At 64.9% G+C, this 57,671-nt stretch carries 47 protein-coding genes (1 of these 47 running past the window's edge); 27 read left to right on the plus strand and 20 right to left on the minus strand.

Annotation, left to right across the window (positions count from 1 at the left end; all coding sequences use genetic code 11):
- Positions 1 to 221 precede the first annotated feature (221 nt).
- Positions 222 to 1,220 carry a 4-hydroxyproline epimerase gene (locus ACODTW_RS11810; protein WP_488946211.1) on the plus strand — a complete coding sequence of 333 codons (999 nt, stop codon included), beginning with the start codon at positions 222 to 224 and terminating at the stop codon, positions 1,218 to 1,220.
- Between the two features lie 213 nt (positions 1,221 to 1,433).
- On the opposite strand, the gene ACODTW_RS11815 is transcribed toward ACODTW_RS11810, so the two are convergent.
- From ACODTW_RS11815 to leuC, 5 genes are all read right to left on the minus strand, one after another.
- On the minus strand, positions 1,434 to 2,222 hold the full coding sequence (locus tag ACODTW_RS11815; protein ID WP_488946212.1) for a helix-turn-helix domain-containing protein: 789 nt from the start codon (positions 2,220 to 2,222) through the stop codon (positions 1,434 to 1,436).
- Between the two features lie 135 nt (positions 2,223 to 2,357).
- Positions 2,358 to 3,836, minus strand: a complete 1,479-nt coding sequence (locus ACODTW_RS11820; protein ID WP_488946213.1) for a methyl-accepting chemotaxis protein — start codon at positions 3,834 to 3,836, stop codon at positions 2,358 to 2,360.
- A gap of 314 nt (positions 3,837 to 4,150) precedes the next feature.
- Positions 4,151 to 5,011 (minus strand): isocitrate lyase/PEP mutase family protein, encoded by an 861-nt coding sequence (locus ACODTW_RS11825; RefSeq protein WP_488946214.1) that lies wholly within the window; start codon positions 5,009 to 5,011, stop codon positions 4,151 to 4,153.
- Positions 5,012 to 5,097: 86 nt separating this feature from the next.
- Positions 5,098 to 5,706 carry a 3-isopropylmalate dehydratase small subunit gene (leuD, locus tag ACODTW_RS11830; protein WP_488946215.1) on the minus strand — a complete coding sequence of 203 codons (609 nt, stop codon included), beginning with the start codon at positions 5,704 to 5,706 and terminating at the stop codon, positions 5,098 to 5,100.
- A gap of 210 nt (positions 5,707 to 5,916) precedes the next feature.
- Positions 5,917 to 7,317 carry a 3-isopropylmalate dehydratase large subunit gene (leuC, locus tag ACODTW_RS11835; protein ID WP_488946216.1) on the minus strand — a complete coding sequence of 467 codons (1,401 nt, stop codon included), beginning with the start codon at positions 7,315 to 7,317 and terminating at the stop codon, positions 5,917 to 5,919.
- A gap of 189 nt (positions 7,318 to 7,506) precedes the next feature.
- Here leuC and ACODTW_RS11840 point away from each other — a divergent pair, with 189 nt between their 5' ends.
- From ACODTW_RS11840 to ACODTW_RS11865, 6 genes are all read left to right on the plus strand, one after another.
- Positions 7,507 to 9,123: an FAD-binding oxidoreductase gene (locus ACODTW_RS11840; RefSeq protein ID WP_488946217.1), complete on the plus strand. Its 1,617-nt coding sequence runs from the start codon at positions 7,507 to 7,509 to the stop codon at positions 9,121 to 9,123.
- Positions 9,124 to 9,127: 4 nt separating this feature from the next.
- The gene (locus tag ACODTW_RS11845) at positions 9,128 to 10,138 is read left to right on the plus strand and encodes a zinc-binding dehydrogenase (protein ID WP_488946218.1); all 1,011 of its coding nucleotides are present in this window, start codon (positions 9,128 to 9,130) and stop codon (positions 10,136 to 10,138) included.
- Between the two features lie 26 nt (positions 10,139 to 10,164).
- Positions 10,165 to 10,680: a hypothetical protein gene (locus tag ACODTW_RS11850; protein WP_488946219.1), complete on the plus strand. Its 516-nt coding sequence runs from the start codon at positions 10,165 to 10,167 to the stop codon at positions 10,678 to 10,680.
- Between the two features lie 16 nt (positions 10,681 to 10,696).
- Positions 10,697 to 12,073, plus strand: a complete 1,377-nt coding sequence (locus tag ACODTW_RS11855) for an FAD-dependent oxidoreductase (protein WP_488946220.1) — start codon at positions 10,697 to 10,699, stop codon at positions 12,071 to 12,073.
- Positions 12,074 to 12,166: 93 nt separating this feature from the next.
- The gene (locus ACODTW_RS11860; protein WP_488946221.1) at positions 12,167 to 13,291 is read left to right on the plus strand and encodes a zinc-binding dehydrogenase; all 1,125 of its coding nucleotides are present in this window, start codon (positions 12,167 to 12,169) and stop codon (positions 13,289 to 13,291) included.
- A 290-nt stretch (positions 13,292 to 13,581) separates the two neighbouring features.
- A complete protein-coding gene (locus ACODTW_RS11865; protein WP_488946222.1) occupies positions 13,582 to 13,890 on the plus strand; it encodes a DUF6916 family protein in 309 nt (102 codons plus the stop codon).
- Between the two features lie 48 nt (positions 13,891 to 13,938).
- Here ACODTW_RS11865 and ACODTW_RS11870 read toward each other — a convergent pair whose 3' ends face one another.
- Genes ACODTW_RS11870 through ACODTW_RS11885 form a run of 4 tightly spaced genes read right to left on the minus strand, consistent with a single transcriptional unit; the run spans position 13,939 to position 16,164 of the window.
- On the minus strand, positions 13,939 to 14,478 hold the full coding sequence (locus tag ACODTW_RS11870) for a GNAT family N-acetyltransferase (protein WP_488946223.1): 540 nt from the start codon (positions 14,476 to 14,478) through the stop codon (positions 13,939 to 13,941).
- Positions 14,478 to 15,008 carry a phage tail protein gene (locus ACODTW_RS11875; RefSeq protein WP_488946224.1) on the minus strand — a complete coding sequence of 177 codons (531 nt, stop codon included), beginning with the start codon at positions 15,006 to 15,008 and terminating at the stop codon, positions 14,478 to 14,480. Before ACODTW_RS11875 ends, ACODTW_RS11870 begins: the two co-directional genes overlap by 1 nt.
- A gap of 13 nt (positions 15,009 to 15,021) precedes the next feature.
- Positions 15,022 to 15,588 carry a phage tail protein gene (locus ACODTW_RS11880; RefSeq protein WP_488946225.1) on the minus strand — a complete coding sequence of 189 codons (567 nt, stop codon included), beginning with the start codon at positions 15,586 to 15,588 and terminating at the stop codon, positions 15,022 to 15,024.
- 33 nt (positions 15,589 to 15,621) lie between these two features.
- On the minus strand, positions 15,622 to 16,164 hold the full coding sequence (locus tag ACODTW_RS11885; RefSeq protein ID WP_488946226.1) for a phage tail protein: 543 nt from the start codon (positions 16,162 to 16,164) through the stop codon (positions 15,622 to 15,624).
- A gap of 298 nt (positions 16,165 to 16,462) precedes the next feature.
- Between ACODTW_RS11885 and ACODTW_RS11890 the strand changes: the two genes are divergently transcribed.
- Together ACODTW_RS11890 and ACODTW_RS11895 are read left to right on the plus strand one after the other, a co-directional pair.
- On the plus strand, positions 16,463 to 16,633 hold the full coding sequence (locus ACODTW_RS11890) for a hypothetical protein (RefSeq protein WP_488946227.1): 171 nt from the start codon (positions 16,463 to 16,465) through the stop codon (positions 16,631 to 16,633).
- 256 nt (positions 16,634 to 16,889) lie between these two features.
- Positions 16,890 to 18,656, plus strand: coding sequence for an asparagine synthase-related protein (locus ACODTW_RS11895; protein ID WP_488946228.1), 1,767 nt, complete (start codon positions 16,890 to 16,892; stop codon positions 18,654 to 18,656).
- Between the two features lie 245 nt (positions 18,657 to 18,901).
- Here ACODTW_RS11895 and ACODTW_RS11900 read toward each other — a convergent pair whose 3' ends face one another.
- The 4 genes from ACODTW_RS11900 to ACODTW_RS11915 are packed head-to-tail and all read right to left on the minus strand — an operon-like array spanning position 18,902 to position 21,789.
- Positions 18,902 to 19,732, minus strand: coding sequence for a sulfotransferase domain-containing protein (locus ACODTW_RS11900; protein ID WP_488946229.1), 831 nt, complete (start codon positions 19,730 to 19,732; stop codon positions 18,902 to 18,904).
- Positions 19,729 to 20,655, minus strand: a complete 927-nt coding sequence (locus ACODTW_RS11905) for an HPr kinase/phosphorylase (RefSeq protein WP_488946230.1) — start codon at positions 20,653 to 20,655, stop codon at positions 19,729 to 19,731. The genes ACODTW_RS11900 and ACODTW_RS11905 overlap by 4 nt, the downstream gene beginning before the upstream one ends.
- A 50-nt stretch (positions 20,656 to 20,705) precedes the next feature.
- Positions 20,706 to 21,515, minus strand: a complete 810-nt coding sequence (locus ACODTW_RS11910; protein WP_488946231.1) for a hypothetical protein — start codon at positions 21,513 to 21,515, stop codon at positions 20,706 to 20,708.
- The gene (locus ACODTW_RS11915) at positions 21,493 to 21,789 is read right to left on the minus strand and encodes a PqqD family protein (RefSeq protein WP_488946232.1); all 297 of its coding nucleotides are present in this window, start codon (positions 21,787 to 21,789) and stop codon (positions 21,493 to 21,495) included. The genes ACODTW_RS11910 and ACODTW_RS11915 overlap by 23 nt, the downstream gene beginning before the upstream one ends.
- Positions 21,790 to 22,021: 232 nt before the next feature.
- On the opposite strand from ACODTW_RS11915, the gene ACODTW_RS11920 reads away from it, so the two are divergent.
- The 4 genes from ACODTW_RS11920 (at position 22,022) to ACODTW_RS11935 (ending at position 26,476) form a co-directional block, all read left to right on the plus strand.
- On the plus strand, positions 22,022 to 23,569 hold the full coding sequence (locus ACODTW_RS11920; protein WP_488946233.1) for a class I SAM-dependent methyltransferase: 1,548 nt from the start codon (positions 22,022 to 22,024) through the stop codon (positions 23,567 to 23,569).
- Positions 23,570 to 23,578: 9 nt separating this feature from the next.
- Positions 23,579 to 24,046, plus strand: coding sequence for a lasso peptide biosynthesis B2 protein (locus tag ACODTW_RS11925; protein ID WP_488946234.1), 468 nt, complete (start codon positions 23,579 to 23,581; stop codon positions 24,044 to 24,046).
- Entirely contained in the window at positions 24,039 to 25,754 is a 1,716-nt protein-coding gene (locus tag ACODTW_RS11930) for an ATP-binding cassette domain-containing protein (RefSeq protein ID WP_488946235.1), read from the plus strand. Before ACODTW_RS11925 ends, ACODTW_RS11930 begins: the two co-directional genes overlap by 8 nt.
- Before the next feature lie 260 nt (positions 25,755 to 26,014).
- Complete coding sequence (locus ACODTW_RS11935; RefSeq protein WP_488946109.1) at positions 26,015 to 26,476, plus strand: spore coat protein U domain-containing protein; 462 nt, start codon at positions 26,015 to 26,017, stop codon at positions 26,474 to 26,476.
- A gap of 87 nt (positions 26,477 to 26,563) precedes the next feature.
- Here ACODTW_RS11935 and ACODTW_RS11940 read toward each other — a convergent pair whose 3' ends face one another.
- The 4 genes from ACODTW_RS11940 to ACODTW_RS11955 all read right to left on the minus strand — a co-directional run bounded on the left by ACODTW_RS11940 (position 26,564) and on the right by ACODTW_RS11955 (position 32,217).
- Positions 26,564 to 28,144, minus strand: a complete 1,581-nt coding sequence (locus ACODTW_RS11940; RefSeq protein ID WP_488946236.1) for an FAD-binding oxidoreductase — start codon at positions 28,142 to 28,144, stop codon at positions 26,564 to 26,566.
- Positions 28,145 to 28,252: 108 nt separating this feature from the next.
- A complete protein-coding gene (locus tag ACODTW_RS11945; protein ID WP_488946237.1) occupies positions 28,253 to 29,473 on the minus strand; it encodes an MFS transporter in 1,221 nt (406 codons plus the stop codon).
- A 20-nt stretch (positions 29,474 to 29,493) separates the two neighbouring features.
- Positions 29,494 to 30,834: an MFS transporter gene (locus tag ACODTW_RS11950; protein WP_488946238.1), complete on the minus strand. Its 1,341-nt coding sequence runs from the start codon at positions 30,832 to 30,834 to the stop codon at positions 29,494 to 29,496.
- A gap of 354 nt (positions 30,835 to 31,188) precedes the next feature.
- Complete coding sequence (locus tag ACODTW_RS11955) at positions 31,189 to 32,217, minus strand: DUF1838 family protein (protein WP_488946239.1); 1,029 nt, start codon at positions 32,215 to 32,217, stop codon at positions 31,189 to 31,191.
- Positions 32,218 to 32,438: 221 nt separating this feature from the next.
- Here ACODTW_RS11955 and ACODTW_RS11960 point away from each other — a divergent pair, with 221 nt between their 5' ends.
- From ACODTW_RS11960 to ACODTW_RS11970, 3 genes are all read left to right on the plus strand, one after another.
- Positions 32,439 to 33,677 carry a class I SAM-dependent methyltransferase gene (locus tag ACODTW_RS11960; RefSeq protein WP_488946240.1) on the plus strand — a complete coding sequence of 413 codons (1,239 nt, stop codon included), beginning with the start codon at positions 32,439 to 32,441 and terminating at the stop codon, positions 33,675 to 33,677.
- Positions 33,677 to 34,039: a hypothetical protein gene (locus tag ACODTW_RS11965; protein ID WP_488946241.1), complete on the plus strand. Its 363-nt coding sequence runs from the start codon at positions 33,677 to 33,679 to the stop codon at positions 34,037 to 34,039. Before ACODTW_RS11960 ends, ACODTW_RS11965 begins: the two co-directional genes overlap by 1 nt.
- Positions 34,040 to 34,148: 109 nt before the next feature.
- Complete coding sequence (locus tag ACODTW_RS11970; RefSeq protein WP_488946242.1) at positions 34,149 to 34,424, plus strand: hypothetical protein; 276 nt, start codon at positions 34,149 to 34,151, stop codon at positions 34,422 to 34,424.
- Between the two features lie 30 nt (positions 34,425 to 34,454).
- On the opposite strand, the gene ACODTW_RS11975 is transcribed toward ACODTW_RS11970, so the two are convergent.
- On the minus strand, positions 34,455 to 35,543 hold the full coding sequence (locus tag ACODTW_RS11975) for a DUF3089 domain-containing protein (RefSeq protein WP_488946243.1): 1,089 nt from the start codon (positions 35,541 to 35,543) through the stop codon (positions 34,455 to 34,457).
- A 243-nt stretch (positions 35,544 to 35,786) separates the two neighbouring features.
- On the opposite strand from ACODTW_RS11975, the gene ACODTW_RS11980 reads away from it, so the two are divergent.
- The 10 genes from ACODTW_RS11980 to ACODTW_RS12025 all read left to right on the plus strand — a co-directional run bounded on the left by ACODTW_RS11980 (position 35,787) and on the right by ACODTW_RS12025 (position 53,605).
- Positions 35,787 to 37,265: a flavin monoamine oxidase family protein gene (locus ACODTW_RS11980; protein ID WP_488946244.1), complete on the plus strand. Its 1,479-nt coding sequence runs from the start codon at positions 35,787 to 35,789 to the stop codon at positions 37,263 to 37,265.
- A gap of 268 nt (positions 37,266 to 37,533) precedes the next feature.
- Entirely contained in the window at positions 37,534 to 39,840 is a 2,307-nt protein-coding gene (locus tag ACODTW_RS11985; protein ID WP_488946245.1) for a TonB-dependent receptor, read from the plus strand.
- 292 nt (positions 39,841 to 40,132) lie between these two features.
- Complete coding sequence (locus ACODTW_RS11990; protein WP_488946246.1) at positions 40,133 to 42,580, plus strand: TonB-dependent receptor; 2,448 nt, start codon at positions 40,133 to 40,135, stop codon at positions 42,578 to 42,580.
- A 75-nt stretch (positions 42,581 to 42,655) separates the two neighbouring features.
- Positions 42,656 to 44,128 carry a flavin monoamine oxidase family protein gene (locus ACODTW_RS11995; RefSeq protein WP_488946247.1) on the plus strand — a complete coding sequence of 491 codons (1,473 nt, stop codon included), beginning with the start codon at positions 42,656 to 42,658 and terminating at the stop codon, positions 44,126 to 44,128.
- A 194-nt stretch (positions 44,129 to 44,322) separates the two neighbouring features.
- Complete coding sequence (locus ACODTW_RS12000; protein WP_488946248.1) at positions 44,323 to 45,549, plus strand: c-type cytochrome; 1,227 nt, start codon at positions 44,323 to 44,325, stop codon at positions 45,547 to 45,549.
- Between the two features lie 26 nt (positions 45,550 to 45,575).
- A complete protein-coding gene (locus tag ACODTW_RS12005) occupies positions 45,576 to 47,402 on the plus strand; it encodes an alpha/beta fold hydrolase (protein WP_488946249.1) in 1,827 nt (608 codons plus the stop codon).
- Positions 47,403 to 47,441: 39 nt separating this feature from the next.
- Positions 47,442 to 48,404: an alpha/beta fold hydrolase gene (locus tag ACODTW_RS12010; RefSeq protein WP_488946250.1), complete on the plus strand. Its 963-nt coding sequence runs from the start codon at positions 47,442 to 47,444 to the stop codon at positions 48,402 to 48,404.
- Between the two features lie 114 nt (positions 48,405 to 48,518).
- A complete protein-coding gene (locus ACODTW_RS12015; RefSeq protein ID WP_488946251.1) occupies positions 48,519 to 50,567 on the plus strand; it encodes a hydantoinase/oxoprolinase family protein in 2,049 nt (682 codons plus the stop codon).
- Positions 50,568 to 50,581: 14 nt separating this feature from the next.
- Positions 50,582 to 52,453, plus strand: coding sequence for a hydantoinase B/oxoprolinase family protein (locus tag ACODTW_RS12020; RefSeq protein ID WP_488946252.1), 1,872 nt, complete (start codon positions 50,582 to 50,584; stop codon positions 52,451 to 52,453).
- 276 nt (positions 52,454 to 52,729) lie between these two features.
- Complete coding sequence (locus ACODTW_RS12025) at positions 52,730 to 53,605, plus strand: alpha/beta hydrolase family protein (protein WP_488946253.1); 876 nt, start codon at positions 52,730 to 52,732, stop codon at positions 53,603 to 53,605.
- Positions 53,606 to 53,785: 180 nt separating this feature from the next.
- Here ACODTW_RS12025 and ACODTW_RS12030 read toward each other — a convergent pair whose 3' ends face one another.
- Positions 53,786 to 55,300, minus strand: a complete 1,515-nt coding sequence (locus ACODTW_RS12030) for an aldehyde dehydrogenase family protein (protein ID WP_488946254.1) — start codon at positions 55,298 to 55,300, stop codon at positions 53,786 to 53,788.
- Positions 55,301 to 55,561: 261 nt separating this feature from the next.
- Positions 55,562 to 56,710: an FAD-dependent monooxygenase gene (locus ACODTW_RS12035; protein WP_488946255.1), complete on the minus strand. Its 1,149-nt coding sequence runs from the start codon at positions 56,708 to 56,710 to the stop codon at positions 55,562 to 55,564.
- A gap of 377 nt (positions 56,711 to 57,087) precedes the next feature.
- On the opposite strand from ACODTW_RS12035, the gene ACODTW_RS12040 reads away from it, so the two are divergent.
- Positions 57,088 to 57,671, plus strand: the 5' portion of a protein-coding gene (locus tag ACODTW_RS12040) for a helix-turn-helix domain-containing protein (protein WP_488946256.1). 262 nt of this gene lie beyond the right edge of the window; 584 of the gene's 846 nt are visible here — the first part of the coding sequence; it begins with the start codon at positions 57,088 to 57,090; its stop codon lies beyond the right edge, outside the window.

Below are 57,671 nucleotides of genomic sequence, written 5' to 3' on the forward strand. Positions count from 1 at the left end.
GGTCCAGGGGCCACAAGTGCCAGCGCTTCGGTGCCCTGGGCTCCTGGACCCCCGCTTTCGCGGGGGAGGCAGGTTTGTGCAGAGGGTTAACTGAGCGTCCATGAGCCACAGCCCGGACGACGTCAGAGAGTGCTTCAGTTCGAACCTGACAAACCCTTACCATCGCTTCCCACACCGACCCAAGCGCCACCACCCAAACAGCACCAGCCAAGAGGCGTTCCATGCGTCATACCTTCTTCTGCATCGATGGCCATACGGCCGGCAATCCCGTCCGGCTGGTGGCGGGCGGGGCGCCGTTGCTGCGGGGCCAGTCCATGGCGGAGCGGCGGCAGGACTTCCTGGCCCGCTTCGACTGGATCCGCACGGGCCTGTGCTATGAACCGCGCGGCCATGACATGATGTCGGGCGGGTTCCTGTACCCGCCGACGCAGGACGATACCGATATCGGCATCCTGTTCATCGAAACCAGCGGCTGCCTGCCCATGTGCGGGCATGGCACCATCGGCATGATCACTTTCGGCCTGGAAAACGGCCTGATCCTGCCGCGCACGCCGGGCAAGCTGCGGGTGGAGGTGCCGGCCGGCATCATCGATATCGACTATGGCCAGGAAGGCAAGCGCGTCACCTGGGTGCGCATCCGCAACGTCCCGGCCTATGTCGCCGTGACGGGGGTGGAGATCGAGGTACCAGGCTTCGGGCCGCTGACCGTCGATGTCTCCTATGGCGGCAATTACTACGCCATTGTGGAGCCACAGGGGCCCTATACAGGTCTGGATGATCTGGGCGCCAGCCGCATCGTGGAACTGTCGCGCACCATCCGCAGCCTGATGCAGGAAAAGGTGGAGCCCGTGCATCCGCTGGATGACCGTATCCGCGGCGTCTCCCACGTCCTGTGGGCGGATCAGCCGCGCGGCGACGGGGCCGATGGCCGCAATGCCGTGTTCTATGGCGAACGCGCCATCGACCGCAGCCCCTGTGGCACCGGCACATCGGCCCGGCTGGCGCTTCTGGTGCACAAGGGCAAGCTGAAGGTCGGCGACAGTTTCGTGCATGAAAGCTATATCGGCAGCCGCTTCATCGGCAAGGTGGAGGCGCTGACCGATCTGGGGGGCAAGCCGGCCATCATCCCCTCCATCCAGGGCAGCGCCATCGCCACGGGCCACAACACCATCTGGATCGACCAGGACGACAATTTCTGGAAGGGCTTCACGGTGGTGTGACGGGGGCTGTCTGGACCGTCGCTGGCCCTCACCCTCCCATCCACTGACGCGGGCGGGAGGGTGAGGGTAATAATGCAGCCCTCAGGCGCCGCTTGCCGCCATCCGGCAGCTTGGCTTCACGCGACCATGGGGGCGCGGGCGCCCAATGCGCCAACCAAGTTACGATGAGTTTCACTCACCACAGCTTGGCATAACACCGCCCTGCCCCGGAGCCTATTTCTGTGCCGCGATCAGGGTCAGTTCCTCACTGATCATCTCCGCCGTGCCCTTCAGATCGTCCAGGTAACGGTCAAGGGCGGCTTCCACCTTCATGGCCGAGGCGAAAAAGATCATGGTCATGGCCGCCTTGAAATGGTCGCCCAGGAAGATGGGCACGGCCACCGACGCGGTCTTGCCGGGTGTCAGATTGTGGTGGTTGCGGCCCTGCACGGCATAGCCCTGGGTGCGGATGCGCTCCACATTCAGGCCGGCGCGCGCGGCTTTCAGATATTCAGGGTCCACCTCCTGCGCCACCTTCATCCAGCGCAGCAGCGTCTCCCGCTCCTCGTCCGGGGTATAGGCCATGGACAGCTTGCCGGACGCGCTGTCCAGCACGGGCAGGGTGAAGCCCGGATAATAGCGTTCGAAGGTCAGGGCCGTGTTGGCATGGGTGCTGTCGCGCAGCATCATGTTGCGGCCCACGCGCACGGCGATGGAGATGGGCCAGCCGATGCGGCGGGTCAACGACACGATATGCGGCCGCGCCACCTCCACCAGCCGGTCATCATCCTGAAAACCATAGGCCAGCGACTGCACCATGGCGGTGGGGCGATAGCGCTTGCGGTCCGGCTCCTGCTCCACCAGCCCTTCATAGACCAGGGTCTGCACCAGCCGGCAGGCGGTGGGGTACGGCACCTCCGCCGCCCGGGCGATTTCCATCATGGTCAGGGAGCCCTGACGGTTGATGGCCTTCAACGCCGCGATGGCCCGGCTGATCGCCCGGATCGGTACCCCTTTTTCCATTCGCCCTTCCCCCTGCCGAATGTTGCAGGAAGATGGTGCCAATGTTACCGGTCATTGGTCGCAGAAAGCCTGCGCGGCTGTCCAACAGGCGGATAGATGGGGCATTTTCCCATCAGCCGCCCGGGACCCCGGCCATCAGCGGGCCAGGACGCGCGCCGCGTCCTTGGTCGTGGACACCGCGTTGGTGACCCGGCCGATGCTGTCATTGATGGCGTTCAGGTTGCGCGTCACCGTCTCCACCGCACTGGCGGTCGTCTGCATGTTGGAAGACATGTCGCGAGTGACCGCGCTCTGCTCCTCCACGGCGGCGGCCGTGGCCGAGACATATTCGCGTACATTGGTCACGGCGGAGCGGATCTCCTGCAACGCGGTCACCATGTCGCCGGACAGGGACTGGATGCCGGCAATCTCCTCCGAGATTTTCTGGGTGGCGTTGGCCGACTGGTTGGCCAGGTTCTTCACCTCCGTCGCCACCACGGCAAAGCCGCGCCCGGCCTCTCCCGCCCGCGCCGCCTCGATGGTGGCGTTCAGCGCCAGCAGGTTGATCTGTCCGGCGATGGCGCGGATGACATCAACCACGCCTTCCATCGACCGGGCGACATCATCCAGGCGGCGGGCGGCCTGGTCGGCCCGGCTGGCCACCTCCACGGCACCATCGGTGGCACCGCGTGACTGCACCATGCTCTGGGAGATTTCACTGATCGAGGCGGCCAGCTCTTCCGCGCTGGACGCCATCATCTGCACCGCGGCCGATGTCTGGTTGGCGGCCGTGCTGGCACTGGTGGTCTCCCGCGTCGAATGGTCGACGGCATGGTCGATCTCACCGAAATTGCGGTCGATCAGGTCTTTCAGATTGGCCAGCATCTCCATCTGGGTCGTGATGTCGGTGGCAAACTTGACCACCTTCAGCGGCTTGCCGCTGGGGTCCAGGATGGGGTTGTAGGAGGCTTCGATCCAGACGACTTTGCCCCCCTTGCCGATGCGCTTGAACTGCCGGGCCTGATATTCGCCGTTCCGCAGGGCCTTCCAGAAGGCGGCATAGTCCGACCCGCCGCGCTCCGCATGCTCTACGAACATGCTGTGATGCTGGCCCTTGATCTCGTCCAGCCGGTAGCCGAGCGTCTTCAGGAAATTGTCATTGGCCCAGACGATCTGGCCATCCAGCGTGAATTCGATGACGGCCTGCGACTTGCGGATGGCCTCCAGCTGGCCCAGCATGTTGGCATGCTCCAGCGCCTTGGCGGTGATGTCCGTGGCATATTTCACCACCTTGGTCACCTTGCCGTCCTTGTCCAGGATGGGGTTGTAGGAGGCCTCGATCCAGACGACCTTGCCATCTCTGCCGATGCGCTTGAACTGCCGGGCCTGGTATTCGCCGCGGCGCAGGGCCTGCCAGAAGGCGGCATAGTCGGGGCTGTTGCGTTCGGCCGGCTCCACGAACATGCTGTGATTCTTACCGCGCACTTCCGCCAGCGAATAGCCCATGACCTTCAGGAAATTCTCGTTGGCATCCAGGATCGTCCCGTCCGGACTGAACGCGATCACCGCCTGGGATCGATCCAAGGCCGCAAGGATCTGGCCAGCATCATCGCGTGCCTTGAAGAAATTCAGCATTTACGCCCCCCATGCGACTGTATGATCATTGTCAATCCACCCATTGACAATCGTTTGTACAATACCGAGACCCCGATAATGAAGATAGTCCGATCGGTATATTCTTGGGTATAGCCTATTCGGACGATATGGCAGGGTTCTGCCGCACCTGCACTTGATCAATCCCGGAGCCCACCAAAATAAGCACCAATGCATTCGAACTTATATTGGGATAAATCAACGGGTTACAAATGTGCATTACTGTACAGTGTGGAACAAAAAGGCCGCCCCAAGGGGACGGCCTTCTGCAATGCGGCGTGGGCGGGTAAACGGTTCTACTTCGCCCACTTCTTCTCAAACGCCCAGACATCCTCGAACCCGATCAAGGAGCAGAATTCCTTGAAATTAAACAGGGGCACGTTGGGCGACAGGCTGGTGCCCGTTTCCTTCAAATGAACAAGGGCCGTTTCCATGGCCGCCGCCGCCGCCAGGCTGGTCATGGCCGGGAAGATGGACAGGGCATAGCCCAGGCCCTGCAAGGTCTTGGCATCGCGGATGGGGGTCAGGCCGCCATCGGCCATGTTGGCCATCATCGGCCGGTCGACCGACGCGGTGACGATACGCGCTTCCTCGTCGCTGGTCAGCGCCTCGGGGAACAGGATGTCGGCGCCGGCTTCGGCATAAAGCTTCATGCGGTGCAGCACGCCTTCCAGCCCTTCGCTCTGGCGGGCGTCGGTGCGGGCGATGATCAGGAAATTCTCATCATTGCGGGCTTCCACAGCGACGCGGATCTTTTCCGCCATGTCGGCGGCGGGAATGACGCGCTTGCCCGGCGTGTGGCCGCACTTCTTGGGGAATTCCTGATCTTCGATCTGGATGGCGGTGATACCGGCCTGTTCATAGGCGCGCACCGTGTGATGCACATTCAGCAGCCCGCCAAAGCCCGTATCGGCATCGGCGATGACGGCGGCGTTGCTGGTGCGGACCAGGGTCGCCATACGGTCCACCATCTGCGTCACCGAGGCGATGCCGGCATCGGGCAGGCCATAGGCCGACGCGACGGTCCAATAGCCGCTGCCATAGATGATGTCGAAGCCGACCTTGTTGGCGATAACGGCGGCGATCATGTCCTGGATGCCGGGGGCGGAGATGAACTGACGGGCCGCCAGCTTCTGACGCAGGATGGGGTTGGCCATGGATAGTGCCTTCGGGTTGGTCTGATGGGTTTGAATTGGTGTGAAGGGGCCACCCCCCGTCACGCCTGCGCTGTGCCGGCGTCCGCCTATCGGACAAGCCAGGGGAAGCGCTGGCTTCGCTCGGTTTCGAACCGGGTGATGTCGGTCCCGCGCGTGTTCAGGATGGTCATCACCTCGTCCCAGCCATTCAGCAGCGCATCGCGCCTGGCCGGGTCGATGGCGATGGCGACGGTGGACCCGTCGGGCCGGATGATGTGCCGGGCCTCCAGATCGACATGCAGCAGGGCGCCGGCCTCGGCATCGGCCAGAAGGGCGGCATGCGTGGCTTCGTCCACCGTCACGGGCAACATGCCGTTGCGGTAGCAGTTGCCGCGGAAGATGTCGCCGAAGCTGGGGGCGATGATGCAGCGGATGCCCTGGTCCAGCAGCGCCCAGGGCGCCTGCTCGCGGCTCGACCCGCAGCCGAAATTATGCCCGGCAACCAGGATGCCGGCCTGCCGCCAGGGATCGCGGTTCAGCACGAATTCCGCCACCTCCCGCCCCTGCCCGTCGAACCGCCGGTCATGGAAGGCGTAACGGCCCAGCCCCTTCTTCTCCGTAATGGTCAGGAAGCGGGCGGGATAGATGATGTCCGTGTCGATATCCGCCTCGTTGAAGGGGGCGGCGATGGCGGACAGGCGGATGAACGGGTCCATGATCGTATCCTTGTTGTTCTTTCGGGCACCGAGGTGGGGCTCCCTATTCACAATCTGTCGTCATCCCGGCGCAAGCCGGGACCCAGGGGCCACAGGGTCACCATCGACGCAACGTGGACCGACGCAGCTTGAAGGTCGAGCTTTGGGCCCCTGGGTCCCGGCTTTCGCCGGGATGACGGTAAAGAAGGTTAAGAATAAAGAGAGCGGCGCTTACAAAAAATCCCGCGGATCGGCAATGTGCCCGGCAACGGCCGATGCCGCCGCCATGGCCGGGCCCATCAGGTGGGTGCGGGCACCCTGGCCCTGGCGGCCTTCGAAATTGCGGTTGGATGTGCTGGCACAGCGCGCCCCCGGCGGCAGCCGGTCATCATTCATGGCCACGCACAGCGAACAGCCGGGATCGCGCCATTCAAAGCCGGCTTGGCGGAAAATCGCGTCCAGCCCCTCGGCTTCCGCCTGCTTCTTCACGGCATGCGATCCGGGCACGGCCAGGGCCTGGGTCACGCCGGCGGCCAGCTTGCGGCCCGTCAGCACGCGGGCGGCGATGCGCAGATCCTCGATCCGGCCATTGGTGCAGGACCCGATGAAGACATGGCTGACGGGGACGTCGGTCAGGGCCATGCCCGGTTCCAGCCCCATATAGGCCAGGGCCTTGGCCGTCTTGGCCGCCTGTTCGCCGTCAAGGCCCGCCGGGTCGGGCACGCGGCCGGTGATATCGGCCACCTGATCGGGGCTGGTGCCCCAACTGACCTGGGGGACCAGGGCGGTGGCGTCGATCTCCACCTCCCGGTCAAAGATCGCCCCTTCATCACTGGGCAGGGTGCGCCAATAGGCGACGGCCGCATCCCAGTCCGCGCCCTGCGGGGCCAGCGGCCTTCCCTTCAGCCAGGCAAAGGTCACCTCGTCGGGGCTGACCAGGCCCGTGCGACTGCCGGCCTCGATGCTCATGTTACACAGCGTCATGCGCCCTTCCATGGACAGGGCGCGGATGGCGGGGCCGGCATATTCAATGGCATGGCCGATGGCGCCATTGCTGCCCAGCCGGCCCACCACGGCCAGGATGATATCCTTGGCCCCCACACCCGGCGGCAGATCGCCGCGCACCGTGACGCGCAGGGTCTTGGCGCGCGGCATCCGCAGGGTCTGGGTGGCCAGCACGCTTTCGCATTCGCCCGACCCGATGCCGAAGGCCAGCGCGCCAAAGGCGCCATGCGTGGCCGTGTGGCTGTCGCCGCAGACCAGTGTCAGGCCCGGCAGGGTGAAACCCTGTTCCGGCCCCGTCACATGCACGATGCCCTGGCGCGGATCACCCAGGCCCAGCATGTCGATGCCGAATTCCCGCGCGTTGCGTTCCAGCAGTTCCACCTGGGCGCGGGCCTGCGGATCGGCGATGGGCCGGTCACGGTGACGGGTGGGCACGGAATGGTCGGCCACGGCCAGATGAGCGCCTGGATTGCGCACGCGCAGCCCCTTTTCCCGCAGACCCGCGAAGGCCTGGGGGCTGCTGACCTCGTGCAGCATCTGCCGGTCGATATAAAGCAGGCTGACGCCATTGCCTTCATCCGCCACGACATGGCTGGACCAGAGTTTCTCATACAGCGTCGACGCCATCGCCCGTCCCCACCCCCGGAAAGTTCCTTGCCATGCCATAATGTATTATAGTTATATCATTATACGCAATCAGCCGACCCCCGGTGACCGCCTTGCGGACAGGGGCCGGGTTCGGGCACGCCGCCTTTCCGGTTACGGGTCTAGGCTGCGGCCCCGGTATCGATCCTAGCATCAGAATGGGGAACAGGAATGCCGGACGGGTCATCGGGTATCGCGGGTACGGTCACCGGATTGAAGGCGGCGCTGGCCGCCATTGTGGGGGCCGACGCCGTCCATGACGACGCGGAGACGCTGCGCCTTTTCGGCTGCGACATCTGGAGCGAGAGCAAGGAGCCCGTGGCCCTGGTCGTGGCGCCGGACAATCTGGACCAGCTGTCGCAGACCGTGGCCCTGCTGCACCGGGCCGGGGCCGCCATCGCACCCCGCGGGGCGGGCATGAGCTATACCAGTGGCTTCATTCCGGCCGTGGGTGGCACGGTTTCGCTGGACATGCGTCGCATGAACCGGGTCATCGACCTGCGCCCTGACGACATGGTGGTGACGGTGGAAGCCGGCTGCACCTGGATCGCGCTGAACGAGGCGCTGGCCAGGCACGGGCTGCGCACCCCCTTCTTCGGCCCCATGTCGGGCCTGACCTCCACCATCGGCGGCGGCGTGTCACAGCTGAACGCCATGCTGGGCGCCGGCCATTACGGCACCAGCAGCGAAAGCGTGGTGGCCATGACCGTGGTGCTGGGCGATGGGCAGGTGCTGCGCACCGGGGCCCGCGGGGCCGATGGCGACAGCCCCTTCTACCGGCATTTCGGGCCCGACCTGACGGGCATTTTCTGCGGTGATTGCGGTGCCTTCGGCGTGAAGGCCCAGATCACCCTGCGCCTGATCCAGATCCCCAAGGCTGAAGACTACGCCTCCTTCGAATTCCCCACGGGTCCGGACATGCTGCGCGCCATGGCCGCCATGGCGCGGGCCGGTGTCGGCGCGGAAATGTGCGCCTTTGACCCCGGCCTGACCAAGGTGCGCATGCAGCGCGCATCGATGACCGGCGACGTGAAGGCGCTGGGGGCGGTGATCACACGGCAGAAATCGCTGCTGCGCGGGCTGTGGGAGGCGTTCCGGGTGGCCAAGGCCGGCCGCAGCTTCGTCAGTCTGGACAGCTATCCGCTGCATATCAATGCCGAAGGACGGTCGGCTGAAGCCGTGGCCCAGGACATGGCCACCGCCCGGCGCATCGCGGCGGAGAATAACGGGGTGGAAGTGGCGAACACCATCGCCAAGGTCATCCGCGCCCTGCCCTTCCCGCCGCTGAACAGCGCCCTGGGCCCGGCGGGCCAGCGCTGGATCCCCATCCATGGCCAGATATCCCTGTCCAAGGCGCCTGCCCTGTTCGAGGCTTTGCAGGCCGTGTTCGCCAGCATGGAAGCCGAATTCACCAAGCACGGCATCATGACGGGCTATCTGTTCACGTCCATGTCGACCAACGCCCTGATCCTGGAACCGGTGATCTACTGGCCGGAAAAGCGCCTGGCGTCGCATTATGCCGCGCTGGAGCCCGAACATATGGCCCGCCTGCCCGATCTTCCGGACAATCCGGAAGCGACGGCCGTGGTGACGGCGGCGCGCAAGCGCCTGATCGCCACCTTCCGCAGCTTCGGCTGCGGTCATTTCCAGGCCGGCCGTTCCTACCCCTATCGCGACAGCCGGGATGGGGCCAGCCGCATGCTGCTGGACGCCATCAAGGATGCGGTCGATCCGGGCCGCGTGCTTAACCCCGGCGTGCTGGGCTTTGAGATCAAGGGAAAGAACTGACAGCATGACCGGCACTTACCAGGCGCTGCGCCTGACGCGCTTCGCCGACAGTTTCCGCAATGGCATCGATACGGTGACGGAGCCCCTGCGCGATCCCGGCCCCGGCGAGATCCGCGTGCGCAACCATTTCTGTGGCGTCAACGGCATCTTCGACACCCAGATCGCCCGCAACGCTGTCGATTACATCCGCATCCCGCTGCCCACCTATACGGGCGTGGAAGCGGTGGGCGTGGTGGAAGCCGTGGGTGAGGACGTGAGCGGGTTTGTGGTCGGTGATGCCGCCGCCACCAACCGTTTCACCGGTGGCTACCGGGAAGCCAATATCGGCCCCGCCGGCCAGTTCATCAAAGTGCCGGCCGCCAGCCGGGATTATCTGGCCCTGGCCTCGACCGGTGTGTCGGCCTTCCTGGCCCTGGAACATGTCGGCGGCATCCGCGATGGGGAGACGGTGGCCATTTCCGCTGCCGCCGGGGGCTTGGGCCATTTCCTGGTACAGCTGGCCAAGCGGCGGGGCGCGCATGTCGTCGCCGTCTGCGGCGGTGGGGCGAAGGTTGATTTCGTCCGATCCCTGGGGGCGGACCGCGTCATCGACTATCGGTCGGAAGACGTGGCGACGGTGCTGGCGGCCGAATACCGCAACAAGCTGAACCTGGCCGTCGACACCGTCAGCGGCGGCATCTTCGACGCCTTCCTGGACAATCTGGCGCCCCTGGGCCGTGTCGTCGTGGCGGGAGCGGCCGGCGATCTGGATGGCAAGCCAGAGATCGTCACGGCGCCGCGCGTGGGCAACAAGCTCTATTACAAGGGCGCGTCGGTGCGCGGATTCATGAATGGTTTGCTGACCGACCTGTGGCCAGCGGCACGGGAAACCCTGTTCGGTCTGTATGACCAGGGCAAGATCGCCGTCACGTTCGACGATGTGCCCTTCAAGGGTCTGGCCCAGATCCCCGACGCGGTGGAGCGTCTGCTGTCCGGCCGCTCGATGGGCAAGGTCGTCGTCGATCTGCGTGATTGAACAGCAAAGCGAAGGATCACCCAACCATGAGCAACAATCTGGCCGATCTGCGCCGCGACATGCCGCTGCTGGCCCGCAATGAAGGTGTCTGGGAGGGCTGGTATCGCTATTACGACGCCGCCACCGGCAAGCTGACGGACCAGCACCGGTCCCGCCTGATCTGCCGGTTCAAGGAGGATGGCCCCTACCCCTATCACCAGAGCAATCATTATTTCTGGGAAGACGGGCGGACGGAGCTGCGCGACTTCCCGGCCTCTTACGCCGATGGGCGCATCTGGTGGGACAATGACCTGATCACCGGCTGGGCCGCGGCCATGAAGCCGGATGATTTCAACCGCTCCACCTGCCTGAACTGGACCCGCAAGGGCGAGCCGGACCTTTATCTTTACGAGATGATCCAGATGTCCGACTGCGGCCAGTTCCGCTCGCGCACCTGGCACTGGTTCAAGGCCGGCCGCTGCTTCCAGCGCACGCTGATCGACGAGGTGTTCGTGACGCGCGACTGGCAGAATTTCAGCGAAGCCGGCGCCCCCAACAACTGACCCGCAGGAAACGGCCATGGCGTTCGAGTTCTCCGTTCCCGTCCTGGTGGCGGGTGGTGGGGCCGCGGGTGCCGTGGCCGCGCTGGCCGCCCGTGCCGCCGGCGCGGACGTGCTGCTGATCGAAGCAGACGCCACGCCACACGGCACCACGTCGATGTCCCAGGGCCTGCTCTGTGCCGCCGGGACCAGGGCCCAGGCCGCGCAAGGGGTGGAGGACAGCGCCGACCTGCTCTATGCCGATATCCTGGCCAAGACGCGCGGCCAGACCGACCCGGTTCTGGCCCGCGCCGTGGCCGACCATGCCGGCCCGACGCTGGACTGGCTGGTGGAGGCGCAGGGCCTGCCTTATACGCTGGATCTGCGCTTCAAGGCATCCTTCGGCCATTCCCGCCTGCGCGTCCATGGCTGGCCGGGACATAGCGGGGGCGATACGCTGCTGTTCCTGCACCAGCGGCTGGGGGAAACCGGCGTCGATGTGATCTATGAGGCGCGGCTGGTCGAACTGGTATCCGACGCGGATGGCCGCGTGGCTGGCGTCATCATCGAACGCCCGGATGGCAGCCGGGAGGGTATCGGCTGCGACACCCTGATCCTGGCCACGGGCGGTTTCGCCGCCAATCCGGAGATGGTAGCCCGGTACATTCCCGAGGCCGCCCAGGCCTATAGCCACAGCCATGAACGCAGCGACGGGACGGGCATCCGGTTGGGGGCGGCCCTGGGCGGCGATCTGGCCGACATGGGGTCGTATCAGGGCTATGGCATGCTGACCGACCCGCAAGGCGTGACCCTGCCGCCCGGCTTCATCCTGGAAGGCGGGTTCCTGGTCAACCGCGACGGGGACCGGTTCGTGGACGAGACGGTCGATATTTCCGGCATTGTGCATCCCGTCCTGGCCCAGCCGGACGGACGCGCCTGGGTGATCTTCGATGCGCGGATCGAGGGGGCCTGCGCCCATATTCCCGAAGCCATGCAGCTTTTTGACCTGAACGCTGCTCGTCAGGCGCCCGACATCGCGGCCCTGGCCGCCGCGATCAGGGCCGATCCGGTGCGGTTGGCCGCCAGTCTGGACGATGCCAGGGAAGCGCACCGCGAAGGCCGGGCCGACAGCACGGGCCGGCATTGGCCCGACGCGCCGCCCGCCGCCCCCTTCCGCGCCTTCCGGCTGAAAGGCGCGCTGTACCATACGCAAGGCGGGTTGCGCACCGATGCCGACGGCCATGTGCTGCGCGCCGATGGGACCAAGCTGCCCAACCTGTTCGCCTGCGGCGGGGCTGCGCGCTGTGTGTCCGGCCCGTCCTGCTGGGGCTATCTGCCGGCCATGGGCATCGCCGCGTCGATGACGCTGGGAAGGCTGGCCGGCATGGCGGCGGCGCGGATGGTTGTGGCCCCGTGACCAGACGGACTTAGCACGAAGACACATTCCGGGGCATGATCGGCCGAACGCCCGGCCATGGCCCCCAGCCCCCAAGAAAGAGGAATCCCCCCGATGCGTATCACCGCCGCCATCCTGGACCAGATCGGCCAGCCCGGCCCCTATGCCGAAACCAGGCCGCTGCGCCTGGCAGAGGTGGAGCTGGCGCCGCCGCGCGCGGGTGAGCTGCTGGTCCGCATCGATGCCGCCGGCCTGTGCCATTCCGACCTGTCGGTGATCAATGGCGACCGCCCCCGCCCCACCCCCATGGCGCTGGGGCATGAGGCGACGGGCACGGTGCTGGAAACGGGCGATCCCGACAGCGACTTCAAGCCGGGCGACAAGGTGGTGCTGGCCTTCTTGCCCGCCTGCGGCCAGTGCCCGTCCTGCGGGGCCGGTGAGGGTTATCTGTGCCAGCCCGGCGCTACGGCCAATGGCGAGGGGCGGCTGCTGCGCGGCGGTCACCGGCTGGCGGAAACCAATGGGGAGAAGATTTATCACCATCTGGGCGTCTCGGCCTTTGCCACCCATGCCGTCATCGACCAGCGCTCCGCCGTGAAGATCCCATCCGACATCGCGCCCGAAATCGCGGCCCTGTTCGGCTGCGCCGTCCTGACGGGCGTGGGCGCCGTCATGAACACGGCGCAGGTGCGGCCGGGCGAAAGCCTGGTGGTCTATGGGCTGGGCGGGGTCGGCCTGTCGGCGCTGCTGGGCGGGGTGGCGGCCGGGGCCAACCCGATCATCGCTGTCGATCCCGTGGCGGAAAAGCGGGCGCTGGCCCTGGAACTGGGTGCCGCGGCGGCCGTGGCCCCGGCCGATGCGCCGGCCGCCATCGCTGACCTGACAGGCGGGCGCGGCGCCGATGTCGCCATCGAAACCGCCGGCAAGGCCGTGGTCCTGGCCGCCGCCTATAAGGCCACGCGCCGCGGCGGCCGCACCGTCACCGTGGGCCTGCCCAACCCGTCGGAACTGCTGTCCTTCCCGGCCGTGTCGCTGGTGGCGGAAGGCAAGATTCTGCAGGGCTCCTACATGGGTTCCTCCATCCCGTCGCGTGACATCCCGCGCTATATCGCCCTGTGGCGGGCGGGACGGCTGCCCGTGCATCGGCTGTTGAGCGGCACCGCACCTTTGTCGGAGATCAACCGGCTGATGGACGAGCTGGCCGCCGGCCGCGTGATCCGACAGGTCGTCCTGCCCTGACAGCCTGCCCCCCCTCAGTCCTGCCATCCTGTCAGCGCCCTTTCCGATTCCGATCGGAAAGGGCGTTTTGCATGGATGTCTTTGACGATCGAGCCGGACGTGGGGGAAATCTATAGATGAGAATCCCGCCACGACTCCACCAATGAAAGACATTCGGTTGCATATATTATTATGCAACCGAATACTACAATATAGATTTCCGGGCCAATTCAATAAATCACAGATAATATTGCGCAAGACGGATAATTACGCTAATTACGATCGGTCATTTCCCATCGGAAGAGATCGACATGTTCGACATTGGTACGGCGACCCTGGAAATTTTCACCCCCCATGTCGGGACAGTGTTCAACCTGGAACATCCGGAGCAGAGTGAGAATTTCACGCTGGTCGAAGCGAAAGCGCTGAAATCTTACGATCACCCGAACAAGAAGCGGGACCCGTTTTCCCTGTTCTTCCAGGGCAGTCGCACCGACCTTCAGTTCAACCAGCAGATCCTGCCTTTGCAGCATCCGGCCCTGGGGCTGGTTGAAATCTTCATCGTGCCCATCGCGCGCAACGACAATGGCACGTTTCAGTATCAGGCTGTGTTCAACTGATTGAAAAAGCAGGGAAGCGCTGCAGCGCTTCCCTGCTCACCAACCGGATCAGGTTGCTTCCCATTCCAGAAGCCAATAAGGCCCGGTCTGGCTGATGTCGCGGAAACCCATGCGGTTATAAAGCCGCTTGGCCGGGTTTTCCTGTTCGACATGGATGCTGACCTTCTTGCCCTCCGACCGCGCCTCCGACTGGACAGCAGCCAGGAAAGCCTGGCCTATGCCCTGGCCCCGGACCTCGGGCAGCAGGGCAATATCCACCACCCGCAGGTCGGTGGCATGACCACGATCCAGCAGCAGCCGGCCGATCGGCCGGCCCTGCTGTTCGATGATCATGAAGTCGGAGCGGGTGTAATAGGTGGTGTAATGGCGGTGCTGCTTGCTGTACTGGTCCTCCAGAAAGGCCAGGCGCATGGCGTCGTCCCATTGTTCGACCCGCTGTACTTCCTGCCAGCGGATCGACACGTAAAGACGCGTCAGGAACCCGTAATCCTCCTGCGTCTGCGGCCGCAGCGTCACCCCCAGTGACATAAGCGCGGCCGGCACGGCGAAAGGTCGCCGTGCCGGCAGATCGGACAAGCCGTTAATCATCAGTCGGCCTTGATTGGATATTCGCCATACATGCAGATGCAGAAATTCATCGCCAGGTAAGGCTGCCGGTTTTCATGCGCCCCGCTGCTGCCGAACGACCCGACCATCTGGGGCGCCATTATGGTGTCATAGGTGTCGGTGTTGGTGAAATCGTTCTGCTTGAGCGTGCGTCCCAGCCGCGATCCGGAGGCAAGGTTATTGTCCAACTGCGCCGCGCTTGGAATAGCCGCATTCAGCGTATGCTGATGGCTTGGCATCTGGCTGTAAGTCAACGTCACGGTCGTGGCACCGAACGTCTTGCCGAACGCGCGGTAGGTCAAACCTGTCCCCTGCCCCGACTGGCACACCGCACTGCCCATCAGGTTGGGCAACTTGAACGTCGTTTGACCGTCGCCCCCAAACTGAGTCCCCAGAACGGTGTAAAGCACCTGGTACTGCAAAATACCCAAGGTCTGGCCATTGCACTGCGCCCAGTTCTGCGGCGCAAAGCTGAAGCCGAAAATCCGGATCTCTCCATAAAAGGCGTCCATTCTCGGATCTCCCTTAGTTCGGCCGCGTGGGGTAATTCCCCAGGATAGCCATGATGAAGCTGATCGCGGTTGTGATCATCACGTTGGCGTGCGCCTGGTTGCCGCCCGCAGCACTGACTGCCTTCACATCGAAGGCCACGCCGACAAGCGTGGTGGACGGAACTATTGTGTAAAGCCCCGTGATGCCGGCCGTTGTATTCGGCTCTACCGTGCCATACAGCGTCGACGGGCCCGGCACGATCGCCGTCGCCGGGCTGTTGCAGGCATAAACGGCATGCATATGCGCCGGCATCTCCGCGTCGGTCAGTGTGTGGTATTCCTCACCACCGGACTGGCCAATCACCCGAGAGGTCAAAGGCGGATTGGTCGTGGTGTTGGTACCCTGACCCACGGGAACACGCCCCTTGAAGTCCGGCACCTTGAAAGTGGTGACCCCGTCGCCGCCATAGGTTGTGCCAATCAGCGAAAACAGAGCCTGATACTGATTGACATTCAAAGACTGGCCGTCGCAGAAAATCCAGTTCTCTGGATTATAACTGCCGGCGAACATGCGTATTTCGCCAAGGAAACAATCAGACATTCTACGATCCTCCTGTTCTTTGTTTCCTGGCGGTCATTGCCGCGGCGGGAAAATACCTAACGTGGCGATGCAGAAATTTGTAACGACGAAGGGCTGCATATTGTTATGCGCCCCATTGGCACCTGAGGTCGAAAAAGTGTCGGCGCTCAGTTGCACAGTCGGGCCCGCTGTCGCGGTGCTGTAGATGTTCACCGTCGCCCCGCCGGTGCCGATGCCAACCTTGGCCGGCAGGCTGCTTTTCGCATTGCCGGCATTTCCCGCCGTCTGGCCCAAGGCATTTACGGAATGCACATGCGGGGGGAAGTTCGTCGCCGTCAGCGTCACGCCTTCCACACCACCGGAATTGCCATAGTTATAGGCAATCCCATCGGGCCCGATCCCCACATGGATCGGTGTCCGCCCCTGCAGATTGGGCAGATTGAAGGTCGTGGTGCCGTTACCGCCGAAGGTCTGCCCCAGCAACGCATACAACCCCGCATTCTGCTGAACCTGCATCAACGCGCCGTTGCACAGCGCCCAGCCTTGCGGCGCCCAGGACCACGGAAAAATACGAATCTCACCCAAAAAGGGATCCATGCTTGCCTCCCAGGATTGTCCCAAACCCAATGTGCGCAGATGGCCGAGTTGGATTTTAGGTTGTGCTTCTGGAATTATCAACACATCCGATTGCGCAAGTCATATAGAAAATTTTTAGCAATGGTTCGTGATGGTGGCATGACGTCATAGAACTTCCGCACGGCCGCCGGGTCCAGGCGGAATCTCTCCCGTCGCCGGCGTCCGTTCCGCACCACTGGCATCCGCCGCACGGATTGACAGCCCCTGATTGCATGTTAGAATGCGCAATGTTTCTCAGATATTTTTCAGCAGGTTTGCGATGAACGCCCCCGCCAATAACGAAGAACTGGCACGTCCGACCGGGGAAGGCAGGGCCTTGCGCACTTGGTCTGCGCCTGTGCTGACGGTCGGATCGGTCGGTGAGGTGACGCGCAGCGGCGATACCTCGACCAACAATGACGGTTCGTCCACCTATGCCCCGACATCATGATGATGCCTTGGCGGTTTCGCTGCTGCTCAAGGCCGCAATGGTGGGGCATTTCTACCTTTTAAGGACCTGATGGCGTAAAGACCTGATGACCGATTTCGCCGGGTTGATATGCTGGACCGGCGGTGGGACCTCTTCCCGGGGGGAACTCCAGGGGGAACAAAGTCTCCTTGATGCCTTTCGGCGGCTTCCCGGATATGGTCCGGCGGTTGTCGATCATGCAGGCCGCGCCTTCGTTATCTTCTGCCAGTCGGCGGCCGTGCCGGAAGACGGCCATGAACAGCGGCCTGTTGCGGCTGGTGCTGTCATTTCCTGCTTTGATGGTCGTGTGGATGGGCGGGAAGACCTGGCCCGGCGCCTGGACCTGTCGTCAGGATCGGCCCCCGACATGGAAATCGCCCTGGCAGCGTTCCAACGTTGGGGAGCCGACGCCCCGTGCCAGTTGCTGGGGGAGTTTTCCTGGGCGGTCTGGGATGGCGATGCGGGCCGGCTGGTTCTTGCCCGCGATGTGTCGGCGTCACGAAGCCTTTATTACTATCGGGATGGGCGCCAGGTCGCCTTTGCCACCAGCCTGCGGACATTGCTTTGTCTGCCTGGTGTCCAGCCGGAGATTGATGAACAGGGCCTGGCGGAACTGCTCACCCTGATGTCGGGTCGGCAGGGGCGAACCGTTTACCGCAATGTCCGGCATGTGATGCCGGGCACGACTCTGATTATCGGGCCGGACAGCCAGCGACAGGTTGACAATTGGCGACCCGAACCCCGCCCGGTCCCCCGCGATCCGATGGAATGCGCAGAGGCTGCCCGGGCTCTGTTCGATACCGCCTTGCGCGACCGTCTGCGGACCGTCGGAAAAGTGGCGGTTTCTCTCAGCGGCGGACTCGATTCTTCCATCATTGCGGGTGCCGCTGCCAAACAGCGGGGCACGGACACGATCCATGGCCTTGCCCTGGTCCCGCCCCCCAATGTGCCGCTGGTGGTTGCGAAGACCTGGGCGCCGGACGGACGACCGCAATTGCAGGCGCTGGAACGCCACCATGAAAACCTGCGAATCGACTATATCGAGCCGGCCCCGGACCCGATTGATGCCGATCCGACTCCGTTGTTCGTGGCGACGGGACAGGCCGCACTTCTCGCCCCCAATCTGGGCTGGTATCTCGCGGCCTGGCGTGCCGCCGCCGCCGCCGGGGCGCGGACCCTTTTCACGGGCGAGGATGGGGAGATGTCCATCACCCATTACGGTTCTCTGCACAGGGTCGTCCGCCAGGGAGACATCTGGCACGCATTGCGGGAATCCTGGAATCTGTCGCGTCGCAATGGCGGGGGCCTGCGTCGCAACCTTGACACGGCCTTTCTTGACGGCCGTCTGGCGGCGCTTCGCTGGAAGGGCCAGAGACCCGGCAACTGGGGCTTCATCAGTGCGATCCATCCCGATCTGGCCGCGTCGACAGGGATCCGGGACAGTCTGATCGCAGAAAAGGTGCCTGGCGGCTATCGGCACAGGCGGCCGGGCTATGCCGAAGCGTTCAGCATCTATCTGCGCCGACGCGGCGGAACGGTGAGCAACATCGACGCCTTGCGGTCGCTGACGGGCCTCACCCAGACCTGTCCGTTTGCGGACCGGCGGGTGCTGGAATTCTGCTTTTCCCTGCCGGAATCCATGTTCGTCCGCGACGGGCAATTCCGTTGGCTGGCCCGCACGGCATTCCGCGATGTGCTGCCCGCCGCGATACGCGATAACGCGACAAAGGCCGCACAAAACCCGGAATGGTTCCATAATCTTTGTCTGCGGCGCCCCCAGCTCTATGAACAACTGGACCGTATCGAAGAATCGGCCCTGGCCAGCCAGGCATTGGATATCCCGCGGCTGCGGGCGCTGCTGGACCGCTGGCCGGCCACGGCCGAAGCGGCGGGAGCGGCAGGCCCTGCCTATCGGTCCATTCTGATCCGGGGGATGCATATCGGGTCTTTCCTGCGCTGGATCGACAGATCCAACGGCCCGGCCGCGGCTGATGCATCCCGCTAGAGCGTATTTCCGGTGACCGCAAACACGCTCCAGCTTTCAATTCCTCAAGCGCTTAGCACCTGATACCAGGTTGCGGTGAGTTCCACTCACCGCAACCTGGTTGGCGCGTTGAGCGCCCGCGCGCCCATGCGCGCGTGAGCCAAGCCGCCGGATGGCGGCGCCCGGCGCGTGAGGGCTGCAGGGATCAGGACCGTAGGTTCTGATCCCTGCAAATAGGTATGAGGGGGCATGAAAGGAAAACCGCTCTAAAGATACCCCAGATCCTTCATGACGCCACGGTGCGCGGCTTCGACCATGGCGACCTGTGCGGCCGACAATGTGTCGCGCCAACCCCCGGCCACACCGCGACGGAAGAACCGTATATCCGCCCCCACCTTCTCCCGGAAACCGAAACGCGCCTCCGCATCGCGCAGGACGTCGAAGCGGGTGGCGGCCGCGGCCTTGGCGACATGCTCCATCGATGGCTGCCACCCCAGATGATGCGCCGCGTCTGACAGGGCGGTCACGGGATCGGCCAGCATATCCTCATATCGCAGAAGCAGCCGCCGGATCGGGGCGTCCAGCCAGCTCCGGACATTTCCGCTCCAGGTCAACAGCCTTTGCGGCACCTTGGGCGATCCGTAATTCCCGCCGCGCCCCAGCGTGGCATCCTCATTATTCATGAAGGCAATGGCCTCATCGATCCCGAAGGCGAAATGATGGGCCAGTGAAACCGCCACGTCCCGCGGATCACGCACGATGCAGATGGCACCCGCCGTCAGCTCTGGCGGGAACAGGGGCCTGCCCCCCACCAGCATCCATGCCTCATGCACCTTGCGGACTTGCGGCCTGCCCAGCCACGCCGCTTCCAGCCGGAAAAAATCCGGCATCAGAAGCTGGACTTCAGACGGGGTCAGATCGGCCGTATCGACATCGATGATCTCGTCAATGGCCGCCCGGTCCACCGTGATGGGGGCGAAAAGTTCGGTAGAGGTAAAATCAGGGGGCGCGCCGCCGCGGGCCAGACTGGCGAGCGAAAGCCGCAGCCAGGTGTTCCCGGATTTGGGGTAGGAGGCAAGCCAGTGATAGCAGGTCATCCCGGCAGGCCCCTGCCGGCGGCCGTGTGGCGATCCGCGATCTGCGTGACCATCGCATCAATCTGCGTCATATCCATCAACCGTGACAGGCGGATGCTGGGCACGGCCGCAAGACGCAGGAGGGATGCCATGAAAGCCTCCCGCCGGCCCATGCGGAAGGCAGCCATACGCCGGTATCCGGCTTCCACCAGCGCTTCCACGGCCGCCCCCCCGCGCAACCGCTCCTCCCCCTCATGCCGCCGGTCCTTGGCGGTCCGCAGATGATAGATGGCGCCCAGGGGCAGGGGTGCCTGCCGGAAGCCGTCCTTGATCGGCAGCAGGTACTTCTCAATCTCCGGGCGGATGCGATCCAGTCCCTGAAACGGGATATGCATGCCCTCCAGGGAATCCCGCCACAGCTTGATCCGCGGGAAGGAGGGCAGGACAACAGGGCCCCCGGGGGCGTTCAAATCCAGGACCGTGATGTCATCCGCCAGAACGGGATAGCCGTGACGCAGGAAGGCGGCGGTGAGGGTCGATTTGCCAGCACCGGAATGGCCCGCGAAGGCGATGGCCTTTCCACCGATCTCGATACAACCCGCATGCAGCGGCAGCAGACCCCGCTGATGGCACAGATATCCAAAGACACTGCCCAGCAGGAACAGACGAACAGCCGCAGCACTGGCATCGGGTTCTGGCCGCACGGTGACGCGCCGCCCCGCCTCCACCAGATAGGTGGCTGTGCCGGGGATGGTGTAAAGACAGGTGCCATCCCGCGCCGTCCGCAGGACAGGCCCGTCATGCAGGAGCGCCTCCAGATGATCGGGCACGTCCCCGATCATGATCTCTATATCTGGCGGATGATCCTCGCCGCTCCAGGGCAGCAGTTCCGGCAGCGGCAGCTCGGAGGCGACACGCAGGCCGCACAGAGCATAAGTCATCATGATCATCCAAAGAGGGGCCCCGGAAGGGCGCGGGCGGCATGGCAACGGGGTCAGGGATCGTATTTCACCGTTTCCGGGAAAAGCCGCCGCCCGCCGGTAAGCTGAAGATAGCTGTTGTCACCGATCCTGTAGGCCTGCCGGATCCACATCAACAGACCCTGTGCCCGGGTCAGAAGCGGCTTGGCCGACGGGACAACGGCGATCCGCGAGAGCAGCCCGCGCTCCACCTCGGCCAGCGCCTTGGGAAACTCATACTTGTCGGACGGACCACAATGCATCTCGTACTCGGTGCAGCCCCGCTTGATGGAAAGGGGGGTCCGCTCCAGGCAACCTTTGGCGGCCAGGGCCTCTTCGACCTCACGATAGATCATACGGGCCTGCTCCAGGCCGTTCGCATAGAAATAGGCGCCGTAGACATCCGTCGAATAGGGTGCGTCAATGTCCGGCTGGAACTTGGAAGCATATGGCTTGTCGACGGTGGCATCATGGACGGCGACCAGATCGGTCACCTGTCGCGGACTGACCTTGACCTTGTAGCAATTCTGGCACGACCACGGCACCTGCGCGCGTTCATAGACATGTTCGAACAGGAACAGCAATTTGCGGCACGGATAGGGCCAAACCACCTTGTTATAGATTGTACGGTTGTTCGGGCGCTGGTCCGCCGGCATGACATAGGTGCCGTAGGCCGCAAGGCCCAGCCGACCCGTTGCCGCCGCCCGCTCCAGATTCTCGCCGACGGTGTGGCGACCGACACGATAGGACAGGCAATCGGCGTCCGCGTCCGGGCCAACAACGCTTGCGCAAACCGGAGAGGTGCTGTCGCCGGCGTCCGGATCAGCCAATGTCGATGAGCCCATGCTCTGCCATCCTCAACAAGAGTGCCGACACATCCCGTTCGATAATCTCGCGGTCGGCCGCGTAGCTCTGCGACAGGCCGGCGACCAGCTCGCCGACCGTCATCGGCTCCTCCAGACGCTGCCAGATATCGGTACCGATCGCATCCAGACCGTAATACAGGCCATTTTCCATATCCATCATGACCACCTCGCCCTCCACCTCGGTGGACAGGACCGGCGGCCGCCTCACGATGCGGGCATTCTGCGCAATGGGAGAGGGCAATTTCTCGGTCACTCTTGTCACTCGCTCGGGTCAGATGGCCGTTAAGAATACGGAACAAACGCAGATAGGCAAGTGGTTCGCCCCGGCGGCCGGTACGGCATGATGGTCGACTGCCGCTGCTTTCCCCCTGTTCCCAGGTCACGCACCGGGCAGGGGAGCGCCAGGAGAAGCGGTACCTGTGCGCCCCGGAACAAGTTGTGCTACTGCTATTCCGGGCAGGACAAGACAGCTCAAGGTGGTAGGGATGGAAGACGGTTACGTCCAGGACATCGAATATGTGCCGGGATTTTACCCTTATCAGGCCCCGGCCCATCTGGACACCATCTGCCTGCTGAACGGCCTGGCGCCGCCCGATCGCGGTGCCGCTTTCACCTGGTGCGAACTGGGCTGTGGCCAGGGGCTGACCGCCAACCTGATTGCCGCTGCCTATCCGGACGCCACCATCCACGGCATCGACTACCTGCCGCCCCATATCGACCATGCCCGCGCCATGGCGGAAGGGGCAGGCATCACCAACGCCATTTTCCACCCCAGCTCCATCGCCGACATGGCAGATGACCCCTCTCTGCCACTGTTCGATTATATCACCCTGCATGGTGTCTACAGCTGGGTCGGCCCGTCGGTGCAGGCCGACATTGTCCGGTTCCTGGAACGGCGGTTGAAGCCGGGCGGCGTGGTGCTGGTCAGTTATAACAGCCTTCCCGGCTGGCGGCGGATCGCGCCCTTGCAGCGGCTGTTGCGCGCCCATGCCGAAGCGGCGGACACGCGCATTCCCAGCGACCGGCGCGTGCGCGACGCCCTGGCCTTTGCCCAGGCGCTGAAGGCGGCGGGGGCCGGGGGGCTGGCAGATACCGACATGGATGCCGTCGCAGCCCCGCTGCCCGGCCGGTCGGAGGCCCAGCACGCCGTCTATCTGGCCCATGAATATCTGAATGCCGACTGGCGGCCCCTGCTGCATGGCGATGTGGCAAAGGATTTTGCAGAAGCGGGCCTTTCCTATGTCGGTTCGGCGCGGCCCTTTCACAATGTCCCGGATATGATCCTGACCGGTGAACAGCGCGCCCTGCTGGACGGTATCGCCGACGCCACGACACGGGAAAGCCTGGTCGACTATTGCACCCAGACGATGCTGCGCTATGACATTTACGGTCGCGGATTGCGGGTCCTCAGCGCTGAAGAGCGCAATGCCGGCCTGCGGGCGGTGCGGCTGGCCCTGATCAATCTGGCCGTGCCCCTGCCGCATCAGATCAACACGCCCAGCCGCAGCCTGGTGCTGGAACCGCCCGTCTTCGGCCCCATCCTGGACGCCCTGGCCCAGGGGGTCTGCACCATCGGGGCGCTGCTGGACCTGCCGGCGCTGCAGGGCCGGACGGATGTGCCGACGCCGGCCGACCTGCTGGTGATCCTGACGGGCTGTGAATTCGCCTGGGCGTGCGATCGCACGCCGGGCGAGGCGACGCCCGCGATGCGGGAGTTCAACCGTCTGCAGGCGGTCGAAACCCTGGAGGGCCGGCACGCCGTTGCCGCCTTTGCCGCCGCTGCGGGTCTGGGCGTGGCCGTCGAACCGGCGGGTGCCGCCCTGTACCTGCTGCTGGGGGAAGGGGAGGACATCCCGGCGGCGGCGCTGCCCGCAAGGATCATGCAGCGGCTGGGCGAGGATGGCCCCATGATGGCGACCATGGGTCCAGCGGAACTTCAGGCCATGGCCGCCCGTCGCATCCAGTTGACACAGGCGGCCGAAGGCTCGATCCGTCTGCTGCCGGAATTCTGGCGCCGCCTCGGTTGCCGATAGGGGACGGATATGGCAGGCATCCTGCACGGACGACCATGGTGGATCGCGGTTCGGTTGGAAGCCACAGGCGCCCTGCTGCTGGCGGCGCTGCTGGTCCATGTCCTGCCTTTGCGCGTCACCCGGCGCTGGTTCGGCACGATGGTGGCGCCGGACCTGTCCGGCACGACGACAACCGCGCCGCCGGTCACCGGCCGCGCACGGGATATCGGCCGGCGCCTGCGCTGGACGGCCGACCATCTGCCCTGGACCAGCACCTGTCTGGTCCGCGCCGTCGCCCTGGGGCTGCTGCTGAAACGCCGCGGCATCAAGGGCTGGTCGATCCGGTTTGGCGTGTCCAAGACGGGCGGGGTGCTGGCCGCCCATGCCTGGATGATGATGGGGGCGGACATTCTGATCGGTGGAGAGGAAGCAGCCAGTTTCGTACCCCTGGCCGATCTGGGCACCCCCAAACCGGTGGGGACGCGGCGGGATGGCTGATCAGGAACCCCGCCTTCCGGCCGATGGGCAGACGCGGACGACGGCCGCCCGTTATTTCCTTTCCCTGATGATCCGCCGGACGGACCGGCGCAGGCTGGCCATGGTTCTGGGCCTGACGCTGGCCGGGTCGGTCGCGGAGGGGGCGGGGCTGCTGCTGCTGGTTCCTGTGCTGGACATGATCGGGGTGAACGGGGGTGCCCCACCGGCAGCCCGCCCCCTGTTGCTGGGGCTGGGCCTTTACCTGCTGCTGGTCATTCTGGGGGCGGCCGTGGTGGGCGTGCGCAACGTCGTCAGCGATGGCCAGCGCAACGTCTTTGTCGACCGGCTGCGCGCGGACCTGCATGCCGCCCTGCTGCACGTATCCTGGCCGGTCTTCCAGTCGCTGCGCAGCACGGATGTCAAACAGATCATGACCGGCGAAGTGGGGCGCCTGGCCAATTGTTACAATGCGGTGGTCAATCTGGCTGTGACGCTGCTGACCTTGCCGGCCTTGCTGCTTGCCGCCCTGCTGATCTCCCCCTCCCTGACGCTGGCCACCCTGGTGGTTTCGCTGCTGGCGCTGCTGCTGCTGCGCCATATCGGGAAAAGCGGTTTCGATATCGGCCGGCACCTGGGGCGGGCGCATCAGGACATGATGGCCGATCTGACCGACGATCTGGCGGGACTGCGCATCATCAGGACCTTCGGGGCGGAAACGGTCCGGCAGGATAATCTGGCCCGCCGCTTCGCCGATCTGCGCCGGCTCCAGGCCCGGCATACGCGCATCCAGGCCTATGAACAGGCGGCCCTGCTGATCGTTGCCGCGACCCTGGCCGCCGCGGCCGTCATCGTGTCCACCCTCTGGCTGCACCAGGATCTGGGCAGCGCCCTGGCGGTCATCCTGGCCTTTGCCAGGCTGGCTCAGCGTGGCCTGGGGGGATTGCGGGTCTGGCGGCAACTGGAAAATGGTCTGCCCGCCGTCCTTCAGTATCAGGCGATGCTGACCCGGCTGCGCGCCGGAGCCGAACCGGCCATCATCGGCGAGGCGCTGCCGGTCTTCAGCCGCACCCTGTCCTTTCGCGGGGTCGGGCTGCGCACCGCCGACGGGCGGCAGGCGCTGGACGGGGTGGATTTCGATCTTCCCTTCGGCGCGCTTCTGGCCGTCACCGGCCCCTCGGGCGCCGGGAAATCGACCCTGGCGGATCTGGCGGCCGGGCTGACCGCCCCCTCCAGCGGCAGCCTGTCGGTGGACGGGGTGGAGCTGACGCCCGGCCTGCGTCCGACCTGGCGGCGTCAGGTGGCGGTGGTACCGCAGGACCCATTCCTGTTCCACGACACGATCCGGGCCAATCTGCTGCTGGCTGCCCCCGATGCCGGCGAGCCGGAATTGTGGGCGGCGCTGGAGGAAGCGGCCGCGGCCGATTTCGTACGCGGCCTGCCGCAGGGACTGGATACGGTCGTGGGCGACCGCGGCAGCGCCGTGTCGGGCGGAGAGCGCCAGCGCCTGGCCCTGGCCCGCGCCCTGCTGCGCCAGCCCCGCCTGCTGATCCTGGACGAGGCGACGTCGGCGTTGGATGCCGGGTCGGAGTCCCTGGTGCTGCAGGCGCTTGACCGGTTGCGCCACCGCACCACCATCCTGGCCGTCACCCATCGCGACCAGACCCGCCGCGCCGCCGACCAGGTGCTGGAACTGGATGCCGGGCGGGTGGCCGGCAGCGGGCCGCCCTGACCGGCACTCGCGGCGCGGGCCGGACCTTTGGTTGCAGCGGGAAAACCAAGCTCCGTTGCATATTCCAACATTTTTGCAGAATTCAACACGCATTATGCATATTTTGCAAATCGCAATACGTCAACAGTGTGTAAATACATCCGAAACAGCGCAGAATCCCTCAACTTTCGGGCTTCAACCGCGGACTGGCACGGTGTCTGCAATCCTTGGTTCGCATGACGGCGATAACGCCGCACGAAACCGAGCTGTTGGAGACCGACATGACCAAGTTCTTCGCCAAGGCCGCCGCCGCCGCCCTGATCGCCGCCGCCGCTGCCTCCCCCGCCCTGGCCCAGAACGCGTCGGGCACCATCCAGCTGAAGGGCAATGTCGCGCTGTCCTGCACCATCGCGGTCCAGGATCTGGGCCAGTCCCTGTCGCTGAAGGCCGGCGAGACCAACAAGACGGTCGGTTCCGTCACCGAAACCTGCAATTCCGGCTCCGGCTACCGCATCACGCTCGCCTCGGCCAATGCCGGCAAGCTGAAGAGCGGCAATTTCACCATCAACTACAATGTCGCCTATGACAGCTTCAGCGGCGCCCTGACCAGCCAGGCCGTCGTCGACCGCGCCACCGCCCAGTTTGGCAAGAAGTCCGACCTGAAGGTCACGGTGGCCGCTTCCGACCAGTATATCGCCGGCGATTATGCCGACACCGTCACGGTGACCATCGCCGCCAAGTAAGGCAGGCACCTTCCAAAACGCGAAAACCCCCGCCAGGGTGACCGGGCGGGGGTTTTTTATTGGCAAAGGCGGGGGCTGCACCCGCCCTTACAGCCCCAGCCCACCGGGATTCATGGTCCGCCCGCCATCGACCAGACCCTTGACCCCGCCCAGCAGATCGCGCGTGGCCGGGTTCATGGACCGGGCGACGGGATAGAGCTTGCCCACCTGCAGGTGCGCGGCACCATGACGATTATAGAGCGCCACGCATTCGGCCTTCAGCTGGTCCATCAGGGCGGCCCCTTCCGGATTGGCCGGATAGCGGGGCAGGCTGGTCACGGCCGACGGTTCCAGGATGCGGTCATGGAACGGCGTCCGCTCATCCTCCCAATAGAAGGCCAGTTCATAAAGGAAGCCATTGGTGGCGATGGTGGAGAACATGGCGGCGGCCAGTACCTTGTGCTTGGCCATCGCCGCCGCGTGCCCCTCATAGAGCTTTTCCAGGTCGGCGCGGAAGGCGGCGACGCGGCTGAAAGGCAGGATGCCATGGACCGGCACCCAGCGCTCACCCTTCGGCCCCAGAATATGGTTCAGCGGCGGGAACGGGTAGGCACGGACCAGGGTCGGCATGGAGTTCTCGATCTCCTTGCCGAAGGGCCCGGCCGCCGCACGGATGCGGCGCAGCATCGACCGCTCCTCCTCCTTGTCGAAGGCGTCGACCGTGTAATGGGCGGAATAGTTGATCCCGTCCAGGAAGCCGCGCCCGGCAATGACGATCTTGGCCATCTGCACCAGGGATTCGATGGGCCCGCGCCCGGCCCGGCCCACGGCCAGCAGCATCTTCAGGTCGGATTTCAGATCGCCCATGCCCAGGCGCTGCTTTTGCAGGAACGGGTCCAGGCCGAAGGCTTCCGACGCCACCCCTTCACGCGCCACGGCCGCCATGGCCCCCAGCAGCCCGTCGAAATCGGCGAAGCCGAAGGAGATGCCGGTATTGATGGGCCGGCGGCGCACCAGCCGCAGGGAGATGGCGGTCTTGATGCCGAACGCGCCGGCATCGCCACCGAACAGGCCCGTCAGGTCCGGCCCGTAATGGCGGAAGAAGGGCACGGAGTTTTCCTGCGCCCAGGACCCGGTGCGCACGACCCTGCCATCGGCCAGCGCCACTTCCAACCCCAGCGCGCTGTCAACAGCGGAACCATAGGTGCCGGTGCCATAGGTCACGGCATTCTGGGACATGGTGCCGCCGACCGTGGCCCGGATGCCGGAGAAGGGACCCCAGAAGGGCGTGCGCAGCCCCAGCGGGGCCAGCGCCGCATCCAGCGCGGCCCAGGTCACGCCCGATTCCACCACGACATACATGTCGCCCGCATTGATCTCAATGATCCGGTCCAGGCCGCTGGTATCGACCAGGATCGACCCGGCGGCCGGCGCCAGATAGCCGTTGGAATAGGACATGCCGCCGCCACGCGGCACCACGGCCACGCCCGCCGCATGCGCCGCCTTCAGCGCATCGACCAGGGCGTCGCGCGTTGCCGGCCGGATGACGGCCAGCAGCGGGGCACCTTGGCTGTGGACATCATGACCATAGAAATCCAGGCTGTCCGCATCGGTCACCACCGCCCCGTCGCCCAGCAGCGCACGCAGGCGGGGCAGAAGATCGGACGGGGTCAGGCTGCTGTCGGGCATGGCGCGGGCTTTCCGGGGTAATGTGGATCGGGCGCCAGATTGCCAGCATCGCCGCCGGGACAGAGGGGTGGAGATGTCCGCTGTCCGGACAGCGGACAGGCCTTGCCTTCAATCGTCGAACCGTTCCGGATACCGGCCCAGAGCCGCGATCAGGATGGCCCCCACGACGAACCCGACAGCACAGGCCATCAGGCCGACCGTATAACTGCCAGTCAGGTCGAACAGCCGCCCCACACCCATGGGCCCCAGCCCGGCACCGGCGGCGAAGAAGCCCAGTTGCATGCCATAGATCTCGCCATATTGGCGCAGGCCGAAATAGCGGCTGGCCAGATAGGCGACCAGATCCACCTCCGCCCCCGCGGCCAGCCCGATCAGGATGACGGCTGGCATGGCGATGGTCAGGCCGGGGCCGGCCCCCAGCAGCATGAAGCTGGCCACCGATGCTACGGCCAGCACGGCAAAGGCCACGAACGGCGCGTGGAACCGGTCGACCAGCAGGCCGATGCCCAGCCGCCCGGCAATGATGGCAAAGCCCAGCAGGCTGGCCACCCACACGGCTGTGGCCCGTTCCATCCCGCCGCCGGCCAGCATCGGCACCAGATGCACGATCAGGGCAGAAACGGAGAAGGAGGCGAACAGGAAGCCGATGCCCAGCATCCAGAATTGCCGCATCCTACGCGCCCTGGCGGCCGTGAAGCCGGGACGCGGGGCCTGGGCAACGCTCTGCTGGTGAGCCGGCCCGCCGATTTCATGGAACAGGGTCCAGACCACGGGCACGCCCAGCACCAGCACCAGCCCCGCCAGACCCAGATAGGCCATGCGCCAGCCATGGTCGGCGATCAGCCACTGCACATAGGGCGGGGCCAGGATGGCGCACAGGCCCGTGCCCGTCAGGGTCAGGCCCAGCGCCATGCCGCGCGCCTTGTCGAACCCGGCATTGACGGCGCGGGTCCAGACGATGGGCAAGGTGCCGGCACCCAGCACCATGGCGCAGCCAAAGGCCAGATAGAAGGTCCAGAGATCAGCCCCGATCAGGCTGAGCCCGGCCAGCCCCGCCGCCAGCCCGACCAGGGAGGTCAGGCCCACGGCCCGCCCGCCGAACCGGTCGGTCAGGCGGCCGACCACGGGCCCCAGGAACAGGGTGGTCAGCGTGGTCAGGATGGTGGCGCTGGCCAGTGCCGTGCGCGACCAGCCGAATTCCTGCGTCAATGGCCCGATGAAGATGCCCAGCGTATAGAAGGTCAGGCCCGTGATGCCCAGCCCCACCCCTGTCGCCGCCGCCAGCACCAGCCGCCAGCCGCGCCGGAATTCCTCTGCTTGCGCTTGCATCTGCTCTCGTGTCTTTCCGATCAGGAACGGCCAAAGCGGGCGAACAAGGCCGCCGCTGTCAGGTTGAATAGACCGGGCAGCACCCCGAAGGCCAGCATGACGCCGGTCAGGGCACTTTGCGGCTGCGCCCCGCCCGTCATGGCCGCCGCCGCATCAAAGCCGAAACCGGACAGGACCAGCCCCACCAGCAGCGTGCCGCCCAGCGCAAAGCCGATCTTGTCCACCGCGATCCAGGCGGCCGAATAAAGCCCGGCATGGGCCCGATCCTCGCCCGCAATGTCCGACATCATGGAAAAGGACAGCAGCGCCCAGCCGGAATTGAAGAAGGCGGCCGTGAAGCACAGGCCATAGGCGGCCACGGTACCGGCACCGGCGCATTGCGACCAGACCAGATATGTGGCCGCATAGCCGATGGCGGACAGGATATAGACCGGCTTCTTGCCCACCCGCCTGGCCAGCGCCACCCATAGCGGCTGGGCCACGATGATGGCGGCACAGGCAATGGCCACCAGCCCGCCGATCAGCTGCAACGCATCCGTCCGTCCCATATTGTAGGACAGGAAATACAGCATGGAGGCATAGGCCATGCCCGACCCGATAAGCTGCAAAAGGTTGGAGGACAGCAGGATGGAAAAGCGCGGGGCCAGCAGCACGCGCATCGCGTCACCCGCCGACAGCCGCCGGTGCGCCGGGGCTGGATCGCGCGCCGCCTGTCGCGCGGCGCGGCCAGCCCCGAAAAAGGCGATCAGCAGCGACAGCGGGCAGATGACGGCCAGCACGCGCGACATGCCCTCATATCCCGGCTGCCCGCCGCCCAGATATTGCACGACATAGGGGGCCACGGTGCCCCCGACCAGCACGCCGGCCGCCGTGAACACTAGCCGCCAGGCCATCAGCACCGTGCGCTGATGCGGGTCGTCCGACAGTTCGCCGGCAATGGCCAGATAGGGAACGGAGAAGCTGGCGAACACGGCCATATACAGGCTGAAGGCGGCGGCGACATAGGCCACACGGCCCGCATTGGGGATGTCGGGCACATGGAACAGCAGCAGGAAGGCCGCCGGCGACCCCACCACACCGGCCAGCAGCCACCAGCGCCGGTTGATCCTGTGTTTCAGCCGGTCGGACAGAATGCCCACGGCCAGGTCGCAGCTGACGCCCCAGACCAGCTTGGGCACAAAGATGGCCGCCCCGGCCAGCGCCGGCTCGATCCCCAGCACCGTGGTCATGAAGAACAGCAGCAGCAGCGACGGCACATCGCGGAACACCTGCCCCGCCACCTGCCCCGCCCCATAGCCCACCTGGGCCAGCAGCCCCAACTGGCCGGCGGAACGGGGGGCGCTATCGGTCACGGCGGTCATGGGTGGTCCTTCTTGGGGGGTGGGGAGTCGCGGGGAAGGGCAGGAAAGGGAAAGATGCCGTGGGGCCTGGAAGGTTTAACCTGCGGCCTGATCCCCCCGGCTTCCACCCATCGGCGCCGACTTAGTCCATTGAAACAAGGTGCCTTCCCCGCGAAAGCGGGGATCCAGGGGCCACCTGGAACCTCACCTCGGTGCCCTTGGCCCCTGGACCCCCGCATTCGCGGGGGAAGCACCGCTGTGCAAATCTCAACCTTGGCACCTGCACCGCAAGCCTGGACGACAGAAGAGGCGTGCCCCCCCCCAAAAAACCACCGGCGGAGCAGGCTTCCCCCCTCCGCCGGCATGGGCTCAGGCTTACTTCGGCGGCATCGGCGGCAGGGTGCGCGGCGGCGGGGGCTGCGGCGGGGTCCAGCCGGCCGGCACCGGGGCCGGCGTCTGGAACCGGGCGTAATTCTCGATGCTGGACAGCGACGGGCCGTAATCCTCCGTCGGGGAGGCCAGCCATTTCGGGTCCATGGCACGCGCCAGTTCACGGATGTCGGCCGGGATCTGGTCGATGCTGTCATAGGCACCGAAGGAGCAGAAATAGCTGATATGGCCGGGCGCCTGCCCCATCAGCATCCAGGGCAGCCAAGGCGTGATGCGCGACCAGGAACCGACGGCCTTCACATGGGTCAGCTTCGGGTTTTCCAGATCCTTGCGCTTGATCACATAGGTGAACAGCTCCGACACGCGGTTGAAGGCGCCAGCGGATTCGCGCGGCCATTTGTCGGGCTGCAGGGCATTGGGGTAGAACAGGTGAATGTCGGTGGTCAGGACCACCGTGTCATCCGGGCCATAGCGCCAGTCCAGCAGAAACGGCTCCGGTGCCGGCTTGTCCTTGTTCAGACCGCCATAGGTCGGCGGCGTCGGCTTGAATTCGCCGATCGTGTAATTATAGGGGTCGTTGGCGATGGGGACGACGCGCACATCCTCGTTCGTATAGGGATTGTGCCAGGTCTTCATCACCTCGCCGGTCTTGGCATCGCGGTAGAAGCCGATCTCGCGCAGCATGCGGCGATAGGACCCGTCTTCCAGGCGCTTGGTGCGGACAAAACTGAACCCGTCCAGCACGAACAGGGTGCGCACCGGCTCATTGTCGCGGACGCCATAGACATTGCCCCGGAACCAGCCGATCTTTTCCTTGTTCGGATCGATATCGGCGTCAAGGCGGACATAGCTGTCCCGGTTCCACTTGGGATCCTTGAAGTCGATCTTGGTGGTGAAGGACGGGACAGCCGTTGCCGCCTGTGCTTCCGGGCCACGCAAGCCGACGGCGCCCACTGCGGCGGCAATGGCCGCCAGACCCAGGCTTTCCCGCCGCGTCAATTCAGGTCCGCTCATAATGCCTTGTCTCCCTGTTCGAAGATGACGGGGGCCGTCTTCTACGCGGTCCCGCCGCCGCATCTGTCGGCCGGCACCGTGGCATGGAAAAATTCGCCCTGGAAACCATGGCGCGCGGATTCAACCATCAGGTGGACATCTGCTTTCCGGCCCTTTGCCATCGGCGGCGCTGACCCTATCCAATACAGGCAAAAGCAACCCACGCCGAACAGGGAGCGGTCATGCTGAATACTTTCCAACAGCAGCCTCATCCGGTGCTGCCATCCGCCAATCACGACGAGGCGGCACGCCAGGAATTCACCAAGAGTTTCAAGAACTTCATCCAGCAGAAGCTGCTGCCCGGTCTGACCCCGGTCTATAAGAACCGCGTCGCCCCGGCGTTCGAGCGTGAACATGGTCGCAGCCCCGCCGACCGGCGCGATATCCGGTCCTGCATGGTCCGCGAGCTGTATTTCCAGCATTACGCCGCCGCCAACCGCATCGCCCAGGAACTGCTCTGGGAAGCGACCAATGTCACGGTCGACCGCGAGTTGCCGGAACTGAACGAAAAGGCCGCCGAGCTGTCGGCCAAGACCAAGGCCAAGCTGGATATTCCGGAAGGCTTCGTGCCGCCGCGCTATGTCACGGCCGTGGATATCCACTGCATGCCGGGCGGCTACACCACGGAAGTCACCAAGGACGATATCTCCGTCGGTGCGCTGTATGACCGTGGCGTCTATCTCTACGCCATGGGCTATATGGGCCCGCTGAACGACGATATGGGCCGGTCGGTCTGCAACTATCTGCAGCGCCGCATGCCCGACTTCAAGCCCAAGCGCATTCTGGACATGGGCTGCACGGTCGGCCACGCCACCCTGCCCTACAAGGAAATGTTCCCCGACGCCGAGGTCTGGGGCATCGATGTGGGCGCGCCCGTCGTGCGCTATGCCCATGCCCGGGCATCCGGCCTGGGGCTGGAGGTGAATTTCGCCCAGATGAATGCGGAGGAAACCCGTTTCCCCGACGGTCATTTCGATCTGGTCGTCAGCCATATCCTGCTGCACGAAACCAGCGGCAAGGCCATGCCGCGCATCTTCAAGGAATGCCATCGCCTGCTGGCGCCGGGCGGGTTGATGATCCATGCCGACCTGCCGCCGTTCGACCTGATGGACCCGTTCACCCAGTTCATCCTGGATAACGAGACCTGGTACAATAACGAGCCGTTCTGGGGCGCCATGCGCGACATGAACCAGTTCGATCTGGCCGAAAAGGCCGGGTTCGACCGCGCCCAGGCCAAGTTCGACACGGCCCCCATGGCCGTGATGGAATTTGCAGCCCAAGACGCCGCCGGCTACAGCCAGGATGCCGCCAGCGCCGTGGCCGAACGCGAATTCGCCGCCGGCGAATATGCGCCGGGCGGCGGCTGGGAAGTCTTCATCGCCCAAAAGCAGAACAATATCGCCGTCAAGGATGCCGCCTGATGACCAGCACCGCCGAACGTCCCCACGTCATCAAGGACGCCAAGGGCAAGCGCCCGCAGTTCTATGACGCGCCGGGCCTGGATCAGGCCATGTCGATGATCCTGGTGCTGGCCAATGAAGTGTCGGTCCTGCACGACCGTCTGGACAGCGTCGAACGCTATGCCAAGACCACGGGCCTGGATCTGGCCGCCGGAATCGAGACGCTGACCCTGGACCAGGAAGCGCTGGAGGCCCGCGAAGCCTGGCGCCAGGATTTCATGGACCGGCTGTTCTATCTGATGCGCAAGGAAGCGCGCGAGGCCGCCGAGGCCGACACCAAGGAGCGCTTCAACAAGGCGATCGAGGAGATCGCCCAGCAGTAACGGTTCCTTGTTCCTTTCCGACTTTTGCCTCCTCCCTCCTCTCCGTCACTCCGGGCAACCGGGGTGGCGGAATTTTCTTTCTCAAGGCATCTTCCCTTTCCACGACCCCATGCAGATCACGCTCGACCACACCATCCTGCGACAGAGCCTGAACGACACGGCCGGCATCCCGGAAGTCGTGATGATGATCCCTGCCTATTACCGGCTTTACATGCTGTTGCGCGGTGAACTGACCGCCGCTGCCAGCGTCCCCACCACGCAGAAAGGCGTGGCCGCCCAGTACGGCGTCTGTCGGGGCACGGCCAGCGCCGCGCTGGCCCTGCTGAACCGCGACGGGCTGGTGAAGCCGTCGCGCCGGGGCCGGCCGCGGCTGGAGGGGCGGTAGGAAACGCAGGCGTCTCCCACCGCCAAGGGCTTATTTCCCTTCCTTCAGGAAAGCGTCGATCCGGACCCGGACATTGGCGCGGATATCGGCATAGAACAGGCCGTAATCGTGATAATGCATGGACCCGCCGGGCAGCGGCGTCAGGTCCAGATCGGCGGACGGGCGCACCGTGAGAGTGCCGTCATGGCAGCTGGCCGACACCGATTTGGCCCGCAGGGCCTGCATCGGGCCTTCGGCCGGGGCGCCCGGCACGCTGCCGCGGGCCTGATCGGCCGTTGAATCCGGCTTGTCGATGTCAAAGGTCACCGGGTTGATGCACAGGATGCGCTTGCCGGGATCATCACCGAACCGGTCGACATAGCGCTTTTCCGCCATGGCGCTAACCATGGCGATGTTCAGTTCCGGCAGGGTGGCGTTCCAGGCCGCCACGCAATGGGTACTGTCGGGCTTCCGGCAGATGCCGATGCTCTTATACGCCTTGCCGAAATCGCCTTGCGACAGGTTCACGCCCACGACATAGGCGGCGACCATACGGCCGACCAGCTTGGTACCGTCGATGCGCTTTTCCAGCAGGGTCTGCAGGTGTCGCGACCCCTGGCTGTGCCCGGCCAGGATGAAGGGCCGGCCCTTGTTCAGATGCTGGATATAATAGTCGAAGGCGCGTTCCACATCCCCATAGGCCAGATCGAAGGCCTTGCCGCCATCGCCATCCATGGCCGTGAAGGACAGGGTGGAGGCCTGACGGTAGCGCGGTGCGTAGATGCGGCAGCAGGCGTTGAACACGCCGCCCTGGCGCATGACCACACTGGCATCGGTCCAGGCGTTGGTCTTGGCGTCGGCAATGTCCTGGTTCCAGCGATCCTTGCTTTTATAGGTCGTGGGATGGACGTAGAAGACGTCCACATCCGGCCCCAGCCGGCCCGCTTCGGCGCCGGGCGGGAACAGGGCACTGACGCCGGCTGCGTCGGGCTTTGCGGCCCAGCTTTCGGGCCTGGCATAATCGGGGGCGGCGGGCGGGGTCTGCTGCGCAAAGGGCTGCACCCCATCGGCCGCCAGGGCGCCGGGGGCCACACCGGCCAGCAGGAACGCAGCCGTAAGCAGGGAAGCGATCGGTTTCATCTGTCACCCCGGAAAGACGGAAGGGGACAACGATAGTCCCGTCCGCGGCCGCCATCCCCGCTATCAGGGAGCCTGTCCATCAAGTGGACAAGGAGGCCGAATCGTTGCCGTTACAACAGGTTCAGCGGTGATAAGGAAACCCGCAGATGCGCGGAAGGCGGCCGCAAAGACGGGGCTGAAAAGCCGGCGGGTTTCCACCGCGCCATGGCCGCGACGATCAAAACAGCACAGGGGTTACGGGTGATGTTTACACGACGCGGGTTTCTGGCGACGTCGGCCGCCATGGGGCTGTTGCCCGGTGTGGCGCTGGCTGCCGAGGAGAAGGCCGATGTGGTCATCATCGGCGCCGGCCTGTCGGGCCTGAACGCCGCCAATCTCTTGACCGAACAGGGCTTCAAGGTCGTCGTGCTGGACGCCAACAACCAGGTCGGCGGCCGTGTGCGGTCGCACAAGACCGTTGACGGCTCCATCGATGTCGGCGCCAGTCAGGTCGGCCGTTCCTATGCCCGCGTCATCGACGCCTGCTGGCGCCACGGGCTGAAACTGATCCCGGAAGATCGCGACCTGCTGAAATTCGGCGCCCATTACAAGGATAGCTGGATCGACAATGCCACCTGGGCCACCAACCCGCTGAACAGGACCGAGGGGGAGGAACGTTCCATCCCGCCCCTGATGATGGGGTCGCGGCTGGTCGGCAAATATAACCCGCTGAAGAATATCGACGATTGGCTGGACCCGAAATTCGCCGAGTACGATGTCAGCCTGCGCACGCTGCTGCGCCAGAAGGGGCATAGCGAGCAGGCCATCGAACTGGCCGCCCTGTCCACGCCCGGCATCAGCATCGACGACACCTCCGTCCTGCGCATGTGGCAGGAGGAGACGCGCGGCGCCCTGGATCGCCGCTTCGGGGCGGAGACGGCGGCGGAGTCACACAAGGACCACCCGTTCGGTGAGGGCCATAACCGCAATATCGTCAACGGCCTGACCTCCACCTCCAATATCGAGGGCGGCTGCCATCAGTTGCCGCTGGCCATGGCCAAGCCGCTGGGCGATGCCGTGCGTCTGAACAAGAAGGTGATGCATATCGAGCTGTCGCGCACTGGCGGTTCCGTCACCTGCGCCGATGGCAGCCGCTATCGCGGCCGCTTCATCATCTCCGCCATTCCCTTCACCGTGCTGCGCAAGGTGAAAATCTCCGGCCCGCCCGGCCCCAGTGCCGCCCAGGCCATCGCCACCATGCCCTATGCCAATACGGCGCGGCTCTATCTGACCGTCGATCCGTTCTGGCTGGAGGACGGGTTGCCGCCCAGCTTCTCCACCGACGGGCCGCTCGGCATGTTCTGGGGCATCGACAATCATAAGGGCACGGGCCCCCACCGGGCCATGATCGTGCTGGTCGGCACCGTGGCGCGGGACATCACCAAGCGCGGGCCCGATCAGGCCGTGCCCTTCCTGCTGGCCGAACTGGCCCGCCTGCGCCCGGCGTCGGCCGGCAAGGTGCGGGTCAATACCTACAAGGATTGGGCCGCCGATCCGTTGCAGCTGGGCTGCGGCTTCAGCCTGGCGCCGGGTCAGATCAACGCCTTTGCCCGCACCATGCTGGAACCCTGGGAAGTCATGCATTTCGCCGGTGAACATACCCGCCGCAACGATTTCGGCATGGAATCGGCCATGGAAAGCGGTGAGCGCGCGGCTCTGGAGGTCATGGCCCGCGCAGCCTGACCAAGCGGACAGTCCCGGCATCACCGTCACATGTGATGCCGGGAATTTCCCGCGGCGACAGGAAGTAGTGAGATCGTTATCATGGTCATGACAAATAAGTACGGACAATAATGCAGCATAAATCCAAAATATCCGACGATCGGACAATAATGTCCATCAAACTACAATGATTAAGAAGATTGATTATTTCTATTTCAGACAACGGATCGGGCCCACCGGGCCTGTAAAACCAATGCCGCCTGTTGGCGTGCGATAATCGGGGGTTCACATGTCGAATAATGCCAAGCTTCTGGGTGGGGTTTGCCTTGCCGCCATCACCGTCGGCCCGTGCTTTGCGCAGGCCCAGACCAGCCAGCCGGCAGGGGAGACGCTGGTCCTGGAAGAGATCGTGGTGACCGCGCGTCTGCGCGCCGAGACCTTGCAGGAGGTGCCGCTGTCCATCTCCGCCGTGACGGAGAAGGAGATCGAGCGCGCGGGCATCGTCGACATTGCCAGCCTGGCCGGCAACACCGCGGGCCTGCAGCTTGACAGCACGGGCGGCAAGACCACGACCACCCCCGTTGTGCGCGGCCTGTCCCAGGTCTCGCGTTCGGATGACGAGAATAACGTCCCGGTCTTCATCGACGGCGTCTATGTCTCCGGCCGCGACGGCATCGATGGCAGCCTGCTGGATGTCGAACGCATCGAAGTGGTGAAGGGCCCGCAGAGCGCCCTTTATGGCCGCAACTCCTATGCCGGCTCCATCAACTACATCACCAAGAAGCCGTCCGACACGCCGTCGGGCGGCGCGTCCGTCACGGTGGGCGATGACGGGCGTTTCGGGGCCAAGGGATCGCTGTCCGGCCCGCTGGTGGAAGATATCCTGTTCGCCCGCGTGGGCGCCGCCTATGACCAGTGGAACGGGTCCTATGGCGACAGCGATCTGCGCATCGGCGGCTATGAATCGCGCTTTGCCTCGGGCGGGCTGCGGCTGGTGCTGGACAGCGGCTTTGAAGCCAACCTGAACAACTATTACGCCAAGGATGATGTCGGCCCCGCGCCGCAGATCATCTTCACTGGCAATTGTCAGCTGATCTCCGGTGCGATGGGCTCCTGGTGCGGCGCCTATCCGACCGTGGAAGACCCGGACTTGTCCGGCTATGACACCCGCGCCCAGGGCACGCATCGCGTCACCACGCGGTCCAGCCTGAACATGACCCAGGATGTGGGCGATGTCCGCCTGACCTCGCTGTCCGGCTACAACACGCTGAAGACGCGGACCTGGACCGATCTGGACCGCCAGTACAAGGGCGTGCCCTTCGCCTATGTCCTGCCCAGCGGCCAGACGGGCGCGGTCAACCTGACCACCATCCAGGGATCGGGCGGCGACAGCTTCGATGTCAGCCAGGAATTCCGCATCGAATCCAACAATGACAGCCCGCTGCAATGGTTGGCCGGCGTCAGCTATTACGGCTACCGCCTGAACACCGACGCGCCCTATGCCATCGACACCACGCCGGTGCCGACGGGTGCGCGCCTGACCTCCGTCGGGGCCGTCTCCCTGGCGGCCGGGCTGAAGGCCCTGCCCAATGCCACGCTGCAGGAAAGCTTCTTCTCCGCCTACTTCTCCCGCAACCGCAAGGAGACCAGCACCTACGCTGCCTTCGGCGCTGTCGAATACACGTTCGATGACACAGTGACGGCGCGGGCCGAGCTGCGCCATACCTCGGAAAAGAAGACCCTGTTCCAGTATCTGGCCACCAGCACCGTGAAGACGGATACGACGTTCAAGTACCTGACGCCGCGCTTCACCCTGAACTACAAGGCCGATGACGGGCTGATGTTCTATGCCTCGGCCGCGCGCGGGGCCAAGGCCGGCGGCTTCAACGCGTCGGCCCCCACCGCCGACGAGCTGCCCTTCGGGCCGGAGTTCAACTGGACCTACGAGGTTGGTGTCAAGAGCGACCTGATGGGCCGTAAGCTGCGCCTGAACCTGTCGCTGTTCGATGTGGAGATGGATGGCATCCAGATCACCAACCCGTCCGCCGTGTCGCCCACCATCTTCCTGACCAAGAATGCGGGCACGGGACGCAGCAAGGGCTTCGAGCTGGAAGTCGTGGCCAAGCCGGTGGACGGGCTGACGCTCCAGGGTTCCTACTCGCTGGCCGATTCGAAGTTCGTCAATGCGCTGGACGGCTCGCTCCGCTCCTACCCCAGCTACCGCACGAATTACGACGTGTCCGGCAACATGCTGCCGCGTCAGGCCAAGCATCTGATCAATGCCAGCGTGCAGTATGAAACGGCCCTGACCGACGAACTGGCGGGCTATGTCCGCACCGATCTGCAGTACAACTCCCGCAAGAACGGCTTCACCACCCCCGACCTGGGCTACGTGAAGGGCCGCACCGTGGTGAACGCCAAGGTTGGTCTGATCCGCGATCAGATCGAGGGGTCGCTGTGGGTGCGCAACCTGTTCAACGACAAGACGCCGCTGCTGGCCCAGTCCTCGCTGATCCTCAATACGCTGGGTCGTCAGCCGGTAGTGCTGCTGCCCGACCTGCGCAGCATCGGCGCCACGGTCAGCTACAAGTTCTGACCCTTCCGACCTGCGGATGGATGAGGGACGGCCCGCCGGCAGCACACGCTGCCGGCGGGCTTTTTTATCCACTACGCGGATAGAAACTTTGGTCCTGTTGAGGAAAGTTCAGCAAAGGAATTAGCTGAACGGACTGGCATATGTCCGGCCAAAAGGCTGTAGGCCAATTCAGTTCGTGGTCCCGAAGAGTAGTTCGTGTGACCCGACAAATAAAGCACAGCCGCCAAAAAACGGGAACTTGGCGCCGGAAAAATAAGCCGTTCGAAACGATCGAAGAATCCAAGGGGGCTTCATGTACCGTTCCAAGTTTCTCGCCCTGACCACCTCCGCCATGGTCGGCTCCTTCGTGATCTCCGCTTCTGTTCCCGTCCTGGCCTATGCCGCTGAGGGTGAACTGACGCTGGAAGAGATCATCGTCACCGCGCGCAAGCGCAAGGAAGACATCCAGACCGTTCCCATCGCCATCCAGGCCCTGACAGCCAACGATCTGGCGGAAAAGAACGTCAACAGCCTGACCGATCTGGGCAACACCACGCCCGGCATCACGGTGAGCAACATCACCGGCGGCACCTTCACCAATATCTTCGTGCGCGGCCTGGCGCCCGCCAACTCCTCCACCGATCTGAACGTGGAAGCCAATGTCGGTGTGTTCATCGACGGCATCTATCAGACCAGCCGCAACGCCGCCGACATCCTGTCGGTCGTGGATGTCGCCCAGCTGGACGTGGTGAAGGGTCCGCAGAGCGCCCTTTATGGCCGCTCCACCTTCGCCGGTGCCGTCGGCATCACCACGGCCCGTCCGGGTCGCGACGCGGAAGGCAAGGCCTCCGTCACCATCGGCAATAATGGCGATTATCGCGGCAAGGTCTCGCTGTCCAAGCCGATCATCGAGGACAAGCTGGCGGCCTCCATCTCCGCCGCCTATCAGACCTATGATGGCGAGTTCGAGAACGCCTTCAACCCGCAGGACAAGCTGGGCGGGTACGAGAAGCGCGGCGTCTCCGGTTCGATCCTGTTCACGCCGACCGAGAATTTCACGGCCACCTTCACCGGCTTCGCCATGAAGACGACGTCGGAGATGCCGGGCCTGTCGCTGAACCCGCTGTCCAGCCACAATTGCGGCGCCTTCAACGCGCCGACCCAGGCCTATATGCTGTATTGCGGCAGCATCCCGACCAATCTGCCGATCGACGTCACCAGCACCCTGCCGGAAAGCTATTCCAAGGCCCGCCAGGGTGCGCTGGAACTGGAATATGAGTTCGAGGATTTCTCGATCGTCAGCGTCAGCGGCATTTCCGCGTCGGAAGTGTCGGGCGTCAATGATGCCGATATCTATGGCAACGGCGCGCTGTACGGTGTCTGTACCGTCGGCAGCACCTGCGGTGCGTCCACCGGCACCTATACGCGTACGGTCCGCGCCAACTCCATGCTGAACAGCACCGATCAGGTGGTGACCAAGAGCCAGGAACTGCGCATCCAGTCGCCTGACAGCAACCGCCTGCAGTGGCTGGGCGGCCTGTTCTTCTTCCAGTCCAACGTCGACAACAAGACCTATGCTGGCACCAGCGCCCCGGGTCTGGCCACCAACGAGCGTCTGGTCCAGATCCTGCCGGGCAACGCGGTCGGTACAGGCCCGCTGGCTTCTCTGGCCAATCCCGGCCTGATCTTCGACCCGACCGTCAGCCAGCGTCTGGCCAACCACAATTACAAGCAGAACATCACCCGTTCGGTGTTCGGCTCCCTGGGGTATGAGGTCATTGACGGTCTGCGTGTGTCGGCCGAAGGCCGCTACAATATCGACAACAAGACCGACCGCTGCGTCCTGACCTATTTCAACGCCTTCGGTCCCTGCGTTGCCGGCCAGCCGTTCCGCGGTGAGTTCAAGAGCTTCACGCCGCGCTTCACGGTCGATTACAAGGCGTCGGATGATATCTTCCTGTTCGCGTCGGCCGCCAAGGGCGTGCGCTCGGGCGGTTTCAACTCGCTGGCCGGTCTGACCGATGCGGAAAAGACCTTCGACGAGGAAGAGAACTGGACCTATGAAGCGGGCGTGAAGTCCTGGCTGTTCGATCGCCGCGTCATGCTGAACGCGTCGGTCTACCGCGTGAACTGGACCAACCTGCAGCTCTCCACCTTCTCGCCCAATGCTACGGTCGCCCAGGCCATCATCATGAATGCCGGCGATATGAAGACGAACGGCTTCGAGGTGCAGACCGAGATCAAGGCCACCGACATCGTCTCCGTCGGCGGTTCGGTCACCTATTCCGATCCGAAGTTCGGCAGCGGCGCCTATGACCCGGCCTATTCGTCCCAGTGCGGCAACCCGTCCACGGTCTGCACCCTGGTCACGATCCCCGGCCGTGGCATCCAGGCGTCCATCGAGGATCACCGTCCGGCCCGTTCGGTCAAGTTGCAGTATAATCTGCATGCCACCGCCGATGTGCCGGTTTCCACGGACTGGACCCTGTCCGGCCGCGTGGACGTGAACTATACGGGCCCTTCCTACACCAACAGCCTGAACGTCACGTCCTTTGGTGAGCGCACGCTGACCAACCTGCGTCTGGCCCTGGAAAGCGAGACCTATTCCATCGCCGGTTGGGTCACCAACCTGACCAACGAGGAATATAACGCCAATATCATCCAGCAGCCGCGCAACTATTCCGTCAGCACGCAGCGCATCATGGAAGTGTACCATGGTGAGGGCCGGCGCTTCGGCGTCACGGCCTCGGCCAAGTTCTGATTGGATGCGTGAATGTTCCCCCTGGGCCCTGCCCGGGGGGAATCCCTTTTTGCCAAGTTTGGAAGATCGGGCGCCATGACCAGCAAATTCGCTTCCCCGCTCCTGTCCCGTCGCGCCGTGGTGGGGGGCCTCATGGCCGCCGCCCCGCTGATCATCGGTTCCCGCGGCTGGGCCGCCGGGCCGACCGAAGTCGATATCCTTGTCGTGGGTGCCGGTCTTGCCGGCCTGAACGCCGCCTCCATCCTGGAAGGCCAGGGCCTGAGCGTGCAGGTCGTGGAAGCGTCCGACCGCGTCGGCGGCCGCCTGCGCACGGGCCGCGCCGAAGGCTATCAGGCCGAACTGGGCGCCAGCGAGGTCGGCGCGCTGTATGGCCGCGTGCGCGACGCCTGCACGCGCCTGAATGTCGGCCTGACCACCGATGGCGCCAAGGGCACCGATTTCGTCATCCATGTCGATGGCAACACCGTGCTGCCGGCCGACTGGTCCAAGTCCGCCGCCAACCAGACGCGCGGCAAGGAACGCGACTTCCTGCCCTATATTCTGCAAAACCGCCTGATGCATGACTGGCTGCCCTTCAACCAGACCAATGCCTGGCTGCAGCCCGAAAACATGGTCTATGACATCTCCGCGGCCGAGCTGATGCGGTCCAAGGGCGTGTCGGAAGCCGCTATCCGTCTGGCGGATATCGACCTGAACGGCGCCAGCCTGGAAGGCGTGTCGGCCCTGTCCATCTTCCGCGACATGGCGCGTGCCCAGATCGAAGGCTTCAAGGACCCCAACAAGCCGCAATATGGTGGTGCCACCCTGGTGGCTGACCGCTCCTATATCGTCGGCGGGTCGGACATGCTGCCCAAGGCCATGGCCGCCGCGCTGAAGAATCCGGTCCGCCTGAACAGCCCCGTCGTCGCCGTCGACCAGACGGGCGACAAGGTGAAGGTGACCCTGGCCAGCGGCGAGGTGCTGACCAGCCGCTTCCTGGTCATGGCAGCACCCTTCAGCGCCGTGTCGCGTATCCGCTTCACGCCGGGCCTGCCCGACGCCCAGGCCGATGCCGTGGCCGGTGCCCGCTATTCGGCCACGACGCAGTTCCATTTCAAGATCAAGAAGCCCTATTGGGAAAAGGACGGGCTGCCGCCGTCGATCTGGAGCAACTGCTCCTTCGAACGCGCCTTCGCCCTGAAGAACGCCAAGACGGGTGCCATCGATACCATGATCGTCTGGGTCAATGGCGACGGCGCCACCCGCTGGGACGATCGCGACACGTCCAAGCAGGTTGAACTGGTGCTGGCCGAACTGGCCCGCATCCGGCCCAGCATGGCCGGCGCCCTGGAATACAAGGTCGGCTACAGCTGGGGTCGCAACCCGTTCGTGGGCGGCAACAAGCATTTCTATGCGCCGGGCCAGGTGAAGCGCTTTGCCGCCGACATGGGCAAGCCCGCCGGCCGCATCCATTTCGCGGGCGAGCATCTGCGCCGCCTGGAACATGGCATGGAAAGCGCCATGGAAACGGGCGAAGCCGCCGCCATGGAAATCCTGGAAAAGATCTGACGCCGATCACAGGGGGCTCCCGTTCGTCCATCCCATGGATGGCGGACGGGCGCCCCCTTTGTTTTTTCAAATAATCATGTGATGTCCAAATCAGGATCAGCAGGGGACAATGTTGGACTGGGCGCCGACCACGGTTCCTGTCGGACAATGAACCCCTGCCACATTCGATCAATGACAGAAGACAGGGACGGGATATGGACCAGCAGAACAGCGCGGGATTGCGTGAGAAACTCCTGGATTATGCGCTGCCGGCGCTGGTCCTGGCCCAGGATGTCCTGACCACCATCCTGCCGCGCACCGACAAGGCCAATCCGCTGCGGGAGGAACTGCGCGGCTGGCATTATCTGATCGGCACGGCGCTTTTCCTGCTGGCGGCCACGCGTCTGTGGCAATGGGCCAGGGGTCGCCCGCCACAGCCTTTGCCCCTGCTGCCGCCGCGGGCACGCGCCTGGGCCATGGGTCTGGTCCTGACGACCTATCTGATCTTCTTCATTACCCCCATCCTGGGTGTGCTGGTGGTGTGGAGCCATGGGATGGGCCTGCATCTGGGCCCCCTGCCCGCCTTGCCGGCGCTGATGGGGGAAAACCGGGATGTCTGGCTGTTCACCGGCTATTTCCATTCCGCCCTGGCCACCAGCCAGATGCTGCTGAAGCTGGTGGTGCTGCTGTCGGCCGCCTGGTTCCTGTTCCGCCATGGCAAAGGGCTGATCGCGGCCTTCCCGCGCGGCTATGGCCTGATGGTGCTACTGTCCTTCACCGTGTCCGTTTTCGCCATGTCGACCTTCAAGTCGTATGAGAAGGGGCCGGGCACCGTCGCCACGTTCCTGGGCATCTGCGCCGCCATCTGGGGCATTGCCCTGCTGGTCCGCCGTGGCCGCAAGAGCCGCACGCATGAGGCCGGCTTCCGCGGCATCGTGCCCGCCGCCATCGCCCTGTTGGCCCTGGTCGGCGTCGGTCTCTATGGCCCGCACGCGCTGTTCCGCGTCTCCCCCTTCGCCCAGGGCCAGACGGTGGCAGCAGCGGCCGGCGTCACTTCCCACGATGCCCCGGTCATTGTGGAGAAGCTGCCGCCGGAGACGGAGTTCGAACGGCAGGTGCGGGCCGAGACCTTCAAATGGTGCACCTTCTGCCACACCATGAACAAGGGCGGCGCCCACATGGTCGGCCCCAACCTGTACGGCATCATGGGCCAGCGCATCGCGTCGGTGCCCAACTTCCCCTATGGCGAGGGCCTGGCGGCACACGGCGCCAAGGGCGAAACCTGGACGGATGAGACGCTGGCCCGGTTCCTGAACAATCCCGACGCGTTCGCCCCCGGCACCTCCATGGTCATCTCGTCCGGCAATGTCACCGACCCGGAGCGGCAGAAGGCACTGATCACCATCCTGAAGCGTGAAACGGGGTCGGCGGCGGCGGAGTGACCGCCGCACCCCGGAAAGGATAAAGGATGTCCCTGATCCGTAAAGCCTATGCCGACATTCCGGCCGGGCAGTTGCATCTTTGGCGCGTGCAGGGGACGGGCATCCCCTTCATCCTGCTGCACCGGACGCCCGTTGATGGCGGCAGCTTCGCCGCCATGCTGACCCTGCTGGCGGCGCGGGGCCGCAGCGCCATCGCCTTCGACACGCCGGGCTTCGGGCAGAGCTTCCAGCCCGACGGCAGCCCGTCCGCCGCCGATTATGCGCGCTGGTTCCTGGATGCCATCGACGCGCTGGGCATCGCTGATTTCCATCTGGCCGCCCACCATACCGGCACGCATTTCGCCGTGGAACTGGCACTGCTGGCCGCATCGCGCGCCCGATCGCTGACCCTGTCGGGCGTGCTGCATGCCGATGCGGCGGAACGGGCGAAAAGCCGGGCCGATATCGGTGCCGCCCCGCCCGTGGACAGCGACGGTGTCTATGCCACCGACACCTGGAAGATCATCCGGTCCTTCTACTGGGATTACGATCCCGCCCTGGTGCATCGGGAATTCCTGGGCGCGCTCGGCAGTCCGCAGGGCCGCAATCAGGCCTTCGACGCCATCTTCGCCCAGGATTTCGCCGCGACCCTGGCCCGCGTCACCTGTCCGGTGCGCGTCGTCCAGGCATTTGATGATCCCCTGTCCTTCATGCTGCCCCGCGTCGCGGCCAACCATCCCGGCATTCCCGTGGGCCTGATCGGCCCGGCCGGGATCGCTGCACCAGAACGCCAGGCCCCCGCCTTCGTCGCCGCCCTGCTGGCCCATGCCCAGGCCGCCGATGCCGTGATCGCCCCAAAGGAAGATGCCATGACCAGCCGCAGTTTCCTGCTGTCCGCCGAGGGACAATCATTCCGCCTGCGTACCGAACAGGCACCGGTTCCGCAACCGGGTCCGGGCGAGGTGCTGGTGCGCGTGCGGGCCGTGTCGATCAACCGTCGCGACATCATGGTCAAGAACGGTTTCTACCCAGTCAATGGCGCCAATCATTTCGTTCCCGGATCAGATGCCGCGGGTGAGGTGGTGGCCGTGGGCGATGGCGTCACCTCGGTCAAGGCAGGTGACCGCGTCTGTTCCGCCTTTTTCCAGAACTGGCCCGGCGGGCGCATCAATTTCGCGGCCTTCGCCTCTGCCCTGGGTGCCGGCGGGGCCGGTGTCTTCGCCGACCATGTGCTTTTGTCCGAAACGGGCGTGGTGCCGGCCCCGGTGGGGTGGAGCTTCGCACAGGCCGCCACCATCCCCTGTGCGGCCGTCACTGCCTGGTCGGCCCTGTCGGGCGTGGGCGCTGGCGACTGGGTGCTGATCCAGGGCACGGGCGGGGTGGCACTGTACGGGCTGCAGATCGCCGCGGCGGCCGGGGCCAAGGTGCTGGTGATCAGTTCCAGCGACGCCAAGCTGGACAAGGTGCGGGCCATGGGGGCGACCGAAACCGTCAATTACAAGACCCATCCCGACTGGGACAAGGAGGTGCTGCGCCTGACGGGTGGCGGCGTCCATCATGTGCTGGAACTGGGCGGGGCCGGCACCCTGGCCCGGTCGATCCGCGCCACGGCGGCGGGCGGGCGCATTGCGCTGGTCGGCGGTCTGGACGGGTTCGGCGGCGACATCGCGGCGGCCGATCTGGTGATGGGCGTCAAGACCGTCGCCGCCGTGGCCGTGGGCAGCCGCGCTGATCAACAGGCGGTCACCGATTTCCTGTCCCGCCACGCCATCACCCCCGTCATCGACCGGGTGTTTGACGCGGGCGAGATGGAACAGGCCTATGCGGCGGCCGATGCCGGCGTCTTCGGCAAGGTCGTGGTCCGCCTGGACTGACTATCGGCACCCATTTCAACCAGCAAGGGGGAGCGTGACATGGGTCTGGGACGGTCGCGACGGATTTTGGTCGGCATCGGGATGGCCCTGTTGGCGTCCGGTGCAGCTTATGCCCAGGCCCAGCCCGCCCCGCCCCTGGCCGGCGACGACGCCCTGCGGGCGCAATATGCGCTGCCCAACTCTCGTTTCATGGATGTCGATGGCACCCCCATCCATTATGTGGACGAGGGCAAGGGGCCGGCGATCCTGCTGATCCATGGTTCCTATGCCAGCCTGCGGCAATGGAACGGCTGGGCCGCGGAACTGAAGAAACAGTACCGCGTCATCCGGTTCGACATGGCGCCCGCCGGCCTGTCCGGACCGGCGGGCAAGGATAATTACAGCATCGACGACACTTTCCATGTCATCGACACCCTGACGCAGCGGCTGGGCGTCGACCGGTTCATGGTGGTTTCCACCTCCAGCGGCGCCGTCGCGGGTGTGGCCTATGCCGCCCTGCATCCCGACAAGGTGGTGGCCCAGATTGTCGGCAATGCCGCCGTCGGCCCCGTCAAGTTCGATCTGTCCAAGGCGTCGCCGGAATTGCAGCAGGCCGTGGCGGAGGATGCGACGCACAAGGGCTATCACAAGCCGGAATTCTGGCGGCAGATCCTGCTGGCCAATATCGAAGACAAGGCCAAGGTCACGCCAGCCCTGGTGCAGGAATGGACCGACCTGAACAACCGCGCCCTGCGCATGCCGACAAAGCCCGTGCCGCCGCCGCTGGCCCGGACGGTGGACGACCTGAAGACCATCCGCCTGCCGACCCTGCTGCTCTGGGGGGCGAACGACCATGAGGTGGGGCTGGAGCATGCGCAGGCGGCCATGACGCTGCTGCCCGGCCCGGACAAGCAGCTGATCGTGCTGCCGGGATGCGGGCACATGATGCCACCGGATTGCGGCGACACGGCCCTGGCCAGCGCCATGCCCTTCATCAACCGCGTGCTGAAGGCGGGTCGGTAAGCCGCCCCAAACATCCGCACAGCGGTCAACACTTCGCCCCCCAAAGGATACGCCCCCCTTATTCCGCTATCAGGAAATCAACGAATTTCACGCTTCCAGAACAAGGGGGATGCGATGGGTTACCGTTTGGGCGTCGATGTGGGGGGTACCTTCACCGACCTGCTGCTGTTCAATGATACGACGGGCGCCTTCTGGCGACACAAGACCCCGTCCACCCCGGCGGACAGCTCCGTCGGCATCCTGAACGGCGTCACCGTCATCTGCGAGAAGGCGGGGATCACGCCGGCCGATGTGGAATTCTTCCTGCACGGCACCACGGTCGCCACCAATGCCGTGCTGGAAGGCAAGGGTGCCAAGGTCGGCCTGATCGTGACGGAAGGATACCGTCAGATCATGCAGATCGCGCGCTCCTTCGTGCCGGGCGGTCTGGCTGGCTGGATCGTCTGGCCGAAGCCGGAACCGCTGGCCCGGCTGGAAAACACGGTCGAGATCAAGGGCCGCATGGATGCCCATGGCAACGAACTGCGCCCCATCGACGAGGATAATATCCGCGCCGCCCTGGTGCGGCTGAAGGATAAGGGCGTGGAGGCGGTCACCGTCTCCCTGATCAACGCCTATCTGAATGGCGCACACGAGAAGCGCGTGGGCGAACTGGCAGCCGAGATCCTGCCCGGCGTGCCCGTGTCGCTGTCCCATGAAGTCCTGCCGGAAATGCAGGAATATGAGCGCACGCTGACCACGGTGGCCAATGCGTCGGTCCGCCCCATCGTCGGCCGCTACGTCCGCAATCTGCGCGAGAAGCTGAAATCGAGCGGCTTTGCCGGCTCCCTGTCGCTGCTGCGCTCCGATGGCGGGCTGATGTCCTCGGAAAAGTCGGAGGAGCATCCCGTCTCCCTGCTGATGTCGGGTCCGGCCGGCGGCGTGACGGGGGCCCTGTGGGTGGGCGCCAATTCCGGCATCCGCAACATCCTGACCCTGGATGTGGGTGGTACCTCCACCGACGTGGCCCTGATCGAAAATCTGGACCCGCGCCGCGTGCGCACGACGGAAGTCGGCCATCTGGCCGTCCGCGCCTCCTCGCTGGACGTGAAGACGGTGGGTGCCGGCGGCGGCTCCATCGCCTATGTGCCGGAACTGACCAAGGCGCTGCGTGTCGGCCCGCAATCTGCCGGTGCCGTGCCGGGCCCCGTGGCCTATGGCAAGGGCGGCACGCTGCCGACAGTGACCGACGCCAATGTCGTGCTGGGCTATCTGCCAGAGGCCCTGCTGGGCGGCACCTTCAAGCTGGACCGTGAAGGGGCCAAGAAGGCGGTGCAGACCATCGCCGATACGCTGGGCATTGATCTTTATGCCGCCGCCCGCGGCATCATCGACATTGTGAACGAGAACATGTTCGGCGCGCTGCGCATGATCTCCGTCCAGCAGGGCTATGATCCGCGTGACTTCGCCGTCATGGGCTTTGGTGGTGCGGGCCCGCTGCATGTCAATGCCGTGGCCCGGCTGATGGGCTCCTGGCCCGCCATCTCCCCCGTCTCCCCCGGCGTGCTGTGCGCGCTTGGCGATGCCACGACGCGCATGCGCACCGAAACGGCGCGGTCCTTCTCCCGCCGCTTTGACGAGACGCAGGAAAGCGACGTGCTGGACCTGCTGGAATCCATGGCCAAGCAGACCCGCGACGAGCTGAAGGCCGAAGGCATCAAGGACGAGGACATTACCAGCCTGTTCGAGATCGACGTGCGGTACGAAGGCCAGGCCTTCGAGGTGCCGCTGTCCATCGATCCCGAAACGCTGCGCCGTGACGGCCTGGTCGGCGTGACCAAGCGCTTTGATGAAGAACATCACCGCCTGTTCACCTTCAACATGCCCTCCCCGCATGAGCTGGTGAATCTGCGCGCCGTGGCGCTGGGCCCCGTGCTGGACCTGCCGGCCGCCGAACTGCCCAAGGGCAATGGCGACCCGATCGCGGCCAAGATCCGCGATCATGAATTGTGGATGGATGGCCGGATGGTGCCGGCCGTGATCTATGACCGGGCCAAGCTGAAGGCCGGCGACCTGATCCCGGGTCCCGCCATCGTCATCGAAATGGACAGCACGACGCTGATCGAGGCCGGCTGTGACGGCCTGGTCGACCGCGTTGGCAACATCCTGATCAACCCGCGCTGAAGGGGAGAGTGTCCATGACCGCGACTATCATCCAGACCAACAACACCCCCTTCAACAAGGTCAGCATCGACCCGGTGACGCTTGAGGTCATCGAAAACGCCCTGCGCAATGCCCGTATCGAGATGGATGCGACGCTGGTGCGCACGGCCATGTCGCCCGGCATCCGCGAACAGGGCGACGCCTTCCCCCTGATCGCCGACCGCACCGGCCAGATGGTGGTGGGTCAGTTCGGGTCCTATATCGGCCCGTTCCTGGAAGGGTTCGAGGGCACGGTCGAAGAAGGCGACATGATCATGCTGTCCGACCCCTATTCGGTCGGCGGCGCCATCAGCCATCTGAATGACTGGCTGGTGCTGTTGCCCGTGTTCAAGGATGGCCGCCTGATCGCCTATACGTCAATGTTCGGCCACCAGTCCGACATTGGCGGCAAGGTTGTCGGCTCCATGCCCATCGACGCCACCTCGATCTTTGAGGAAGGCGTGCGCATCCCGCCCGTGAAGATCTATTCCAAGGGCGTCTATAATGCCGACCTGATCAAGCTGATCATGGCCCAGACGCGCAAGCCGGACTGGTGTACGGCCGATCTGAACGCCCTGATCGCGTCCTGCCGCGTGGCCGCCCGCCGCGTGGTGGAAATGTGCGAGCGGTTCGGCGACGATGTCTTCGCCGCCGCGACCGACGAGCTGCTGGCCCGCAATTACCGCGCCATGAAGCAGCTGATCGCCAGCTCCATCAGCGAGGAGAAGGTCAGCTTCGAGGATTATATCTGCGATGACGGCATGGGCTATGGCCCCTACAAGATTCGCTGCACCATGCATCGCGAAGGCGACATCGTGGTGCTGGATTTCGACGGCACCGACCCGCAGAGCCAGGCCTCGATCAATTTCTTCCTGAATGAAAACATGCTGAAGATGTTCTTCGGCATCTACATGATCATGGTCTTCGACCCGCAGGTGCTGTTCAATGACGGCTATTACGACCTGATCCGGGTGAAGATCCCCGAAGGCTCCCTGCTGAAGCCGAAATTCCCCGCCGCCTTGTCGGGCCGTACCCATGCGCTGGGCCGCCTGTTCGACATCATGGGCGGGCTCTTGGGCCAGAAGACGCCGGAATTCCTGAATGCGGCCGGCTTCTCCTCCTCCCCGCACCTGTTCTTCTCCGGCTATGATGCCAAGGGCCGCTGGTTCCAGCTGTTCCAGATCGGGTTCGGCGGCATTCCGGGTCGTCCGCTGGGCGATGGGCCGGACGGGCATTCGCTGTTCCCCGGCTTCACCAATGTCCCCAACGAGTTCCTGGAGCGGTATTTCCCGCTGGTCATCGAACGCTATGAAACGGTGGCCGACAGCGGCGGGGCAGGCCTGCATCGCGGCGGCAACGGCATCATCATGACCTACCGTTTCCTGGCCGCCGGCACCATCGCCATCCATGATGACCGCTGGTTCACCCCGCCCTGGGGCGTGAATGGCGGCGAACCCGGCGCACGGGCCCGCAAGATCCTGGAAAAGCCGGACGGCACCCAGACGGTGGTCGGCAACAAGCTGGAAAACCTGACGGTGGAAGAAGGCGACCTGCTGCACTTCATCACCTGGGGTGGTGGTGGCTGGGGCGACCCGCTGCTGCGCGATCCTGCGCTGCTGGAGGTGGAGCTGGAGCGCGGTCTGGTCACGGCCGACGGGGCCAAGCGCTATGGCGTGGTCCTGGTCGACGGCAAGGTCGATGCGGCCGCCACGGAGGCGCTGCGGGCGAAGATGCGGGCGGAGCGCGGTCCGGTGACGGAAGTGTTCAATTTCGGTCCCGACATCGACACGCTGCGCGCCAACAGCCTGGCCGAAACCGGCCTGCCGGCGCCCAAGGCCCCGGTGAAGCTGCGCCACGTCGCGGCGTGAGGGGCGGGGACGCTCTTTTCCACCGTCATCCCGGCTTTCGCCCATGGGTGCTAAGTTAGTCCCTTGGAATGAGGTGCCTCCCCCGCGAAAGCGGGGGTCCAGGGGCCACCAGGAAAACACGCGTCAGTGCCCGTGGCCCCTGGACCCCCGCGCGGGGAAGGCACTGAGGGGGTGCAATTGGCTAAGTTAGCGCCCTCTGGTGAACGCCGGGACGACGGAAAAAGGTCGATAAAGATTAAGCCAGTCACACCTCACCCCCCAACCCGGAGCATCCCCATGGCCCTGCTGTCCCGCCGTTCATTGCTGCTGTCCATGACCGCGCTGGGTGCCGTGGCAGCATTGCCCGTGCGCGCCCAGCCCGCCCCCGGCCTGACCGTGAAAACCCCGGCGGGACGCGCTGTCTCTGTCAGCGTCTGGAAACCGGCGGGCAACCCAGCAGGCCGCATCCTGTTCTCCCACGGGGCGATGTCCGCGCCCTGGAAATATCAGCCGCTGATCGATGCCTGGGTGAAGGCTGGCTATGCCGTCTATGCCCCGCTGCATGTGGATTCAACCGACCATCCCGACCGCAACAGCTTTCCGGGCCTGGCCAGCTGGTCGGCCCGGATTGAGGATGTGCGGGCCCTGGCCGACCATCTGAACGGCCCCTATATCGCCGCTGGCCATTCCTATGGCGGGCTGGTGGCGCTCTGCCTGGGCGGCGGCACCGTGGGCGTGCCGCCGGAGGTGAAGACGCCGCTGCACGATCCGCGGGTACAGGCCGTCGTCGCCTTCTCTCCCCCCGGTGCCGGCATGGGCTTCATCAACAAGGGCGATTTCGCGGCCTTGGCCGTGCCCGCCCTGATCCAGACCGGCGACAAGGATGTGCCGCCCGGTGGCAATGCCGACTGGCGCAGCCACCTGCTGGCCTTTGACGATGCCAAGGAAGGGGGGGACCGCTATGCCTTGGTGCTGGACGGGGTGGACCATTATTTCGGCGGCGCCATCTGCCGCCCGGAACTGCCCGGCCCCAAGCTGGAAAAGGAAATCACCACGGCCGCCGCCGTGTCGGTCGACTTCATGCGCGCCTATGCGGGTGGCGATGCGGCGTCGCTGAAGGCGCTGAAGGCGCGGGTGACGGATCAGGGGCCGGTCAAGCTGGCGGTGAAGTGAGCGGGGCTCTCGCAGACAATTACGGGATTGTCTTCCCACTACCGTCACCCCGGCGAAAGCCGGGGCCCAGTATAGCGGCGTCTGCCGCGATAAGAGTCATATTGGCGCTGACCGCGCCTCACGCTGGGCCCCGGCTTCCGCCGGGGTGACAGAAGAGAGAGGAAGGCAGAGCCAATTCCCTCACAGCCTTGCCGTGACCGCCTTCGTCTCCAGATACGCGTCCAGCCCTTCGCGGCCGAACTCCCGGCCCCAGCCGGATTGCTTGTAGCCGCCGAACGGAATGTTGGTGGCGATGGCGCCGTGGCAATTGATCGACACCTGGCCCGACCGGATGCGCGACACCAGCCTGTGCGCGGTCGACAGGCTGCGCGTCCAGACAGAACCCGACAGGCCATAGACGCTGTCATTGGCCATGGCCGCGATGGCTTCCACATCCGTCGTCTCAAACCGATGCACGGCCATGACGGGGCCGAAGATCTCGTCCCGGAACACGGCCATGTCGGTCGACACGCCCGTCAGAATGGTGGGCGGTAGGAATTGGCCCGGCCGCTCCAGCCGCACCCCGCCCGTGGCCAGCACCGCCCCGTCGGAAAGCGCCCGGTCGATATGGGACTGCACGCGCGACGCATGGCCAGCGCTGATCAGCGGCCCGAAATTGTTGGCCGGGTCCAGCCCGTGGCCCAGCTTGAAGAAGCCGGCAAAGGCCACCATGCGCTCCACCAGCTCATCATGGATGGAGGCATGGGCGAAGATGCGGGTGCCGGCCATGCAGTTCTGGCCCTGCAAAAAGAAGGTGGCCATGGACACGCCGGGGCCGGCTAGGTCCAGATCGGCGTCGGGCATGACCACGACCGGCGACTTGCCGCCCAGTTCCAGGGAGACCTTCTTCAGATTGCCGGTGGCCGCCTGCACGATCTTGCGCCCCACCTCCGTCGATCCGGTGAAGCTGATCTTGTCCAGATGCGGATGGGCGGACAGGGCGGCCCCCGCCGTTTCCCCCGGTCCGTTGACGATATTGACCACGCCGGCCGGGAACCCCGCCTCCTGGATCAGGCGGCCGAGCGCCAGGGCCGACAGCGGCGTCTCCTCCGCCGGCTTGATCACCACAGTGCAACCGGCCGCCAGCGCCGGGGCCAGCTTCAGCGTCAGGGTGGAGACAGGCACGTTCCAGGGTACGATCAGCCCCACCACGCCGACGGGTTCACGCAGGGTATAGGTCAGCGCCTCGGCATCGGCCGTGACATGTGGCGGCGGCGTGGTGGTCACACCTTCGATGCGCAGGATGGCGCTGGCGTAATATTCATACATCTCCACGCAGTTGGACACGGTCAGGGCCGCGATGAAGCGCGGCATGCCATTGTCCAGGATCTCCAGCTCCGTGAAGAATTCCGCATCGCGTTCCAGCAGGCGGGCCAGCCGGACCATCAGCCCCGCCCGCTCCCGCGCCTTCAGCCGCGACCAGGGGCCGTTGAAGGCGCGGGTTGCCGCCGCCACGGCCGCATCAATATCGGCCGCCCCACCCGACGCGACGCTGGCCAGATACAGGCCGGTCGCCGGATCATGACTGTCCAGGGTCGCACCCGACCGCGACGGAACCCAGTCCCCGTCGATCAGCAACCCGTGCCTTTCCGTCAGGAAAGCCTGGGTGGCGGGGGAGATGGTGTGACCGTCAAACGGCAGGGCGGTGGGGGACATGGGCGGTTACTCTGGGGCGGGTGGGGGGATGGGGAGGCAACGCAAACAAGCACTGACAACGCTATTTCCCGTCATCCCGGCGAAAGCCGGGACCCAGGGTCACAAGACCAACCCTCAGCGCCACATCGATTGACGCTGCCGACAGGTCGGGCGCTTGGCCCCTGGGTCCCGGCTTTCGCCGGGATGACGGGAGTAAGGGTCATTTCGGTCAAGCGAACCTTCTCACCTGCGCTCATTACCGGCACAACAAGGGCTCCCCCATCACACCGGCACGGTGCGGCAATCATAGTCCAGCAGACCCAGCGAATCCTCGTTGCGGAAATTCTCCGTCCCGAAATATTCGGTGTTGGTGGTCTGCAGCCGGTCGGCGTTGGCGTTGGATTCCTGCTGGATGAAGGTGGCGCGTTCATGGCGGGCGGCCATGTAGCGCGTCAGCGCTTCGCCGATGCTGCCCGACGCGGCCAGCGCACGGGACAGCACGATGGCGTCTTCGATGGCGCAGGCCGCGCCCTGGCCCATGAAGGGGGTCATGGCATGGGCGGCATCGCCCAGCAGCGCCACCTTGTCATCCTTGATCCAGGTGGACAAAGGCTGGCGGGCATTGATCGCCCATTTGTAGCAGCGGCCTTCCGGCACAGCCGCAATCATGGCCTGAATTTCCGGGGCCCAGCCTTCATAGGTGGCTTCCAGATCGCTGCGCAGGGCCGGAATGGTCCAACCATCCTGCTCCCAGCCCGACTGGCGGGCGAAGAACACCATGTTCAGGATCTTGGACCCGCGCACAGGATAGCGCACGACCATGCGGTTGGGGCCGATATGCATGCCGGGATAGGCTGCCAGTTCGGCCAGCACCCCTTCGGCCGGTGCCAGGGCGCGCCAGGCGACATGGCCCGTGAAATGCGCCTTGGCCGGTTCGAACAGCTGGCGCACCACCGACTTCACCCCATCGGCGCCGACCACCAGATCGCCCTCGATTCGCCTTCCATCGGCCAGGATGACGGTCGATCCGTCCACCGCCACGGCGGCAGCGTTGGTGAAAAGTTGGGCACCCGCCTTTTCCGCCGCCTCCACCAGGATGGCATGCAGGTCGGCGCGATGGATATAGACGTAAGGTGCACCATGGCGGGCGCGCATGTCCGACCGGTCCATGACCCGCAGGATGCGGCCATCCTGCCAATGCTGGATGCGCTGGCGCGCCGGTTCCACGCCGGCGGCCGCGATCTGTTCAGCCAGCCCCAGATGCACATAGCCTCGCATGGCATTGGGCGACAAAGTGACGCCGGCGCCGACCTCGCCAAAGGCCGGTGCGGCTTCCAGCAGTGTGACCGCGAAACCCTGGGACCGCAGGGCAAGGGCCGCGGTGAAGCCACCGATACCGCCGCCGACAATTGTGATTCTTGCTTTGCTCATGGGCGTGGAAGCCTTCGCAGCTTAATTCCGGGCGCCGATCCATCGTCGGCGTTGGGGCCATTACGCCGCGCGGGGCCGGGGCCGGTACAGGCGGGGACTTTTGCCTGTCCACACGGCGGACGTGGACGGCCATTGGAAAAAATGTAATCCTAGCAGGCATTTATGCGCGATTTGTCCGGCTGTCGGACATGAAATGGGCGCGCCCCTGCCCAAAAACGGGGCTTTGCCGGGGGTTTCAGCGCATTCGTTCATCACGACTATCCGACAGGTGGACATACGCGCATATTCTGCGGTTACAGTTTGATTTCACCGGCATGATCGATGCGCTAAGTGCACGGTTCTTAAGTGCGCAGATATCGGGACGGGAGTTTTCGGGAATGGACAAGATCAAGCCCGTCAGGGCCATGCTCCGGGTTCTGGATGTGCTTCAGGTGCTGAACAGCCGCAATGGCGTGTCGGTCACCGATGTGGCCAATGCCATCGATCTGCCGCGGACGACGGCCTATCGGGTGCTGGAAACCCTGTGTTCGGCCGGTTACGCGGTGCGTGACGGATCGGACGACCGCTACCGCCTGACCGTGCTGGTCCGCGGCCTGTCGGACGGGTACGATGACGAAGCCTGGGTGGCCGACGTGGCCCAGCCGATCCTGGCCCAGCTGGGCCAGAAGCTGGTCTGGCCCGTGTCGATCAGCACGAACCAGGGCAATGGCATGCTGGTCCGCCACACGACGGACAAGCAGAGCCCGCTGGCGCTGGAACGCTATAATGCCGGCGTGCGCCTGCCGCTGCTGAACAGCGCCTCGGGCCGCACCTATCTGGCCTTCAGCCCCGCCCCGCAGCGCGCCGCCCTGCTGGATATCGCGCTGGGTTCCGGCGGCGAGATGGAGGGCGCGGGGCGCCAGCGCGACCTGATCGAAAAGATGCTGGGCAATATCCGCAAGGCCGGCTACGCCATTTCCAT

This window comes from Niveispirillum sp. FG148, assembly GCF_057809655.1.

What these genes read in the sequence shown, in the direction of transcription:
- ACODTW_RS11810 (WP_488946211.1), top strand. Translation starts at nt 222, where the DNA reads ATGCGTCATACCTTCTTCTGCATCGATGGCCATACGGCCGGCAATCCC.
- ACODTW_RS11815 (WP_488946212.1), bottom strand. Translation starts at nt 2,222, where the DNA reads ATGGAAAAAGGGGTACCGATCCGGGCGATCAGCCGGGCCATCGCGGCG.
- ACODTW_RS11820 (WP_488946213.1), bottom strand. Translation starts at nt 3,836, where the DNA reads ATGCTGAATTTCTTCAAGGCACGCGATGATGCTGGCCAGATCCTTGCG.
- ACODTW_RS11825 (WP_488946214.1), bottom strand. Translation starts at nt 5,011, where the DNA reads ATGGCCAACCCCATCCTGCGTCAGAAGCTGGCGGCCCGTCAGTTCATC.
- leuD (WP_488946215.1), bottom strand. Translation starts at nt 5,706, where the DNA reads ATGGACCCGTTCATCCGCCTGTCCGCCATCGCCGCCCCCTTCAACGAG.
- leuC (WP_488946216.1), bottom strand. Translation starts at nt 7,317, where the DNA reads ATGGCGTCGACGCTGTATGAGAAACTCTGGTCCAGCCATGTCGTGGCG.
- ACODTW_RS11840 (WP_488946217.1), top strand. Translation starts at nt 7,507, where the DNA reads ATGCCGGACGGGTCATCGGGTATCGCGGGTACGGTCACCGGATTGAAG.
- ACODTW_RS11845 (WP_488946218.1), top strand. Translation starts at nt 9,128, where the DNA reads ATGACCGGCACTTACCAGGCGCTGCGCCTGACGCGCTTCGCCGACAGT.
- ACODTW_RS11850 (WP_488946219.1), top strand. Translation starts at nt 10,165, where the DNA reads ATGAGCAACAATCTGGCCGATCTGCGCCGCGACATGCCGCTGCTGGCC.
- ACODTW_RS11855 (WP_488946220.1), top strand. Translation starts at nt 10,697, where the DNA reads ATGGCGTTCGAGTTCTCCGTTCCCGTCCTGGTGGCGGGTGGTGGGGCC.
- ACODTW_RS11860 (WP_488946221.1), top strand. Translation starts at nt 12,167, where the DNA reads ATGCGTATCACCGCCGCCATCCTGGACCAGATCGGCCAGCCCGGCCCC.
- ACODTW_RS11865 (WP_488946222.1), top strand. Translation starts at nt 13,582, where the DNA reads ATGTTCGACATTGGTACGGCGACCCTGGAAATTTTCACCCCCCATGTC.
- ACODTW_RS11870 (WP_488946223.1), bottom strand. Translation starts at nt 14,478, where the DNA reads ATGATTAACGGCTTGTCCGATCTGCCGGCACGGCGACCTTTCGCCGTG.
- ACODTW_RS11875 (WP_488946224.1), bottom strand. Translation starts at nt 15,008, where the DNA reads ATGGACGCCTTTTATGGAGAGATCCGGATTTTCGGCTTCAGCTTTGCG.
- ACODTW_RS11880 (WP_488946225.1), bottom strand. Translation starts at nt 15,588, where the DNA reads ATGTCTGATTGTTTCCTTGGCGAAATACGCATGTTCGCCGGCAGTTAT.
- ACODTW_RS11885 (WP_488946226.1), bottom strand. Translation starts at nt 16,164, where the DNA reads ATGGATCCCTTTTTGGGTGAGATTCGTATTTTTCCGTGGTCCTGGGCG.
- ACODTW_RS11890 (WP_488946227.1), top strand. Translation starts at nt 16,463, where the DNA reads ATGAACGCCCCCGCCAATAACGAAGAACTGGCACGTCCGACCGGGGAA.
- ACODTW_RS11900 (WP_488946229.1), bottom strand. Translation starts at nt 19,732, where the DNA reads ATGACCTGCTATCACTGGCTTGCCTCCTACCCCAAATCCGGGAACACC.
- ACODTW_RS11905 (WP_488946230.1), bottom strand. Translation starts at nt 20,655, where the DNA reads ATGATGACTTATGCTCTGTGCGGCCTGCGTGTCGCCTCCGAGCTGCCG.
- ACODTW_RS11910 (WP_488946231.1), bottom strand. Translation starts at nt 21,515, where the DNA reads ATGGGCTCATCGACATTGGCTGATCCGGACGCCGGCGACAGCACCTCT.
- ACODTW_RS11920 (WP_488946233.1), top strand. Translation starts at nt 22,022, where the DNA reads ATGGAAGACGGTTACGTCCAGGACATCGAATATGTGCCGGGATTTTAC.
- ACODTW_RS11925 (WP_488946234.1), top strand. Translation starts at nt 23,579, where the DNA reads ATGGCAGGCATCCTGCACGGACGACCATGGTGGATCGCGGTTCGGTTG.
- ACODTW_RS11930 (WP_488946235.1), top strand. Translation starts at nt 24,039, where the DNA reads ATGGCTGATCAGGAACCCCGCCTTCCGGCCGATGGGCAGACGCGGACG.
- ACODTW_RS11935 (WP_488946109.1), top strand. Translation starts at nt 26,015, where the DNA reads ATGACCAAGTTCTTCGCCAAGGCCGCCGCCGCCGCCCTGATCGCCGCC.
- ACODTW_RS11940 (WP_488946236.1), bottom strand. Translation starts at nt 28,144, where the DNA reads ATGCCCGACAGCAGCCTGACCCCGTCCGATCTTCTGCCCCGCCTGCGT.
- ACODTW_RS11945 (WP_488946237.1), bottom strand. Translation starts at nt 29,473, where the DNA reads ATGCAAGCGCAAGCAGAGGAATTCCGGCGCGGCTGGCGGCTGGTGCTG.
- ACODTW_RS11950 (WP_488946238.1), bottom strand. Translation starts at nt 30,834, where the DNA reads ATGACCGCCGTGACCGATAGCGCCCCCCGTTCCGCCGGCCAGTTGGGG.
- ACODTW_RS11955 (WP_488946239.1), bottom strand. Translation starts at nt 32,217, where the DNA reads ATGAGCGGACCTGAATTGACGCGGCGGGAAAGCCTGGGTCTGGCGGCC.
- ACODTW_RS11960 (WP_488946240.1), top strand. Translation starts at nt 32,439, where the DNA reads ATGCTGAATACTTTCCAACAGCAGCCTCATCCGGTGCTGCCATCCGCC.
- ACODTW_RS11965 (WP_488946241.1), top strand. Translation starts at nt 33,677, where the DNA reads ATGACCAGCACCGCCGAACGTCCCCACGTCATCAAGGACGCCAAGGGC.
- ACODTW_RS11970 (WP_488946242.1), top strand. Translation starts at nt 34,149, where the DNA reads ATGCAGATCACGCTCGACCACACCATCCTGCGACAGAGCCTGAACGAC.
- ACODTW_RS11975 (WP_488946243.1), bottom strand. Translation starts at nt 35,543, where the DNA reads ATGAAACCGATCGCTTCCCTGCTTACGGCTGCGTTCCTGCTGGCCGGT.
- ACODTW_RS11980 (WP_488946244.1), top strand. Translation starts at nt 35,787, where the DNA reads ATGTTTACACGACGCGGGTTTCTGGCGACGTCGGCCGCCATGGGGCTG.
- ACODTW_RS11985 (WP_488946245.1), top strand. Translation starts at nt 37,534, where the DNA reads ATGTCGAATAATGCCAAGCTTCTGGGTGGGGTTTGCCTTGCCGCCATC.
- ACODTW_RS11990 (WP_488946246.1), top strand. Translation starts at nt 40,133, where the DNA reads ATGTACCGTTCCAAGTTTCTCGCCCTGACCACCTCCGCCATGGTCGGC.
- ACODTW_RS11995 (WP_488946247.1), top strand. Translation starts at nt 42,656, where the DNA reads ATGACCAGCAAATTCGCTTCCCCGCTCCTGTCCCGTCGCGCCGTGGTG.
- ACODTW_RS12000 (WP_488946248.1), top strand. Translation starts at nt 44,323, where the DNA reads ATGGACCAGCAGAACAGCGCGGGATTGCGTGAGAAACTCCTGGATTAT.
- ACODTW_RS12005 (WP_488946249.1), top strand. Translation starts at nt 45,576, where the DNA reads ATGTCCCTGATCCGTAAAGCCTATGCCGACATTCCGGCCGGGCAGTTG.
- ACODTW_RS12010 (WP_488946250.1), top strand. Translation starts at nt 47,442, where the DNA reads ATGGGTCTGGGACGGTCGCGACGGATTTTGGTCGGCATCGGGATGGCC.
- ACODTW_RS12015 (WP_488946251.1), top strand. Translation starts at nt 48,519, where the DNA reads ATGGGTTACCGTTTGGGCGTCGATGTGGGGGGTACCTTCACCGACCTG.
- ACODTW_RS12020 (WP_488946252.1), top strand. Translation starts at nt 50,582, where the DNA reads ATGACCGCGACTATCATCCAGACCAACAACACCCCCTTCAACAAGGTC.
- ACODTW_RS12025 (WP_488946253.1), top strand. Translation starts at nt 52,730, where the DNA reads ATGGCCCTGCTGTCCCGCCGTTCATTGCTGCTGTCCATGACCGCGCTG.
- ACODTW_RS12030 (WP_488946254.1), bottom strand. Translation starts at nt 55,300, where the DNA reads ATGTCCCCCACCGCCCTGCCGTTTGACGGTCACACCATCTCCCCCGCC.
- ACODTW_RS12035 (WP_488946255.1), bottom strand. Translation starts at nt 56,710, where the DNA reads ATGAGCAAAGCAAGAATCACAATTGTCGGCGGCGGTATCGGTGGCTTC.